The organism is Mesorhizobium sp. M1078, assembly GCF_040318615.1.
Lineage (GTDB): Bacteria > Pseudomonadota > Alphaproteobacteria > Rhizobiales > Rhizobiaceae > Mesorhizobium.
In genome coordinates, this window is the sequence record NZ_JAMYMP010000025.1 from 1 (window position 1) to 54,442 (window position 54,442).

At 64.6% G+C, this 54,442-nt stretch carries 58 protein-coding genes, 2 pseudogenes and 1 riboswitch (1 of these 61 cut by a window edge); of the genes and pseudogenes, 30 read left to right on the forward strand and 30 right to left on the reverse strand.

Annotated elements, in window-relative coordinates:
• The first annotated feature begins 239 nt into the window (after positions 1–239).
• Complete coding sequence (locus NKH38_RS24695) at positions 240–1,121, forward strand: EamA family transporter (protein WP_352763005.1); 882 nt, start codon at positions 240–242, stop codon at positions 1,119–1,121.
• Positions 1,122–1,266: 145 nt separating this feature from the next.
• Entirely contained in the window at positions 1,267–2,436 is a 1,170-nt protein-coding gene (locus NKH38_RS24700; RefSeq protein WP_352763003.1) for a hypothetical protein, read from the forward strand.
• Positions 2,437–2,627: 191 nt separating this feature from the next.
• Here NKH38_RS24700 and NKH38_RS24705 read toward each other — a convergent pair whose 3' ends face one another.
• From NKH38_RS24705 to dinB, 4 genes are read right to left on the reverse strand one after another with little or no spacing between them, the layout of a single operon-like run.
• Entirely contained in the window at positions 2,628–2,726 is a 99-nt protein-coding gene (locus NKH38_RS24705) for a hypothetical protein (protein WP_023684816.1), read from the reverse strand.
• A 58-nt stretch (positions 2,727–2,784) separates the two neighbouring features.
• On the reverse strand, positions 2,785–2,883 hold the full coding sequence (locus NKH38_RS24710; protein WP_023670351.1) for a hypothetical protein: 99 nt from the start codon (positions 2,881–2,883) through the stop codon (positions 2,785–2,787).
• A 17-nt stretch (positions 2,884–2,900) separates the two neighbouring features.
• Complete coding sequence (locus NKH38_RS24715) at positions 2,901–3,173, reverse strand: hypothetical protein (protein ID WP_352763000.1); 273 nt, start codon at positions 3,171–3,173, stop codon at positions 2,901–2,903.
• Complete coding sequence (gene dinB / locus NKH38_RS24720; protein WP_352762998.1) at positions 3,170–4,411, reverse strand: DNA polymerase IV; 1,242 nt, start codon at positions 4,409–4,411, stop codon at positions 3,170–3,172. The genes NKH38_RS24715 and dinB overlap by 4 nt, the downstream gene beginning before the upstream one ends.
• Before the next feature lie 233 nt (positions 4,412–4,644).
• Between dinB and NKH38_RS24725 the strand changes: the two genes are divergently transcribed.
• The 3 genes from NKH38_RS24725 (at position 4,645) to NKH38_RS24735 (ending at position 5,923) form a co-directional block, all read left to right on the forward strand.
• The gene (locus NKH38_RS24725) at positions 4,645–4,881 is read left to right on the forward strand and encodes a hypothetical protein (RefSeq protein WP_352762996.1); all 237 of its coding nucleotides are present in this window, start codon (positions 4,645–4,647) and stop codon (positions 4,879–4,881) included.
• A 154-nt stretch (positions 4,882–5,035) separates the two neighbouring features.
• Complete coding sequence (locus tag NKH38_RS24730; protein WP_023684822.1) at positions 5,036–5,443, forward strand: heme-copper oxidase family protein; 408 nt, start codon at positions 5,036–5,038, stop codon at positions 5,441–5,443.
• A 258-nt stretch (positions 5,444–5,701) separates the two neighbouring features.
• Positions 5,702–5,923: a hypothetical protein gene (locus tag NKH38_RS24735; RefSeq protein ID WP_023670355.1), complete on the forward strand. Its 222-nt coding sequence runs from the start codon at positions 5,702–5,704 to the stop codon at positions 5,921–5,923.
• A 300-nt stretch (positions 5,924–6,223) separates the two neighbouring features.
• Here the strand turns inward: NKH38_RS24735 and NKH38_RS33455 are convergent.
• Positions 6,224–6,358 (reverse strand): annotated as a pseudogene (locus NKH38_RS33455) (PRC-barrel domain containing protein); the annotation flags it as partial.
• Positions 6,325–6,654 carry a hypothetical protein gene (locus NKH38_RS24745; RefSeq protein WP_023705173.1) on the reverse strand — a complete coding sequence of 110 codons (330 nt, stop codon included), beginning with the start codon at positions 6,652–6,654 and terminating at the stop codon, positions 6,325–6,327. The gene NKH38_RS24745 and the pseudogene NKH38_RS33455, both read right to left, overlap by 34 nt.
• A gap of 160 nt (positions 6,655–6,814) precedes the next feature.
• Here NKH38_RS24745 and NKH38_RS24750 point away from each other — a divergent pair, with 160 nt between their 5' ends.
• From NKH38_RS24750 to NKH38_RS24765, 4 genes are all read left to right on the forward strand, one after another.
• Entirely contained in the window at positions 6,815–7,117 is a 303-nt protein-coding gene (locus NKH38_RS24750) for a hypothetical protein (RefSeq protein ID WP_023684824.1), read from the forward strand.
• 341 nt (positions 7,118–7,458) lie between these two features.
• Complete coding sequence (locus NKH38_RS24755) at positions 7,459–7,788, forward strand: DUF1236 domain-containing protein (RefSeq protein ID WP_023670359.1); 330 nt, start codon at positions 7,459–7,461, stop codon at positions 7,786–7,788.
• Positions 7,789–7,886: 98 nt separating this feature from the next.
• Positions 7,887–8,102: a hypothetical protein gene (locus NKH38_RS24760; RefSeq protein ID WP_023670360.1), complete on the forward strand. Its 216-nt coding sequence runs from the start codon at positions 7,887–7,889 to the stop codon at positions 8,100–8,102.
• Positions 8,103–8,194: 92 nt separating this feature from the next.
• Positions 8,195–8,434, forward strand: coding sequence for a DUF2934 domain-containing protein (locus NKH38_RS24765; RefSeq protein WP_023684825.1), 240 nt, complete (start codon positions 8,195–8,197; stop codon positions 8,432–8,434).
• 156 nt (positions 8,435–8,590) lie between these two features.
• On the opposite strand, the gene NKH38_RS24770 is transcribed toward NKH38_RS24765, so the two are convergent.
• From NKH38_RS24770 to NKH38_RS33465, 3 genes and pseudogenes are all read right to left on the reverse strand, one after another.
• Positions 8,591–8,842 carry a hypothetical protein gene (locus tag NKH38_RS24770; RefSeq protein ID WP_023684826.1) on the reverse strand — a complete coding sequence of 84 codons (252 nt, stop codon included), beginning with the start codon at positions 8,840–8,842 and terminating at the stop codon, positions 8,591–8,593.
• 250 nt (positions 8,843–9,092) lie between these two features.
• Complete coding sequence (locus NKH38_RS33460) at positions 9,093–9,248, reverse strand: hypothetical protein (protein WP_502896632.1); 156 nt, start codon at positions 9,246–9,248, stop codon at positions 9,093–9,095.
• 45 nt (positions 9,249–9,293) lie between these two features.
• Positions 9,294–9,441: pseudogene (locus NKH38_RS33465) on the reverse strand (GSU2403 family nucleotidyltransferase fold protein); the annotation flags it as partial.
• Positions 9,442–9,685: 244 nt separating this feature from the next.
• Positions 9,686–9,798, forward strand: a riboswitch (TPP riboswitch).
• On the opposite strand from NKH38_RS33465, the gene NKH38_RS24780 reads away from it, so the two are divergent.
• The 4 genes from NKH38_RS24780 to NKH38_RS24795 all read left to right on the forward strand — a co-directional run bounded on the left by NKH38_RS24780 (position 9,789) and on the right by NKH38_RS24795 (position 13,272).
• Positions 9,789–10,397, forward strand: coding sequence for a YkoF family thiamine/hydroxymethylpyrimidine-binding protein (locus NKH38_RS24780; protein ID WP_023705169.1), 609 nt, complete (start codon positions 9,789–9,791; stop codon positions 10,395–10,397). It overlaps the preceding riboswitch by 10 nt.
• A gap of 255 nt (positions 10,398–10,652) precedes the next feature.
• A complete protein-coding gene (locus NKH38_RS24785) occupies positions 10,653–11,489 on the forward strand; it encodes an ABC transporter permease (RefSeq protein ID WP_502896631.1) in 837 nt (278 codons plus the stop codon).
• The gene (locus NKH38_RS24790) at positions 11,486–12,268 is read left to right on the forward strand and encodes an ABC transporter ATP-binding protein (protein ID WP_352762991.1); all 783 of its coding nucleotides are present in this window, start codon (positions 11,486–11,488) and stop codon (positions 12,266–12,268) included. The genes NKH38_RS24785 and NKH38_RS24790 overlap by 4 nt, the downstream gene beginning before the upstream one ends.
• The gene (locus tag NKH38_RS24795) at positions 12,265–13,272 is read left to right on the forward strand and encodes an ABC transporter substrate-binding protein (protein WP_352762988.1); all 1,008 of its coding nucleotides are present in this window, start codon (positions 12,265–12,267) and stop codon (positions 13,270–13,272) included. Before NKH38_RS24790 ends, NKH38_RS24795 begins: the two co-directional genes overlap by 4 nt.
• 171 nt (positions 13,273–13,443) lie before the next feature.
• Here the strand turns inward: NKH38_RS24795 and NKH38_RS24800 are convergent, their stop codons facing one another.
• Complete coding sequence (locus NKH38_RS24800) at positions 13,444–14,106, reverse strand: LexA family transcriptional regulator (RefSeq protein ID WP_352762987.1); 663 nt, start codon at positions 14,104–14,106, stop codon at positions 13,444–13,446.
• Between the two features lie 80 nt (positions 14,107–14,186).
• Between NKH38_RS24800 and NKH38_RS24805 the strand changes: the two genes are divergently transcribed.
• From NKH38_RS24805 to NKH38_RS24815, 3 genes are all read left to right on the forward strand, one after another.
• Positions 14,187–14,555 carry a hypothetical protein gene (locus NKH38_RS24805; protein ID WP_352762985.1) on the forward strand — a complete coding sequence of 123 codons (369 nt, stop codon included), beginning with the start codon at positions 14,187–14,189 and terminating at the stop codon, positions 14,553–14,555.
• An 86-nt stretch (positions 14,556–14,641) separates the two neighbouring features.
• The gene (locus NKH38_RS24810) at positions 14,642–15,334 is read left to right on the forward strand and encodes a GcrA cell cycle regulator (protein ID WP_352762982.1); all 693 of its coding nucleotides are present in this window, start codon (positions 14,642–14,644) and stop codon (positions 15,332–15,334) included.
• Positions 15,335–15,606: 272 nt separating this feature from the next.
• Positions 15,607–16,206 carry a DUF6456 domain-containing protein gene (locus NKH38_RS24815; RefSeq protein WP_352762980.1) on the forward strand — a complete coding sequence of 200 codons (600 nt, stop codon included), beginning with the start codon at positions 15,607–15,609 and terminating at the stop codon, positions 16,204–16,206.
• Between the two features lie 67 nt (positions 16,207–16,273).
• On the opposite strand, the gene NKH38_RS24820 is transcribed toward NKH38_RS24815, so the two are convergent.
• Positions 16,274–16,582 carry a hypothetical protein gene (locus NKH38_RS24820; RefSeq protein WP_023693854.1) on the reverse strand — a complete coding sequence of 103 codons (309 nt, stop codon included), beginning with the start codon at positions 16,580–16,582 and terminating at the stop codon, positions 16,274–16,276.
• 203 nt (positions 16,583–16,785) lie between these two features.
• Here NKH38_RS24820 and NKH38_RS24825 point away from each other — a divergent pair, with 203 nt between their 5' ends.
• Positions 16,786–17,670: an NmrA family NAD(P)-binding protein gene (locus tag NKH38_RS24825; protein ID WP_352762977.1), complete on the forward strand. Its 885-nt coding sequence runs from the start codon at positions 16,786–16,788 to the stop codon at positions 17,668–17,670.
• A 57-nt stretch (positions 17,671–17,727) separates the two neighbouring features.
• On the opposite strand, the gene NKH38_RS24830 is transcribed toward NKH38_RS24825, so the two are convergent.
• Together NKH38_RS24830 and NKH38_RS24835 are read right to left on the reverse strand one after the other, a co-directional pair.
• Positions 17,728–18,495 (reverse strand): COG3904 family protein, encoded by a 768-nt coding sequence (locus tag NKH38_RS24830; protein WP_156933462.1) that lies wholly within the window; start codon positions 18,493–18,495, stop codon positions 17,728–17,730.
• Between the two features lie 147 nt (positions 18,496–18,642).
• Complete coding sequence (locus tag NKH38_RS24835; RefSeq protein ID WP_352762975.1) at positions 18,643–19,917, reverse strand: DUF763 domain-containing protein; 1,275 nt, start codon at positions 19,915–19,917, stop codon at positions 18,643–18,645.
• 245 nt (positions 19,918–20,162) lie between these two features.
• On the opposite strand from NKH38_RS24835, the gene NKH38_RS24840 reads away from it, so the two are divergent.
• Positions 20,163–21,155: an HNH endonuclease gene (locus NKH38_RS24840; protein WP_352762972.1), complete on the forward strand. Its 993-nt coding sequence runs from the start codon at positions 20,163–20,165 to the stop codon at positions 21,153–21,155.
• A gap of 49 nt (positions 21,156–21,204) precedes the next feature.
• Here NKH38_RS24840 and NKH38_RS24845 read toward each other — a convergent pair whose 3' ends face one another.
• The gene (locus tag NKH38_RS24845) at positions 21,205–23,160 is read right to left on the reverse strand and encodes an acyltransferase family protein (RefSeq protein WP_352762970.1); all 1,956 of its coding nucleotides are present in this window, start codon (positions 23,158–23,160) and stop codon (positions 21,205–21,207) included.
• Positions 23,161–23,617: 457 nt separating this feature from the next.
• Here NKH38_RS24845 and NKH38_RS24850 point away from each other — a divergent pair, with 457 nt between their 5' ends.
• Entirely contained in the window at positions 23,618–23,971 is a 354-nt protein-coding gene (locus NKH38_RS24850) for a cupin domain-containing protein (RefSeq protein ID WP_023672492.1), read from the forward strand.
• A gap of 711 nt (positions 23,972–24,682) precedes the next feature.
• On the opposite strand, the gene NKH38_RS24855 is transcribed toward NKH38_RS24850, so the two are convergent.
• From NKH38_RS24855 to NKH38_RS24870, 4 genes are all read right to left on the reverse strand, one after another.
• Complete coding sequence (locus tag NKH38_RS24855) at positions 24,683–25,510, reverse strand: metal ABC transporter permease (RefSeq protein WP_352762968.1); 828 nt, start codon at positions 25,508–25,510, stop codon at positions 24,683–24,685.
• A complete protein-coding gene (locus NKH38_RS24860) occupies positions 25,494–26,288 on the reverse strand; it encodes a metal ABC transporter ATP-binding protein (RefSeq protein WP_352762966.1) in 795 nt (264 codons plus the stop codon). Before NKH38_RS24860 ends, NKH38_RS24855 begins: the two co-directional genes overlap by 17 nt.
• A gap of 26 nt (positions 26,289–26,314) precedes the next feature.
• A complete protein-coding gene (locus NKH38_RS24865; RefSeq protein ID WP_023754636.1) occupies positions 26,315–27,196 on the reverse strand; it encodes a metal ABC transporter solute-binding protein, Zn/Mn family in 882 nt (293 codons plus the stop codon).
• 233 nt (positions 27,197–27,429) lie between these two features.
• Positions 27,430–28,491 carry a maleylacetate reductase gene (locus NKH38_RS24870; RefSeq protein ID WP_352463173.1) on the reverse strand — a complete coding sequence of 354 codons (1,062 nt, stop codon included), beginning with the start codon at positions 28,489–28,491 and terminating at the stop codon, positions 27,430–27,432.
• A 309-nt stretch (positions 28,492–28,800) separates the two neighbouring features.
• On the opposite strand from NKH38_RS24870, the gene NKH38_RS24875 reads away from it, so the two are divergent.
• From NKH38_RS24875 to NKH38_RS24900, 6 genes are all read left to right on the forward strand, one after another.
• Positions 28,801–29,685: an AraC family transcriptional regulator gene (locus tag NKH38_RS24875; RefSeq protein WP_352762963.1), complete on the forward strand. Its 885-nt coding sequence runs from the start codon at positions 28,801–28,803 to the stop codon at positions 29,683–29,685.
• Positions 29,686–29,914: 229 nt separating this feature from the next.
• Complete coding sequence (locus NKH38_RS24880) at positions 29,915–30,979, forward strand: ABC transporter substrate-binding protein (RefSeq protein ID WP_352762961.1); 1,065 nt, start codon at positions 29,915–29,917, stop codon at positions 30,977–30,979.
• 151 nt (positions 30,980–31,130) lie between these two features.
• On the forward strand, positions 31,131–31,955 hold the full coding sequence (locus tag NKH38_RS24885) for an ATP-binding cassette domain-containing protein (RefSeq protein ID WP_352762959.1): 825 nt from the start codon (positions 31,131–31,133) through the stop codon (positions 31,953–31,955).
• On the forward strand, positions 31,952–33,211 hold the full coding sequence (locus NKH38_RS24890; protein ID WP_352762957.1) for a sugar ABC transporter permease: 1,260 nt from the start codon (positions 31,952–31,954) through the stop codon (positions 33,209–33,211). Before NKH38_RS24885 ends, NKH38_RS24890 begins: the two co-directional genes overlap by 4 nt.
• 28 nt (positions 33,212–33,239) lie before the next feature.
• Entirely contained in the window at positions 33,240–33,968 is a 729-nt protein-coding gene (locus NKH38_RS24895) for an SDR family oxidoreductase (RefSeq protein WP_023733955.1), read from the forward strand.
• Positions 33,969–34,101: 133 nt separating this feature from the next.
• On the forward strand, positions 34,102–35,709 hold the full coding sequence (locus tag NKH38_RS24900) for an FGGY-family carbohydrate kinase (protein WP_023733956.1): 1,608 nt from the start codon (positions 34,102–34,104) through the stop codon (positions 35,707–35,709).
• Between the two features lie 10 nt (positions 35,710–35,719).
• Here NKH38_RS24900 and NKH38_RS24905 read toward each other — a convergent pair whose 3' ends face one another.
• The 6 genes from NKH38_RS24905 to NKH38_RS24930 are packed head-to-tail and all read right to left on the reverse strand — an operon-like array spanning position 35,720 to position 41,585.
• Positions 35,720–36,649: a phosphatidate cytidylyltransferase gene (locus NKH38_RS24905; protein ID WP_352763051.1), complete on the reverse strand. Its 930-nt coding sequence runs from the start codon at positions 36,647–36,649 to the stop codon at positions 35,720–35,722.
• A 39-nt stretch (positions 36,650–36,688) separates the two neighbouring features.
• Positions 36,689–37,357 (reverse strand): lysophospholipid acyltransferase family protein, encoded by a 669-nt coding sequence (locus NKH38_RS24910; RefSeq protein ID WP_023672504.1) that lies wholly within the window; start codon positions 37,355–37,357, stop codon positions 36,689–36,691.
• A gap of 3 nt (positions 37,358–37,360) precedes the next feature.
• Positions 37,361–37,795, reverse strand: coding sequence for a hypothetical protein (locus NKH38_RS24915; protein WP_352762954.1), 435 nt, complete (start codon positions 37,793–37,795; stop codon positions 37,361–37,363).
• A gap of 10 nt (positions 37,796–37,805) precedes the next feature.
• Positions 37,806–39,155 (reverse strand): phosphatase PAP2/dual specificity phosphatase family protein, encoded by a 1,350-nt coding sequence (locus NKH38_RS24920; protein WP_050590393.1) that lies wholly within the window; start codon positions 39,153–39,155, stop codon positions 37,806–37,808.
• Positions 39,156–39,159: 4 nt separating this feature from the next.
• Positions 39,160–40,941 carry a bifunctional alpha/beta hydrolase/class I SAM-dependent methyltransferase gene (locus NKH38_RS24925; RefSeq protein ID WP_502896630.1) on the reverse strand — a complete coding sequence of 594 codons (1,782 nt, stop codon included), beginning with the start codon at positions 40,939–40,941 and terminating at the stop codon, positions 39,160–39,162.
• A 41-nt stretch (positions 40,942–40,982) separates the two neighbouring features.
• On the reverse strand, positions 40,983–41,585 hold the full coding sequence (locus NKH38_RS24930) for a CDP-alcohol phosphatidyltransferase family protein (protein ID WP_352638778.1): 603 nt from the start codon (positions 41,583–41,585) through the stop codon (positions 40,983–40,985).
• Positions 41,586–41,823: 238 nt separating this feature from the next.
• Here NKH38_RS24930 and NKH38_RS24935 point away from each other — a divergent pair, with 238 nt between their 5' ends.
• From NKH38_RS24935 to NKH38_RS24945, 3 genes are read left to right on the forward strand one after another with little or no spacing between them, the layout of a single operon-like run.
• Entirely contained in the window at positions 41,824–42,825 is a 1,002-nt protein-coding gene (locus tag NKH38_RS24935) for a TIM barrel protein (RefSeq protein ID WP_352762951.1), read from the forward strand.
• On the forward strand, positions 42,822–43,697 hold the full coding sequence (locus tag NKH38_RS24940) for a MurR/RpiR family transcriptional regulator (protein ID WP_352762948.1): 876 nt from the start codon (positions 42,822–42,824) through the stop codon (positions 43,695–43,697). Before NKH38_RS24935 ends, NKH38_RS24940 begins: the two co-directional genes overlap by 4 nt.
• Positions 43,694–44,584 carry a ribokinase gene (locus NKH38_RS24945; protein WP_023805588.1) on the forward strand — a complete coding sequence of 297 codons (891 nt, stop codon included), beginning with the start codon at positions 43,694–43,696 and terminating at the stop codon, positions 44,582–44,584. Before NKH38_RS24940 ends, NKH38_RS24945 begins: the two co-directional genes overlap by 4 nt.
• A gap of 139 nt (positions 44,585–44,723) precedes the next feature.
• Here NKH38_RS24945 and NKH38_RS24950 read toward each other — a convergent pair whose 3' ends face one another.
• Both NKH38_RS24950 and NKH38_RS24955 read right to left on the reverse strand, forming a co-directional pair.
• Positions 44,724–45,224, reverse strand: coding sequence for a hypothetical protein (locus NKH38_RS24950; RefSeq protein ID WP_352762946.1), 501 nt, complete (start codon positions 45,222–45,224; stop codon positions 44,724–44,726).
• Between the two features lie 68 nt (positions 45,225–45,292).
• Entirely contained in the window at positions 45,293–46,264 is a 972-nt protein-coding gene (locus NKH38_RS24955) for a LysR family transcriptional regulator (RefSeq protein WP_352762945.1), read from the reverse strand.
• A gap of 106 nt (positions 46,265–46,370) precedes the next feature.
• Here NKH38_RS24955 and NKH38_RS24960 point away from each other — a divergent pair, with 106 nt between their 5' ends.
• Positions 46,371–47,381, forward strand: a complete 1,011-nt coding sequence (locus NKH38_RS24960) for a zinc-dependent alcohol dehydrogenase family protein (protein ID WP_023727036.1) — start codon at positions 46,371–46,373, stop codon at positions 47,379–47,381.
• A gap of 187 nt (positions 47,382–47,568) precedes the next feature.
• Here NKH38_RS24960 and NKH38_RS24965 read toward each other — a convergent pair whose 3' ends face one another.
• Genes NKH38_RS24965 through NKH38_RS24975 form a run of 3 tightly spaced genes read right to left on the reverse strand, consistent with a single transcriptional unit; the run spans position 47,569 to position 51,322 of the window.
• Complete coding sequence (locus NKH38_RS24965) at positions 47,569–49,869, reverse strand: xanthine dehydrogenase family protein molybdopterin-binding subunit (protein ID WP_352762944.1); 2,301 nt, start codon at positions 49,867–49,869, stop codon at positions 47,569–47,571.
• Complete coding sequence (locus tag NKH38_RS24970) at positions 49,866–50,849, reverse strand: FAD binding domain-containing protein (RefSeq protein ID WP_352762943.1); 984 nt, start codon at positions 50,847–50,849, stop codon at positions 49,866–49,868. The genes NKH38_RS24965 and NKH38_RS24970 overlap by 4 nt, the downstream gene beginning before the upstream one ends.
• Entirely contained in the window at positions 50,846–51,322 is a 477-nt protein-coding gene (locus tag NKH38_RS24975) for a (2Fe-2S)-binding protein (RefSeq protein WP_023695486.1), read from the reverse strand. The genes NKH38_RS24970 and NKH38_RS24975 overlap by 4 nt, the downstream gene beginning before the upstream one ends.
• 460 nt (positions 51,323–51,782) lie before the next feature.
• On the opposite strand from NKH38_RS24975, the gene NKH38_RS24980 reads away from it, so the two are divergent.
• On the forward strand, positions 51,783–52,400 hold the full coding sequence (locus NKH38_RS24980) for a TetR/AcrR family transcriptional regulator (protein ID WP_352762940.1): 618 nt from the start codon (positions 51,783–51,785) through the stop codon (positions 52,398–52,400).
• Positions 52,401–52,409: 9 nt separating this feature from the next.
• Here NKH38_RS24980 and NKH38_RS24985 read toward each other — a convergent pair whose 3' ends face one another.
• On the reverse strand, positions 52,410–54,442 hold the 3' portion of the coding sequence (locus tag NKH38_RS24985) for an alpha/beta fold hydrolase (RefSeq protein ID WP_352762939.1). The gene runs 64 nt beyond the window's last position; only the last 2,033 of its 2,097 coding nucleotides appear in the window; its start codon lies off the right edge, out of view — the gene reads right to left on this strand; the stop codon is at positions 52,410–52,412.

Here is a 54,442-nt window from a genome sequence, read left to right on the forward strand (position 1 = left end):
CCACGTAGCGTGCGATAAAACCCGGAAAGCCGCAAACCCGGGGGTGGTGAGGGCCGGCCCCCCCCCACTCCGGCGAGCTTCGCTCGACACCTCTCCCCCGATCGACGGGGGAGAGGAAATGCGTCGGCGTTCGCCTTCCACGTCTTGCCCCATCAACAGTCTGCCCGTGCTACACGACAGCCAGGCCTATTATCCATATCTCGGGCCAACGCTGCGGCGCACCGCGGGGGGGACTGGAATTGACGTCGACGCCGATTGCCGTAGCTGAAGCGAAGGCCTTGCCGATCGGCGCGTTGCTTGGCGCAATGGTGTCGATCCAGATCGGCGCCACCTTCGCCAAGGGCCTGTTTCCACTGATTGGCGCCAACGGCACCACGGCGCTGCGGCTGGTCGTGGGCGCGCTGATGCTGGCGGCGGTGCTGAGGCCGTGGCGGGTGCGGCCGTCGCGCGCCGTGCTGCCCTGGCTCATCGCCTATGGCGTCAACCTCGCGGCGCTGAACCTGCTGTTTTATGCAGCGCTCGCCAGAATCCCGCTCGGCGTCGCGGTGGCGCTCGAATTCTCCGGCCCGCTGCTCGTGGCGACGCTGTCGTCGCGGCGCGCCACCGACTTCGTCTGGGTGGTGCTGGCCGTTGCCGGCATATTGCTGTTGTCGCCCTTCATCCACTCCGGCAGTGCACTCGACCCGCTCGGCGTGATGCTGGCGCTGGCCGCCGGCTGCTGCTGGGCGCTCTACATCGTCTTTGCGCAAAAGGCGGGCGCCGAGCTTGGCAGCCAGACCACGGCTTACGGCCTGGTCATTGCCGCTGCCGTCGGCCTGCCGTTCGGCCTCGCCGAGGCGGGTACCGGCCTGATCGCACCCGCGATCCTGGTCAGCGCGCTGCTGGTCGGGCTGTTCTCCAGCGCCTTGCCGTTCTGGCTGGAGATGGTGGCGCTGACCCGGATGCCGGCCAGGCTCTACGGCACGCTGACTTGTCTGGAGCCGGCGCTGGGCGCGCTGGCCGGCTTCCTGTTCCTGCACGAAATCCTGAGCCCGCTGCAATGCGCGGGCATCGCCGCCGTGGTCGTCGCCGCCTTCGGCGCGGCGCTGACGACGAAGCCGCCGGTACCGTCGCCGGAATAGTTGCCTGAAATGGATATGTGACGCCGGTGCCGTGGTCCGCCGGTCCCGTGTCCGGTTGCTCAAGCGCCCGCAACATCGATATATGGATCGATGTATGCGCAGGAGATCCAGATGAGCAGGGCCGACAGCATTGCTTGAGCCGTCCGTGATCAAGGCAATACTCCTTGTCGGGCTCGCCGCTGTCGTTGCGGCTTTGGCCTGGCGGCTGGCGCGGTCGCGTCGCAGAGCCCGGCTTCGTGAAGATCCGGCCAACGACTACGCCGTGCGCCGCGACTGGTCGGGCAACCACGGCAAGCTCAATCATTCGTCCTTTGTCTATTTCGATGCCGATCGCGACGGCCGCTACGGGCTCGGCGACCGCCCGATGGCCGGCATCATGGTCAGACTGCATGATGGCGACGGCCGCTTCGTCGCCGCGGCGCGGAGCAATCGCGGCGGCTTTGCCAATTTCCTGGCGTCGACGAAACGTCGCGCCGCGCCCATCCATGTGCCGGGCAGCTACCGCTTCAGCGTGTCTGTGCCGCCCGGCTGGCGCTCGAGCAGCGCCAACGAGGTCCAGTCGCAGCACCTCCGGCCGCTGCCGGGCTCGCCCACCGGGCTGGTCTCGGAAGCAATGCTGCAGCCGGTCGGCCTGTTTGCGATACGCCGGCTCAGCGGCCGCGTAGCGGACGGTGCTTCGGCGAGCATCTCGGTGATGGCGAACGGGCAAGAGGTGGCAGTGCATCCGCTAAGTGATGGCTTCCGCCTCGATCTGCCCGATGACGCCGACGCGATCGAAGTCACCGGCGGTGGCATGGAACGACGACTGGCCTTGTCGGCCTACCCGACCGAGCTCGGCCTGCTGTCGCCCGAGAACGCGGCTGTCGACAGCACCGCGCCCCTGCAGTCCATCGGTTTCGACGATGTCACCACGCGCGGCCTGCGCAAGGTGCCGTCCGGTTATGCCGGGTTGACCTGGTTCAACCTGAACGCACTGGCGCGCGATCATACCGAAGGCAGCGAAGGCTACGTCAACGGCAATATTTCGGGAGACCATGTCTGCTATACGAGCAGCGGACACCCGGCCGAATTCTCGAGCGAAAAACCGTTCGGGTTCCATTCCGTGATGCTGACGGCGGCATGGTTGAAGTCCGAAGGCGAAACCGCACTGGTGGAGAGCTGGCTTGGCGACCGGCTGATCGCCAGCGACACGATCGTCCTGTCGGCACTGGCGCCCGTCCACTATGCGCCGATGCTGGCGGCGGTGACGCGCGTGGGCCTCTCCACGAGCCACTATTGGCAGCTCGTGCTCGACGATCTGGTGGTTGTGCGCTGAAGCGTGTCGGGATTAATCGGGGTGAAAGGGTTTATCGCGGATTGGAAGCACCGTTCGCGGTGACCTGCGAGAGCTTGCCTTTTTTGACCAGCACCGGTTTCAGATAGGTTTTCTTCATTTTCCACTCTCCACCTCGGGCACCCAAAGCCCTGTTCCCGGCCAGACGGCACGAGGCGTCGGATAATCGGCTGCTAGACTGCGACCGGCCCGGAGCCGTTACCATTGTCGGCTGTAACCTGCGAGAGCTTGCCCTTCTTGACCAGCACCGGCTTCGAATAGGTCTTCTTCATGCCGCATCTCCAGTGTAAGGCGGGCCGCCAGATCAGGCGAAAGTCCGACTCAACGACCTCACTCGATCGGGCCGGAACCCGCTCCATTGGCGAGCGCCGTAACCTGCGAAAGCTTGCCTTTTTTGACCAGAACAGGCTTCGAATAGGTTTTCTTCATGGTATAATCCTCCAAGGTTACGCGATAATGCCAGACGGATCGACACTGTCAACCTTCGCGGCCTCGCTGTCCCATCCCGGTTTTTCTTGGCGCCGATGCGCTAACTGCAAGTCCACCTTCATCGACAAAGCGTTGTTCTTGGGCGTGCATGGCGTGGCCGGGTTGCGGTGCGAAAAATGTCCGAAACTGCGGCGGGCCTGGCCTGGTTGGTCGGCCTGCTCAAACAGAGCGGCAATGCAGCGCGGACTGGCCCAGCCTAAACATTGGCCTTGCCGTCGCGCCGCACTCACAGTTCCTTCTCCGCCAGTTCGCGGAAGGCATCGGGAACCGAGCGCCGGGCTTCCAGCGCCACGGCGCCATAGCCGACAGCCTCTCTGCCAAAGCGCTGGCGGATCTTGTCGATGGCGCGGTCGGCGCCAAAGCGCGCCAGGCCTTGCCTGCTGCCGGCCCGCTGCTTTTCATCGGCAAGCCCGAGCGGCAGCTCCAGCTGCAGCTCGGCACTTTCTTCCAGCTGCGACACCGAGATCGCCAGCAGCGAGATGGTCTTCTCCCGAGGGTTGGCGGCCAGCACGCCGCGCACCAGCTCCCCGGCGATTTCGGCCAGCATCGCGGTTGCCGAAATCGGCTGATCGAGCGTCAGCGAGCGTGTGACAGCGTGCAGATCGGCGAAACGCACGCGCACCGTCACCGTGCGCCCGGGCCGTGATTTCGCCCTGAGCCGGCTTGCGACCCGGTCTGCCAGATGCAGCAGCACGGGTCCGAAGATACGCGCCTCGGCCGGCCGTCTGCCAAGCGCCGACTGCGCGCCGGCGGAATGCGACCGCCTGTGGGTTTCGAGCTTTCGCGGGTCGCGGTTCCATGCCAGCGACGCCAGCTTTTCGCCGGTGGCGGGCCCGAGCAACCTTCGCAGCGCCCCGCTATGCGTCTGTGCCAACTGGCCGATGGTCTCGATGCCGATCTCGGCCAGCCGCGCCTTGGTCGCCGGGCCGACGCCCCACATCAGGCCGACCGGCAGATCATGCAGGAAGGCAAGTTCGGTGTTCGGATCGACCACCACCAGGCCCTCGGGCTTGGCCACCTGCGAGGCGATCTTGGCCAGATGCTTGGTGCGCGCCACGCCGATCGAGATCGGCAGGCCGAGCTCTGCCCGGACGCGCCGACGCACCGTGGCGGCGATCTCGGCCGGCGGTCCGAACAGATGCGTGCAGCCGGCCACATCGGCAAAGGCTTCATCGATGGAAATCCGCTCGACCAGCGGCGTGAAATCGTCGAGCACCTTGATGGCGGCGTCGCCCAGCCGCTGATAGTCGGCGAAATGGCCGCCGACGAAGATCAGTCCGGGGCAAAGCTCGCGCGCGCGTCGTCCGGGCATGCCGCCGCGCACGCCGAAAGCCCTGGCTTCGTAGGAAGCGGCAAGCACGACGCCGCCGCCGACGGCGATCGGCTTGCCCCTGAGCGCCGGGTCGAGCAGCTGCTCGACCGAGGCGTAGAAGGCGTCGAGATCCGCATGCAGGATGGTGGGCTCCATCCCGACCGTTCCCTTTGCGGCGTTGCAGCATTAGCCGCGTCTGTTGTGAGAGGCGTTTTTGCCGAACAAATAGAGAACAAACAGGGCCTATTGTCAAGCGAAGCGGTTGTCGCCGGCCGGCCCGTTCCAGGTCGGGCTGTCGAGTGCTCCGCCTGGGCATCGGACCTGCGGAACATTGTCTCTCGCCTCGGCGTTCATATCCGCGACGGGACGCTGTTTTTGTGGAGGCCGGTATGGGCCAGTTCGAGATGATCGACCTCGTCAGCGTCATTGACGCCTGCACGAGCGATCGCGTTGCCGGGCACTGCGTGTCAATGGCCAGGGCGGTGGAGGAGTTGCGAGTGCTGACCGGTGATTTCGTATCGCCGGACGAGACGGTGGCCAACGCGCTGTCGGCAGTGGCGCTGGGGCGCGGCTGCGCGGTGGTGTTCGACGAGCGAGCGGGCGCCGAGATCTTGCTGACGCCGTAGCGCGGCGGCGCCGGGTTGTGGCAGCCAGAAAAGTCGAACAGCGTGCAAAAAGCTGTGCAGGCATGGCCCCATAACCGGGGCGTGGAAAAGTTCTGCGCGTGGGTGTATTCTCCAGGTCGCAAGAGGTCGCAGACCGCATAGGGGGAGAAATGACATGCCGAGGGTTTCAGAACTCTTTTTCAAAACTGCCATCTTGTTCCTGATGTTGGGGATTGCGGCCGGCCTGCAGATGGCGATCTCGGGTGACCACGCCGCTTTTCCGGCGCACGCGCATATCAATCTGCTCGGTTGGGTGACGAGCGCCATCTTCGGCGGCTACTACGCGCTCAATCCGCAAAAGGCGGCGCGTCGCATCGCCATGATCCACTACGGGCTCTACACACTCGGCCTGGTGATCATGCTGCCGGCGCTGTATGTGATGCTGCAGGGAAACCCGGCGCTTGAACCGATCGTCGCCGGCGGCTCGCTCATCGTCGCCGCTGCCGTTCTGGTTTTTGCTTTCGTGGTGTTTTCGCCCGAAACCGCGCGCTCGGTGTCCGGCGTGGTGCCGGCTTCTCGCTGACTGTTCGCGCAGCGATCAAGTCCGACCCGCGTTCGCGACCCGCGACGCGGGTTGGCCAGCCCGATGGACAGCCGCTGGTTTGCGGTGTCTACCGCCGCGTGGGCGACCATAACTGAGCCCCACACGTATTATTTCGTGACTATTTGGCGCCGGAACCTTCCCAGATATCGCGCGTTGCGGCGACTGTATTCGCGCTGCCTTATATATAGGCAGCCTTGAGTACGTCCACAGCATGGGTTGGGGGAGGAGCAGGACACCATGTCGAACAGAGAAATCGGAACGTCGGCCTCGCTGGGCCGACGCATCGCCGATCTGAAAGCCAGGATGCGAGACGCCAGCGTTACTGAACACGAGATGCAGACCTTCCAGAAGGTCGCAGCCATCATGGGAGGTGTCGAAGGCTCCCTACGCCTCGACGCCGACGACCTGATCGCGGCGTCCTTCGTCACCGAGGCGCTCGGCGATCCCGGGTCGAATTGAAGCCATGCGCCCGTCGGCACTAAGTGCCGGCGGTCGATGGGCCGTTACGCCGGTCGTCTGCGATACTGGAGCGTGTGCGCACCGCCTGCGGCGGACAATCTCTTGCGCACTTTGAAGATTTCAGGCGAGCGGCCTCAACGGCGCTTGGAACATTGGACTTCGCGTTCGTGCTCTCGGCTGCCTCGCGGCTGTCGAAGGTGTGTCGCCGTCGCCGTCCAGTCCTTGACCACAAGGGCTAAAGCAACCAAACCGCCAAGGCGCCTTAAACGAAGGATCCGACCAGCCGGATCCTTCGAAATATCAATCGCGATGCTCCGGCATCGCCTTCAGCTCATCCTTGGTCCAACTGGTGACGGCGTGGACGTCCCGGGAAACCTCTCGAAAGTCCGCGGTCGCTGCCCTTACACGTCGTCGAACGGGCCGCCGCGCCTCGCCAGGTCGTGACCAATGGCGGCTTCCTCGGCGTCGTCGGGCAAGGCATCGTCACTGTCCTGGTAGGGGTTGTCGTCATCCTCCTCGGGCAGTTCGCCTTCCTTCTCGACTCCGGTGGTGTCCGGCAGGCTTTCCTCATCTGCTCCGTCGGGCAGGACCGTTGCGCCACGCAGCGCATCCCAATCCTGCCGGCGCGGCGTCGGCGCTTCCACCTCGTCATTGGCGATCCTGTCGCGGGCATCGTTTTTGCTCGGTGGCGCCTCGACCTCGTCATTGGGTTTTCTGTTTCGTTCTTCCATGATTGCCTCCTCCGGGCGGCTTTGCGTCGAGAAGGTGGAACTCACTTCCGGCTGTCAGGTTCCGGCAACCACTCCATCTCCGTGGAACCAATTGCCGCCAGTCTGCTTTGCCAAGGACTAGTCTGCTTTGCCAAGGAGATGAATCCAGAGGAGCTGGACCATGAAGACTTTCCCCCTCATCCCATGCGTGCTGCTCTTGGCGCTGGCCGACCCGGCGGCTGCGCAGGACAATGGCGACCAGCACGGCCCTGCCGCGCCTTGCCAGGCGCAGCCTCAGGACGATGGTCAGAAGCCGCCGGTCGCCAATGGCGGCGGCGAATCGACCAGCACGCTCGGTCCCTGCGGCGGCGTGCTGCAGCCGCCGCCCAGTGGTGACCAGGGTATGACGCAGCCGCCGCCGGATCAGGGCAAGACGCCGGTGATCAAGCCTGGCGAGGTGCCTGCGCAGCCGCCGAAGCAATGACCTTTGCTTGAAACTTCACGGCGTGGCACGAAGGCGGTCGGTTCCGGTCTTGGCCGGGCGACGCGGTCACCGGATCAATGCCGGCGCCGGCCGCGATCGCCACCGGAATTGGAGCCATGCATCATCCATGTCGAAGGTCTCCTGAGGGATTGTGCTTCAATGCGAATCTTGCGGGTGCGGGTTCTGCTGGCATGACCGGGAAGCCGATCAATTTAGTCTCCGCTTGCGGAACAAGACCGTACCGGCTGCGTTTGCCTCCAGGAGCCCGCCACCTCGATCTGCGCTGTTTTCGCCTCATGCGGGAACACGGCGGAGCTCGCCAACAACGACAGGAGACGAAGATGAAAACCATCCTTATTCCCGCCGTCGCCGGGCTCGCCATGATCGCTGGTATCGGCATTGCCGCCGCCGACGAGGTCATCGTCACGCAGCCGGCACAGCAGCAGGTGATCATCACCCCGGAACAGCGCACGGTCGTGCACCAGTACGTAAAGAAACATCCGCTTGCCTCGGTCAATCTGCTCGGCGTCGAATTGAATGTCGGCACTGCCTTGCCTGACACTGTCGAGCTGCAGGAGGTTCCCGACGTTCAGTACAGATACGCCGTCGTCGACAACCATACCGTGTTGGTCGACCCCAGCACGCGCAGGATTGTCGAGGTGGTCGAGTAACGCTCGACAACCTAACCATTCATCGGTGATACGGCCCTGTCGTTCTTCCCAAAAGGGCGGCAGGGCCGAATGACGAACATGATGAAAGGAGAATTGCCATGTTGCCGCATGTCGAGACCCCGAACTCCGCCAATGTTGCGGCGTGTTGCGACAAGTTGCTGGCCGAGCGCAACACGGCGCTGTTATCGATGAAGGAAGCGATCGCGCTCCTGCGGGAGCGCACCGGCACCGATCGTTCGGATGCCGACCTCGCGGGGCTGATCGTCAAGAAAGCGGCGCTGCTCGGCGTTGCGGTGATTTCCGACCCGCGCTGAGATGTCTCGTCACTCAAGACGCCGGCCGAATTTTCGGCTAATGTTTTCGTGGAATCTGGACCAACCGACCGGACCCAACCACGGAGGCTTAAGTGACGGACGACAAACAGGACCGCATTCGCCAGCGCGCGCACGAGATCTGGGAAAAGGCCGGCCGGCCTGAAGGCGCGCATCAGGAACACTGGGAGCAGGCCACGGCTGAAGTCGATGGCGCGGTCGCCAAGCCCAAAAAGGCGGCGAAGAAAGCTGACGCCAAGCCCGCCAAGGCAGCCGCCAAGCCAAAGGCCGCGAAGCCTGCCGCCGCAAAGTCCGGCAAAGCCAAATCGAAATAAGGCCAGAAATAAGGCCAGTCGAAATAAAGCAAGGCCGGAATTCGCTGGCCGGGTCATCCTTGGCGCCCGCCGTTCAGGCGCGCCCGAGCCTCTCAACCTGACGAATTGCGCCTGCGACGGGCAGCGCAATTCCTTGTGTTTGGCGACAGCCGCCCCTCATGCCTCCCAGGCATAACTCGACAGCGCAAAGCGAATGCCGGCAGCTGTCATGGCCAGTTCGCATTCGGTGATCTGGCGCAGGTGGCGCAGATAGCGCGTTACAGTCTGTGGCAGCCAGCCGGCGCAGGCCTCGACATAGGCGCGGCTGTGAACAAGGGTGCCGGTCGACAGCCTCTCGTCCTTCTCGGCAACGACTTTCAGATATTGGCGGATGAAGCGGATGTCGTCGGCGATGTCCTGGCTGGCCATTCGCCAGGCCCCGCCGAGGCGTTCGCACTGATCGAATGACAAGGGCAACAAAGGGGGCGGCAATAAAGGCGGCGGCAACGACGGAGATGACGGCAAAGGACGAGAGAGATCGGCGAAGGCAACATGGTTCGCTGTGCTCAAGGACATTCCTCTCTGCGAAAAGAGATATCGTACTTTATGTACGAATAAGCGTCAAGCCAATTTCGTACAGTTGGGACGATGACAATGAATATAGCAGCGGTCGCTTCAGCTAATCACGCATCGTGAATCCTTCAGGACTCGCACCAATTTCGCGGAGGGATTTTCCCAGGATGGTGTTGACTGTTTCCCTCGTGTCGGCGTCGAACAGGTTCAGGCCGCGCCGGATCGTCTCGCGCCAGTTTTCGCCCTTGTCCCACGCTTCCATTAAGGCGAAGGCAAGGTCGTCCTGGCGACGTGTGGCTTCGAGCGCTTGGGTCAGCAGGCGCGCTTGATGGAGATCCTTCTCCCGCTTGGCGCCAGCGCTCGGCCCGCGTCGCGAGGCGACGATCAGCTTGTGGATGGCGTAGCGCTGGGGCGAGGGTGACCAGCACAGGCAAGCCCGAGCGATGCAGGAGCACAGTCCGGATGGGGTCGCGGATAAGGAAATCCAGAAACCGTAAGGGCTGCGCGGGGTCTCTGCCGTTTTCTTATAATTACGTTTATCAGCTTGAATTTCAACGCAGTTATAAGAAGTTCGTGGAAACCTTATAACGCAACGAGTCGTCTGTTAACGCCCGGGCGCCCGGCACGTCTGGCCCAAAACACTTTCCCGCAGTGCCTCAACAAACGGCTTCCCCAATGCCGCGAACGGTGCTTTAACCCGCTCATCCACAGGGGTGCTCCGTATGGTCGGGGCTGAGATGAGGGCGGCAAGCCTTCGGACCCTAAAGCTGATCTGGATAATACCAGCGGAGCGAGGCGGGCGATGTTTTCAGGCGCACAGATTTCCCTTTATCCCATGACCGACGATTTCGTCGGCGTCATCCTCGGCGCGCTCGGCGCGCTCGATCCCTGGCGCGACCGGCTGCGGATCGAAACCGATGACATCTCGACCCTTACGGTCGGGCCGCCCGAGGTGCTGTTTCCCGCAATGCGCGACCTGTTCGTGGCGGCGGCCAAAAGCGGCAAGCACTGCGTGCTTTCGGCGGCGGTCTCGCGCGGCTGTCCGGGTGAGCCCGACGATCCGATCTGCCGCTCCGACGAGACCGGCGGCCCCGCCATTCCGCTGGACGAGCGCAAGATCGCCGCGATCCGCGCTGTCCAGGCCACGCCGTCGACCGGCCAGCCGGTGGCAGCGCAGTTCTCGCTCTACGTTATGGGCACGGGCGACCATATGGACGAGATCTACGGCTGCATCGATTTCCTGAAACAGTCCGGCGTCTTTGAGCGCTCAAAGAACTTCTGCACCAAATTGCGTGGCGATGCCGGTGCCGTGTTTGCCACGCTCAACGAGGCCTTCTGCCGCTTCGGCCCCGGCGCCGGCCACGTCACCCTCGACATCACGATCTCGGCGAACAGCCCGAGCGCCGTCTGAGCCGCGGCTCAAGCGTCGTTCCTTGAGGATATTGCCGTGGCTGGTTTATCTGACCCATTGCGTGGAGGAGATGCCTCTGACCCCTCAGCACAAAGAGGAGGGGAGCCATTGGCGATTGGCGAAGACCGCGATGCCCACGAATCTCCCCCCTCGAGCGGGAGATGGCTGGCAGGCCAGAGGGGGGCCCAGCGCGTGGAGCGCCGACGTCCTTTTCGCATCGGCAAGGCGTGGGCGCCCAATGCGAGACGACCCCTTCTGTCGCCTTCGGCGACATCTCCCCCTCGAGGGGGGAGATTAGCCGCCGGCATCGCCAAGACCATCCCCGCCGCCTTCGCCTTCGCCCTGCTCCTCGCAGCCTGGGAGCTCTACGCCCGCTATGGCGACGCTGCCCCCATCATGCTGCCGGCGCCGTCGCGCGTGCTGCAGCAGGCCTGGGAGCATCGCGCCGCCCTGGCCGACAACACGCTGCCCACCATCCGCGCCACATCAGCCGGCTTCGCCTGCTCGTTGGTCGCTGCCTTCGTGTTTTCGGCGCTGGTCGATTTCTTGGCCCCGCTGCGCCGCGCGCTGTTTCCGCTGCTGATCGTCAGCCAGACCTTGCCGCTGGTCGCGATCGCGCCGCTCATCGTGCTGTGGTTCGGCTTCGGGCTGATGCCAAAGATCCTGCTTGTGGCGCTCGTCACCTTCTTCCCGATGATGGTCGCGCTGGTCGAAGGTTTTGCTGCGAGCAGCAAGGAGATTTCGCAGATGCTCGCCGCCATGGGGGCAGGGCGCTGGCGTATCTTCTGGCTGGCGCGCCTGCCTTCGGCGCTGCCCTATTTCTTCGCCGGGCTGCGCATCTCCATCACCTACGCCGTGGTCGGCGCGATCTTCGCCGAATATGCGGGGGCGGCGAAGGGGCTGGGCATCTACATGCTCAATGCCAAGAACAACTTTCGGCCCGATCTGGTGCTCGCCGCGGTCGCCGTCAGCGCCGCGCTCACGCTTGTCTTGTTCGCCATTGCGGTGCTCGTCCAGCGCTTCGCCATGCCTTGGGAGAATGCAGGGAGCGAAAGCCGCGACGTCAGATCTTCGGGAGACAGCAGCCAATGACACGGCTTGAACTCCGCGACATCAGCAAAAGCTTCGGCGCGCTTGAGGTGCTCGACGGCATTTCGCTGCACGTCGCGGCCGGCGAGTTCGTCTCCATCCTCGGCCCTTCCGGCGCCGGCAAGTCGACGCTGTTCCAGTTGCTGACCGGCGCTCTGAAGGGCGAGGGCGACATGCGCTTCGACGGCGCGCCATTGCAGGGCAGCCCCTTCGCCTTCATGCCGCAGCGCGACGCGCTGATGCCGTGGCGACGCGTCATCGACAATGTGACGCTGGGGCTGGAAGTGCAGGGTCTTGGCCGCAAGGCGGCGCGCGAACGCGTCGCGCCGTTGTTTGCCGAGTTCGGCCTTGCCGGCTTCGAGCGCGCCTGGCCGGCGGAACTTTCCGGCGGCATGCGCCAGCGCGCCGCCCTTTTGCGCACCGTGGTGCAGCAGCGCGACATGCTGCTGCTCGACGAGCCCTTTGGCGCGCTGGATGCACTGACCCGCGCGGGTATGCAGCGCTGGCTGGAAGGCATGTGGCAGCGCCACCGCTGGACCGCGCTGCTGATCACCCATGACGTGCGCGAAGCCGTCTACCTCTCCGATCGAATCTATCTGATGTCGGCGCGGCCGGCCCGCATCATCGGCGAGATTGCCGTGCCGCTGCCGCGCCCGCGCACCACCGGCAGCGATGCCGCGCGCCAGGCCGCCGCGCTCGAACCCGACATCCTCGACACGCTGCTCAATCCCGGGACTGACCGGCCCTCGTTCCCGCAGACCGCTCAAAGGAGTTTTTCATGACCGAATTCACACGCCGGCAGGCTTTGCTGCTGACGCTGGCTGCCGGACTGCCGCTTGCCTCTCGCGCTCATGCGGCTACGCAAAAAATCACCGTCGCGCTCGACTGGACGGTCAACACCAACCATGTCGGCCTGTTCGTTGCCCGCGACAAAGGGTTTTACGGCGAGGCTGGGCTCGATGTTGAGATCCTGCCCTATGGCGATACCGGCGCCGGCACGCTGGTCGCCAACCGCATCGCCGATTTCGGCATTGCCGGCGTCGGCCTGTTCACCCAGCGGGCTGCCGGCGCCGATCTCAAGGCGGTCTACGCCGTGGTCCAGCAGGAGACCGGACAGCTGGTCTTCAACGCGGACCGTAGTGAGATCAAAGGCCCGAAAAACCTTGACGGCCTGACCTATGGCGGCTTCGGCAGCGCTTGGGAAAACACGCTGATCTCGACCATCATCCGCCACGATGGCGGCAAGGGCGTTTTCGAGACGGTGACATTAGGCACCTCGGCCTATGAGGCGCTGGCCAACGGCTCGGTCGACTTCACGCTGGAGGTCTCGACCTGGGAAGGCGTCGATGCCGAACTGAAAGGCGTCAGGCAGCGCAGCTTCCGCTACGCCGACTACGGCGTGCCCGACGAGCACACCACCTTGATCGCCTCCAGCAATGCATATCTCCAGGCAAACCCGAAGGCCGCATCGGCCTTCGTCGAGGCAACGCGGCGCGGCTACCAATTTGCCTGCGATCACCCGCAGGAAGCCGGCGATCTGCTGATCGCTTCCAACAGGGATGCGCTGACCGACCCGGCGCTGATCCACGCTTCGCTGAAAATGCTGGTCGACGGACACTTCTTGCGCAGCCAGGACGGCGTCATCGGCACCATCGACAGGGCCAAGATCGAGGCGATCGGAACCTACCTCTTCAGGGCCGGCATATTGCTCGATGGCGATGGCAAGGTTCTGAAGGAGAAGCCGGATTTTGGAGCGTATTTCACGAACGAGTTTTTGGGCGCGTAATCTCCCCCCTCGAGGGGGAGATGTCGCCGAAGGCGACAGAGGGGGTCGGTACGTCCTGACGCGACTTCCTATCGCGGACAGAGGACGTCAGCGCCTTACGCGCGGCGACCCCCTCTGGCCTGCCGGCCATTCCCCCTCGAGGGGGGAGATTGCGCCTCACCGCCTTCTCCCTCACATATCGATCATCGAGCGCTTCACCCGGCCGATGATGGTGATGGCGCCTTCGAGCGCCGGCGGCGGGACGTCCATGTAGGAGGCCGGCTGGAAGGGCGGGTTCTCGTTGGGGCGGTAGCGCTTGTAGGTGGCCTGGCCGGATTCGTCCGAAATGACGTAGCAGCCATTGGTCACCAGCCGCTTGTCCCTGAGGTTGACGAAGATGATCGAATCCGGTGGCGAGATCTTGTTCATCGACGGGCCGTCGACGCGTAGCGCAATCCATTGGCCCTGCTCCAGATCGGTGGTGGGGATGGTCGGATAGTCGCTGAGATTGACCACCATGTCCTGGCTGCCGAGTTCGCCGGCGCTGATCCATGAGACAATGGGCACGTCGACGGTGGCCAGCGACGGCATCGGGATCTGCCGGCCCGACTCGTCAAAGCCGAAATGGCCACCCGAAAGGCTGCCGCCGTCGCCGTTGAACAAGAGCCAGCCGGGATCGACGCCGAACAGGCGGCCGTATTTCTCCGCCGCCTTGCGCGACAGCGGCCGGTTGCCGTTCTCGTGACTGATCAGCGTGTTCTTGTTGATGTCGCGCAATGCCCGCGCGGCGTCGCTCGGCGAGGCATAACCCGCCTCCGCCCGTGCCTGCTGCAATCTGTGCCTCGGTTCCTGCATCGTACAAATTGCCTGAAATTTATCGTCCAATACGTACGATTTCGCTTGCGTACGTTTCGTACATATCGTACGCTTAGCGCATGATCGAACAAACCGCAAGCGTTTCCGCAGACATCCTCAGCTTTCTCCCACCGTCCGGGCTGTCCTCCTCCCCGGTCCGGACGCAAACCGGGGCTTCTGCCCCGGATCCGGTCGAACCGTCGTCCCCCCGATCGACCGGAACGGCCGGAGCCGATCCTCTCCCGGCTCCGGCCACCTCTTCAGCCCATGGCGCCGCGCCAAGGGCTGTCTCCGGCGGGCAGGGTATTTCCTGCATCCGCACGGAAGATGGCACCGTCATCCTGTTCGACCGGCTGACGGGCAGGGCGGTTTCCGCCCTCACCAAAGCGGCCGCCGAAGCCGCCTTGCGGCATCTCGCCGGCTCGCTGCCGGCCGCCAGTATCGGCTAACCGCACCGACCATCCGCTCTGATTTTTTCCCGTGGGCCCTCGGGGCCGGCGCTCGGCCTTTGCGCGCGCAATCAATGGATACCGACATGACTGCCTATACCGACACCGAATTGCAGGAGATCGCCGTCTGGCTGAGGGATGGCCTGTCGGCCACAGGGATCGCCGTCCGCTTCACGGCGCTGCGCGGCAGTCCGGTCTCGCGCAATGCCATCATCGGCATCGTCCACCGCAACAGCGCGTTGAAGACCATCGGCTTCGCCAACCCCAGAGGCGGCAGGTCCGGCGGCCGACCGAGGAAGAATGCGACGGGGAAGACTGCGGCAAACGAGAATACCGCCAAGAGGAATCCGCCGGCGCAGCCAAGCAAGCTCGTAAGGGAAGTAGGAGTTTCGAAGCAGGCCGCGCCGGTCAAACCGGCCGCCAAACCGAGCCGTCAGCCATCGGCCAGGCCTCTGTTGCCAGCCCGTCCGGCGCCCTCGATCCCGGGCGAAGGACGGCTGGTGGTGGACGGCGAAATCTACCGCTTCAATGTGCCGGCGCCGCGCCCTGCTTCGCTCGGGCGTCAGCCGCATGTCGCCGCCATGCGCTTCATCGACTGCCTGTTCGACCGCTGCCGCGCGCCGCTCGACCTGACGCTGGAGGAAGACCCCGACAAAGACCCTCCCGGCAGCCGGCCGGGATTGGAGATGCTGTGCTGCGGCCTGCGCACAAGGGCGCTGAAAAGCTACTGCGAATACCACCAGGCGCGCTTCCACCGGCCTGTGGCGGAGATGGTGTGAGCGGCTGGGCTCCGTTCCTCGCCTCCGGACGACCCCACCAATGATCGAAAGCCGGCGGGACAGCGCCCCCCTCTGTCCTGCCGGACATCTCCCCCACGCGGGGGGAGATTGGCAGCTCGCCCGCACTGCCTTCCAACGGCGGTGGTGATTGGCGAAAGCCGACGCGACATCCGATCTCCCCCCAAGTGGGGGAGATGCCCGGCAGGGCAGAGGGGGGCGCGAAGGAACGCCAACCTTCCGGCTCAACAACCCAATCCCACAAGGATCCCCCGATGAGCAAAAAAACCGCGCAGAAAGCCAAACCGCCGAAATTGCCTGCGGGCGAAGCCGAGCAGGTGCGCATCCGCCGCGAGATCGGCCATGATTTCGCGCTGAAGGACGATCGCTTCGGCCGCAAGCGGTTGAGCGTCGGCACCGAAGAGGCGCGGCGCGTCTACGAGGTCTCCAATGACGGCTACACCGCGATCGGCGGCATCGTGCGGGTGCGCAATGTCGATCCGCTAGTCGGCATCACCTCACTGACCCGCCAGCAGCGTGAGGCCGGCCAGCGGTTTCGCGACGATTTCGAGCGCGCCTCGCGTGACGGGCTGAGGCCGATGCCGTGGGAAGAGCGCATTGACGGCGGCCGCATCAATGGCGGCATCCCCGACCGCGTGCTCAACGCCGGCCGCGCCCACACCCATGCCATCGCCGCCATGGCCCACTGGGAAGTGGCGGAGGTGGTTCGCAAAATCTGCCTCGAAGGCCAGTCGGTGAAGGCGCTCGCCGAACGCACCGGCGAAGGACGAGATGTGGTGGTGAAGCTGTTGAAGGTCGGGCTCGACCTTTTGGCCGTTGATTACGGGATGATGCTGATGCGGAAGCCGCGATAAGGCCGGCAGCCGCGTAGTGAAGCGGCCGGCCGGCAGATGCCGGCCGAACCGGTTTCACCCTATCGGATCACCGTTCGCAAACGCGAATTTCCTCGACGATCCTGTGATGATGGCGCCAATGCTTGACCAACTCTATGCGGCAATGGCGGTGGTGCCTGTGATACCTGTGGTACCTGAAGCCGTTATCGTAGGCATCATACTGGTAGTAGGGGCGAGGAGCGTAGCGATCGTAATAGTCGCCATAGCTGTCATTGTAGTCATCGTCATAGTAGCCGTTGCCGATGCCGATCACGACGCGCCCGCCGGCATTCGCCGGGGCGATCATCGCCGCCGCCGCAGTGATAGCGATAGCCGAAGCAAGCAGGAGCTTTCTCATAGCTGCCTCCTATTCAAGGTTGCGCTAATATAACTCGCTGGGCACGACCTCGTTCCATAATTTTGCAAGATGCGAACGACCCCTGCGCCGTGCATTGCGAGGAAAGTCAGCGTCACCTCCTGTCAGCATCGTCCCCCGATTTTTGAACCCTTCGCCGCCCCAGCCATTAATCCGGCATGAATCAGCAAGGGAAGGACGAGACCATGCATGTTATTCTTGGAGGTACCGGCCATGTCGGCTCGGCGGCGGCAATGGCGCTGTTGCGGCAGGGCGAGGATGTCACGGTGGTGACGCGCGACGAGGCGAAGGCCGCATGGTTGGTTGAACAGGGCGCGGAGGCCGCGGTTGCCGATGTGCTCGATGTCGAGGCACTGCGTGAAATCTTGCGGCGCGGCAAGCGGGCGTTTCTGCTCAACCCGCCGGCCGATCCATCGACCGACACCGACGCCGAGGAGCGCAAGACGGTTGCCGCGATTGCGGCGGCACTGGAGGGGTCCGGCCTCGAAAAAGTGGTAGCGGAATCGACCTATGGCGCGCAAGCCGGCGAGGGTGTCGGCGATCTCACCGTCCTTTACGGCCTCGAGCTGAAGCTGAAAGCGAAGGCCATTCCGGCAAGCATCAACCGCGCCGCCTATTACATGAGCAACTGGGATCAGGCCCTGGAGACGGCGCGGCGCGACGGCGTCATCACCTCCTTCTTCCCGGCGGATTTCGAGCTGCCGATGGTGGCGCCGCAGGATCTCGGCGAGGCCGCAGCGAGACGTCTGCTGGAGCCGGCGGACAAGACCGGCACGCACTATATCGAGGGCCCTCGGCGCTACTCAGCCGCCGATGTTGCCGCAGCCTTCAGTGCGGCGTTGCGCAAAAACGTGCGCGTGGTCACGGTGCCGCGCGAGCGCTGGACAGAAACCTACGAAAAACTCGGCTTCTCCAAAGCGGCGGCCGAGTCCTACACCCGCATGACCGAGGCCACGCTGGACAAGCCGGCGGAGCCGGAAAACCCGGAGCGCGGCACGACCAGCCTGGAAAGCTATATTGCTGCGCTCGTCGAGGGCCGGCCGGAAGACCTGTTGAAGGGTGCCGCGTAAAGTGAAGGGTTGCTGTTGAGAAACAGGCGCTTCGACGACCTACGTGGCCCGCTATTCCTATTGCCTGACCGTTCGGCAGTTGCCCGCCGGCGGCGTGGTCTTGCAGATATCGATGGAGGTGCGCGTGTCGCCGTGACCGGTTTCGGTTATCAGATTCAGGTCCAAAAGTTCGTATGTCACGAGGTATCGTATGCTGTCGTCGGGTATTTTTTGCATGGCCGATACGATCCACGAACCTGCTTTCATCTCGGTGAAATAGCTGTCGACCTTGCGTTCATACCATTTGGGTATCGGAACGAGGACGATGGTCTTCTTGCCGTGGATTTTCTTGGCGGTCGGCAGCATGATCCGGTGAATGCCGACAAAGGCGCGGCTGTCTGCCAGGCGCCGTACGCCGCCCGCAAGAACCATCGTACAAGCTGACGAACAGACTGCGCCGACGGGGTTGGCGACGCCGAAGCGGAGGTCGCCCGGCCCGCAGGCTTTTGTGTCTGGCGCGCATTCGGAGAACTCCGTCTTGCCAACCATCGTGTCGAGCCCGCTGGCGCGGATCATATGGCCAAGCGCCATCGCCGCATCGGTCTCGCCGCCCGGGGAATTCAACGCCAAAGGCAATTTGCGGGGGCCGAGTTTTTTCAGCAAAGCCTTCAGCAAAGCTGGCGTGCCGGCCACGATGTGACCTTCCGCCGAAATCCATTCCGGGCATGTCGGCTCGCATCCTGGCGTGCTGTTGCGTACAACGACGAAGTGCATCGGCGGTGTATATGCCAGTATGGCAGGCTCAGGCGTCGTTTGGGCGATCGCGCCGCCAATCGCCAGCAGCACGAAAACCAACGTCCATGCGAATGTATTCATGCCGAGCCTCGCCTGGCAGAGCATCACTTGAGAAATGGGTCTTTGCAAGCATTATCAAAACAAGCCGAGCACGTGTTTCTATGGGCCGCGCACTATCTCTGCATGATGGACAGGCCGCTACTGGCGGCCCCTGTCTGAACCGTCGTCGCTTTCCGCCGCCCCCTCCCACCCGAACACACTGCGCCCTCCCAGCAGATGCGACTGGTCGAACTCGCCGGCGACGATCTCCTTAAGGCTCGGCCCGGTGACGTAGCGCTCCAGCCGGCGCGCCTCGCCATCCAGGCGCTGCAGCGCGCCAAGCTCTTCCTCGCGGCCGAGCTTGGCCTTGCCGACGGCCGATTTCAGCACCGCGATCGTCTCGTCATAGACTTTCAGCGGCACTGGGAAGGGGTGGCGGTCCTTGCCGCCATGGGCGAGCGAGAAGCGCGCCGGATCGGAGAAGCGGCAGGGCGCGCCGTGCACAACTTCCGCCACCATGGCCAGCGCTCGCACGGTGCGCGCGCCGACGCCGGGCACCAACAGCAGTTCGGGAAAATCGGCCGGCCCGCTTTCGATGGCCGCCGAGATGTTGCCGTGCAGCCGGTGCATGACGATGTCGCTCTCGCGCACGTCATGATGCGCCGGCATCACCAGATTGGGCAGCATCGGCTGCGCGGATGATTTCGCGGCCGGTGATTTCGGCGGCGGCTCCAGCACGGCAAGCTCGTCGAGGATCCGCTCCGGGCTCATGGTCTTCAACAGGTCGATCTGGCCGCTACGTGACGGCGCGGCGCGATGGTCGGTCAGGTTGACGATCTCGCCCTGCCGCTCGCCCTCGATCGCCGCATGCGGCTGGTCGACGAAGCTTGTCAGTCCTTCGGACAGCCAGTGATAGCGCCGCGCCTGGCGGCTGTCGCCGTTCATGCCTTGCTGCACCACCACCCAGCGGCTGTCGTCGGTGACGATGAAGCCGTGCAGATAGAGGTCGAAACCGTCCTGCACGGCCGCACTGTCCACCTTGGCGACTAGGCGGCTGGCGGTGGCAAGCGCCGCGCCATCGATGCCGACGCGTTCGCCGATCGCGGTCAGCTCCTGCGGCGTCTTGCGCGAATGCGCGCCGCGCCCGCCGCAGACATGAATGCCGAGCTCGCGCGACATCGGGTTCAGCCCGCGCTTCAGCGCGCCGACGACCGAAGTGGTGATGCCCGAGGAGTGCCAGTCCATGCCCATGACGGCGCCGAAAGACTGGAACCAGAACGGATGCGCCAGCCGCCGCAACAGCTCGTCACGGCCATAGTGATGGATGATCGCCTCGCACAGCACCGCGCCCAGCCGCGTCATGCGATCGCCCAACCATTTCGGAACCCGCCCGCCATGCAGCGGCAAGTCCGCACTGCCGCTTCGCTGCGTCAAGTGAATGCTCCGTGGATACCTGCGCACCGGCGGTGCGCCTGTGATGTAGATGGCATTGGGGTGGAGATTTGCAAGCGGGGTGGGGGCGGCGACTATCGTCGCCCTACGCTCTTCTTGGCGTCTCGCCGAAAGATGCAGTTACGCCGCCTGTCGCACCTGGCAATAAGGTCGGCTCCCTGCTTGTAGGCGAGACAGGTCTCGAATAGAGCTTACCCAGCCGACGGCAACTATTAAAATCAAAAACGATGTCGCAATTCTGGTGGGTAAATCACAGTCAGACCGCCCGCCAAGAGATCGACGGGCAATATCTCTGGTCGCCCAAAACTCAGAAGAATGGGGCACGCAGCGAGTTCTACAAAAATATGCGTCGGGCGAAACCTGGTGACCTCGTGTTGTCTTTTTTCGGTCAAGCCGTGCGCTATATTGGTCGGGTAGCGGAGTTTGCATTCACAGCACCGAAACCACCGGAGTTCAAGAACACTGGAGCCAATTGGAACGAGGAAGGTTGGCTTCTCCCGGTGTATTGGGCGCCGCTCCTGCCGACGGTGCGCCCGTCGGACATAATTGGCGAATTGGGTCCGCTTCTGCCTGCCCGATACTCGCCCATCGACCCAAACTCCGGATCAGGCCGTCAACACGCCTATCTCGCGAGCGTATCGCAAGAGGTGTTTCACACAATTGTCGCGGGTACAGCTTTCGACCGCGAAGCTTTGAGGCGTGGTGGCGCAAACAGTCTCACTTTCGAAGTCGTCAATGAAATTTTAGAGGACGTCGTTGAGCGCCGTATCCGAGACGACCTCCAACTCGAGGACACTGTAAAGACGAGCGTCATTCAAGCTCGTCGCGGCCAAGGTAAATTTCGTTCCAATGTCGAAGCCATGGAGCGCTCGTGCCGACTCACAGGGGTCACCAATCCCTCGTTGCTGATTGCAAGCCACATCAAGCCTTGGCGCCTATGCGCTTCCGCGCAGGAGCGCTTGGACGGCATGAACGGGCTGCTCCTCACGCCTGATGCCGACCACCTCTTTGACCGTGGCTTCATCAGTTTTGAAGATAGCGGGCAGGTCCTCATATCCCAGCGCGTCGACAAGACTGATTTGCGGCGGCTCGGATTCGAGCAATTGGTGATGCAGAGTTTCGGCTTTGCCGAAGCCCCCGCCGTCTGGCGCACTAGCACCTTCACCCCGCCGCAGCAGGCTTACCTCGCTCACCATCGAGAGGATGTGTTTGTGGCATAGCTCGCATCAACTGAGCGTCAGCCGTCAGGTCCCCCTACCTCGCCGCCCCCTAAAACACCGCCTTCTCCAAGAGCGGCTCCAGTGATTCAGCAAATGGCGTCGCCAGGTGGTGCCGGTCGCGGAAGGCGAGTTGGCCGTTGATGAACACGTGGCAGGTTTGGGCGTCGCAGAACTGGCTGGTCAGGTCGACATAGGTGGCGCCGGGCACGCTGCGCACGACGTCGCGCTCGGCCGCGGCGATGTCGTCGTTCGCCGCCGCGTCCCTCGGCGTGTCGCAGACTTCAGGCACCTGCCCGCGCCACAGCGCCCGCGCCACGCATTTGTCGGCATAGCTTCCATTGTAGGGAACGTCCCGGATTACCGCGACCTTGATCCCGGCCCGGCTGAATGCCGCCAGCGTCCAGCGCAGGCCGGTCTTCCACTCCTCGTTCCCATCGGCGTGCTTCAGTTCCTCGGGCGATTCCTTCATCACATTGCCGATCGAAAATTCCGAGATCACCACCATGTGCGGGTGCAACGCGATAATGTCCTTGACCGATTGCTCCCGCCACTGGTCGCATTCGGTGTAGTCGCGCTTCAGCCGCCAGTTCCAGGTCGTCACCCGCGAGGCACGGCAGGACGATTTGAGATAGGTGACGAGGCGATAGTTGTTCTTGGCCGCCGCCTCGATCAGCGGCGTCGACCAGTGGTCGGCATGCGAATCGCCGAAAAGCGCAATCGAGCGCCCGGCGTCCTTGTTGCCGAACACGCAGGCCTTCGGCGGCACTGTCTCGAAGGAGAGAATACAGCCGGCCGCGCGCGCCGTGGAAGGCTGCGCGGCGCTGGCGGCAATGCTGCGCTGCTCAGGGTCCAGATCGTGGACGGCAAGCCTGGCATTGGCGTAGGCGGCTGCGACGCCGGTGCCGGTCAGGAGGACGGCCGGCACCAGCGCCCGCGCCGCACTGGCCATCAGCCAGCCATTGCGGCGGATCGGGTTTTCGATGACATGATAGGTGAACCCCGACAGCGCCAGCGTCAGCGCCAAGCAGCCGAGCCGCTGCAGCGGCGAAAGTTCCGGCGTCAGCATCGTGGCATACACGATCACCGGCCAGTGCCAGAGATAGAGCGAGTAGGAGAGTTTGCCGACCCATTGCAGCGGCGCCAGCGCCAGTGCCTCGATCGGGCTTTTCTTAGCGCTCTCCTGCTGCGCGTGCGCCGCTCCTGCCAGCAGCAACAGCACGGTGCCGGCCCCCGGCACCAGGGCGAGGAAACCCGGGAAGGGCGTTTCGTCGCTGAAGGAAAGATAGGCGCCGGCAATCAGCGCTAGGCCGAGCCACGCCAGCGGCGTGGCGAGCCGCGGGCGGTTTTGCCAGACTTGCTGCGGCACCATGCTGGCCAGTCCGCCGGCGGCGAACTCCCAGGCGCGTAGCGGCGAGAAATAGAAGGCCCAGGGCTGCGAGACCGTGGTGAGCCACGCGCAGACGGCGAACGAGACGAGGCCGGCAATGCCGATCACCAGGATCGCGCCGCGCTTGCCGGGGCGCAGCCATGCCGCCAGCACAAGCAGCGCCGGCCAGGCGACATAGAACTGCTCCTCCACCGACAGCGACCAGAAATGGACAAACGGGTTGCTGGCCGCATCGGCGGCGAAATAATCGAACGACCAGCGGATCAGCCACAGATTGATCATGTAGGCCGAGGCGAACATGGCGCCTTTGGAATAGAGCGATTGTTCCTCCGGCGACAGGATGAAGGCGCCGGCCACCAGTGTGGCGAGGATGACGAACAGCGACGCCGGCAACAGCCGCCGAGCGCGCCTGGCATAGAACCGCCACAGGTTGAGCCGCCCGGTCTCGGTGATTTCGGCAAGCAGGTGTTTTGTGATCAGATAGCCCGAGATGACGAAGAAGATGTCGACGCCGGTGAAGCCGCCGGGCAGGCCGGTGAAGCCGAAATGAAAGGCGATCACGCCTGCCACCGCCAAGGCACGCAGTCCTTCGATATCGGGCCGGAACGATGCTGACACGATTTGCCACCTCGTGCTGGTGCATGACCCCGCCTCGGCGAGTAACGGTCGCGCCGGGATCATACGTGCGGCAGCTTTGCGCCCAACGGGACACGGCGCTGCAACCGTTGACAGTCGGACCAAGACTCCGCCCTATGGGTCGATATCGCAATGCAACAAATCTAACGCAGTGCAACATTGGAGGAGATGAACTGCCAATCTCCCCCCTTGAGGGGGAGATGGCCGCGAAGCGGCCAGAGGGGGTCGTCTCGCGTGAAGCGCCAACTTCCGTCTGGTGCAGGCGCCGCGTCCAGTCGAACCGACCCCCTCTGTCGCCTTCGGCGACATCTCCCCCTCGAGGGGGGAGATTAGCGCGCGCGTTCGTCAATCTCCGACGCCACACGTCGGCCCTTGCGTTGCTCCCGTCACACGCATCGGCTATCCAACCGGCAGCCATGCAATTCAAACGGAGCCTCCCATGACCAACACCACCATTTTCAAATTCGGCGCTGTCGAGCATGCCGAGGGCGGCGACTTACCGGGCTGGATCGTTGTGGCGGGCCGGCCGACCATGCAGACCGCCGTGCAGCACACCACCGCCGATGGCAAGGTGCTGTCGGGCACCTGGCGGGCCTCGCCAGGCACTTATCACGCCACCTACACCGACTATGAGTTCGTGCACATGATCGCCGGCCGCATCATCATCACGCCCGATGGCGGCACGCCGGTCGAGGTCGGTCCGGGCGATGCGTTCGTGGTCGAAGCCGATTTCAAGGGCACCTGGCAGATCATCGAGCCGGTAACCAAGCACTTCGTCGTCAAGCTTGCTTGATCGACGTCGTCAAGCTTGCTTGATCGACGTCGTCAGGCTTGCCTGATCGGTGCCGATACACCTCGGCCGGCGCGGTTCATCGCCAGCGTCCCCCTCGCCCAGCAGGGGAGGGGGACGTAGCGAAGCGAATATCGGTTAAGAGGGCGTCACCTCGTTCGCTTCGAACCGATGCGGATCGAAAAGCTGAGACGATGGCGTTCTGCGGAGCCTGGTCGAGATAACGCAGGCCAGGACTGCTGCCGGTCGCCGGCGCGTCAGCCAAGAGCGAGCGGCGCACTTCGAGAGTGCATGCCGCCCGTCCGGCGCCGGGCCGTCAATGCTGTTGTTACGAAACCCCCCAGCCCCGTCTCAACCGCCACGGCCATGGCGTGACCCATGGCTTGCTATACGCATGCAGCACCGCGGTCTGTCAACGCCGCCCGCGATGGCCGCGGGAGGTCGCTTTTGCGCCTCCCGGCCAGCTTTCCAGCCGGCCTCGCGCAAGCCCATTCGCCGCCGCAAAATGCGCTTGAAATGGCGGTTTTCCGGGTTTTCCGGCCGCTCCGGAGCGGATCTTTGGCACGCCAGAGGTCGCGATCTAGACCATTGAATGGATTTGTCTTTCCCGGCTGAAACGTTTCAGGAGCCCGGTTGTAGACCTGACTTTTTTTGGGTGTATTTCCCTGACGTCAATTTTGCAGCCGGCCCGACCGACCTGCCGGAGGGCAAGCCTCAGAGGCCGGCCTCGGCTGCCTGAGTCTCTCGGACCGACGGGCGCCGGACCATGCCGCTGACGACATAGGCCGCCGCGCCCAGCGCCGTGATCCAGAAGCTCGTCGGCCAGTCGGTCAGGAAGGCGAGCGTCAGGCTGATCCAGGCGATGATCACGGCAAGCGCGATGGACGTCAGCACGCCGGCTCCGACGCCGCTGGTAAGCCTGAGGGCGGTGGCTGCAGGCGCCACCATCAGCGCGAAGACGAGCAACACGCCGACGATCTGCACCGCCTCGGACGTGGCGACGGCGACCAGCACCATGAACAGGGTCGAGACAAGAGTGAGCGGCACGCCGCGCGCTTCGGCGAGTTCCGGCTGCAGGCTGGCGAACAGCAGCGGCCGCGCTATCAGCAAAAGCGCGACAAGGATCGCCACCGCCAGCACCGCAAGCACGATAACGGTGCGCAGGCTGATGCCCAGCACATTGCCGAACAGCACGTTGGTCGCCTGCGAGGCGAAGGCGGTGTAGAAATGCAGAAACAGCAAGCCCAAGCCGAGCGACAGCGTCAAAACGATGCCGATGGCGACGTCGCGATGCGCGCGTTCGCCAAGCAGGCCGATGCCGATGCCGGCGGCGACGGTAAACACCGTGAGGCCGAGAAACGGCGACAGCCCGATTAGGCCGGCGCCCGTGGCGCCGGGAAAGCCGACATGGGAGAGCGCATGACCGGCGAAGGTCTGGCCCCGGAGCACGAGGAAATAGCCGACCGCGCCCGAAACGATGCCGACGATGGTGCAGGCATAAAAGGCGTTGCGCATGAATTCATAGTCAAAGATCGTGGACATGCGCCCCGCTCTCCAGTTCGACATCGTCGGCCATGACGAAGATGCGGCCGGCAACCCGCACCACATTGATATGCGTGCCGTAGAGTTTCGACAGCACCGGCCCGCTGATGACCTCGTCGACGGAGCCGATCGCCGCCTTGCGGTTGCCGAGATAGAGCACGCGGTCGACGGCGCGCAGCAGCGGGTTGATCTCGTGCGAGCAGAACAGCACGGCAATGCCGAGCCGTTCGCCGATCTGATGCACCAGGTCGATGATCGCGCGCTGATGGCCCGCGTCAAGACTGATCAGCGGCTCGTCGAGCAAAAGCAGTTGCGGATTGCCGATCAAGGATTGCGCGATCAGGATGCGCTGGCGCTCGCCACCGGAAAGCTCGCCCAAGGGACGGCGCGCGAGGCTGCCGGCGCCCACCTCTTCAAGTGCCTTCCACGCCGCCTCCTTCTCGGCAGCCGATGCGACGGGCCAGCCCCAGCGATGCCCGCCGGCGGCACTCAGCACGAAGTCGAGGCCGCTGACGCCGACATCGCCAAGCGCGCGCCGCGCCTGCGGCATATAGCCGATGTCGGCGTTGCCGCGCGTCGGCGATTTGCCAAGCACCGAAATGGCGCCGCCGGCCGGTTTGATCAGGCCGAGAATGGCGCGCAGCATCGTCGTCTTGCCGGCGCCATTGGCGCCGAGCAGGCCGACAAAGGCGCCTTGCGGTAGAGAAAAGGAGACGTCGGATAAAACCCGGCGTCCCCCATAGGTCAGCGTGACCCTGTCGAATTCGATTGCGTTCATTTAGTCACATTCATTCGCAGTCACGTTCATTGTGTGCGGGCGGCGAGCGCCTTCTGGACCGCGTCGATCTGGCCGCGGAACCAGGTCTGGATCGTCTGGCCCGCCGGTTCCGTCTCGGTGACGCCGATGACAGTGACCTTATTCTGCCTGGCGATGTCGAGCAGCCTTGTCGTTGCCTCGTCGGTCACCTGCGAATTGTAGAACAGGATCTTGGCCGAGCCGTCCTTCAGGCTGTTTTCGAACGCCGCCACCTGCGTGGCGCTCGGCTCCGCATCGTTCATCAAAGCCACCTGGAAATCGTAGTTCAGCATTTTCAGGCCGAGCGCTTCCGCCATGTAGCCGAAGACCGGCTCGGTAGCCGTCACCTCGGTGCCGCCATAGGTGTTCTTGACGTCGGCGATTTCCTTGTCAATGGCCTCGAGCGAGGTCTGGAATGCCTTGAGATTGGCCTCGTAATGCGCTGCATTGGCCGGATCGCGTTTGGCAAGATCGGCGCTCAGCGCCTTGGCGATGGCCGGCAGCGTCGCCGGGTCGTACCACAGATGCGGGTTGTCGCCCGACTTCTTGCCGATCAGGTCGGCGGCGACGATGGTCGTGCGATCCTTGGCTGTCGAGGCCGACAGCAGCTTGTCCATCCACGGATCGTAGTCGGCGCCGTTGTAGATGACGATCTTGGCGTCGGCGATGGTGCGCGCCGTCGACGGGCTGGTCTCGAACAGATGCGGATCGTCATCGGGATTGGCCAGGATGCTGGTGACGGCGACGTTGCTGCCGCCGATCTGGCGGGCAAGGTCGCCATAGAAATTCTCGGCCGCCACGATGGTCAGCTTGTCTTCGGCGCGGGCAGCCGTGCCGGTCAAAAGCGGCACCGCGACGAGCAGCGCGGCGAGAAAGGGAATGCGACGCATCCGTGGTCTCCTTGCAGTCTGAAAGGTATGTCGCCGGAGAGGCGGGCTGTGTAACTGTATAACAGTAACAATATAACGTTTGCTTCGAAAATACGGTTGATGTCAATGGGCTTTTCGAGCCGCGCAGTTTTTCACGCGCACAAAAGCGTGAGCGGCCTGCGCCGATCAGGCGGAGCCACTCATGGCGGTCTTCCTGATGAATTCGCGGCGGGTAAGTTCCTTGCTTGTTGCAGTCAGTTTTGCGGACGCCTTCCCTCCCACGCGTCCTGCAACAGGGCGCGGATTGCGGCGCGGTCGAAAGGCCGCGGATTCCAGTATGGGTTCCTGGTCGCAATCTCAGCGGCGCGGTCGAGATCGGCCTGCATGAGGCCGAGTTCTTTCAATGTAAGGGGCGCGCCGACCGCCTTGGCGAAATCCTGGAGACCGCTACCGGCGCTGCTGCCAAACAAGTCGGCGACCGGCTTCAACAAGTCGGGCACCGCGGCGGCGTTGAAGCCGATCGTGTGCGGCAACATCACCGCATGCGTCTCGGCATGCGGCATGTCGAAAGAGCCGCCGAGCGTGTGACAGATCTTGTGATGCAGCGCCATGCCGACGGCGCCGAGCACCGTACCGCACAGCCAGGCGCCGTAAAGCGCATCGCCGCGTGCATCGATGTTTCCAGGCTCCTTGGTCAACACCGGCAGCGCAGTCTTCATGGCGCGCAATCCTTCTTTCGCCATCAGGGTGGAAATCGGATTGCGATCCTGCGCGTAAAGCGCTTCGGCCGAGTGCGCCATGGCGTTGAGTCCTGACGCGACGCTCATCGCTATCGGCAGGCCGACGGTCAGCTCTGGATCGTAGATCACCACTTCCGGCAGGATCCTTGCGTCACGCATTGTGGTTTTTTCGCCGTTCTCGGTCTGACCGAGGATCGGCGTCACCTCCGAGCCGGCATAGGTGGTCGGGATGACGATCTGCGGCAGGTCGGTGCGCCAGGCGATCGCCTTGCCGAGACCGGTGGTCGAGCCGCCGCCAAGCGCGACAACGCAGTCAGCGTTGACCTCGGTCGCCTTGGCCATTGCCGTTTGGGTTACCTCGACCGGCGTGTGCATGGCGGCGCCCGAAAAGGTGCCGGCCGCCAGCGCGCCGAGGGATTCGGCAAGCGCCTCGCCGTCGGCAGCCCGATGCGGCGTCGACAGCACCAGCGCGCGATTGCAGCCGAGTTTTTCGATCCAGGTGCCCACCTCGGACGACGCGCCATTGCCGAAGACAATATGCGCAGGGCTGCCGGAGTAGGTGAACGTCCTTGTCATGCCGATCCGCTCCCTTTGCATATTATCACTGTGACGGAGCCGAAATCGAGCGGCCAGCTCTCGCTGCCGACGACATCGTTTGCGTCGTCACCGTCTCGCAAGCGGGCCCTGATCTCTCCCGCGTACTCGCAAACGTATCGCCTTGACCACAAAAACGTCAAAAAAGTATCAGTGAGGTGGACACACCGTGGTGGCGGCTGCATGAATTGCCGCCTAAGCTTCGATCACTGCAGAGAGCGGCAAACGCGGCCTGCGGGAGATGGCACTGCAACTGGTCGCATGACCGGACCGGCGCCGGGAGGAACTGACATGAATCCGGACTTGGAAGTCGTCCAGATCAGACGCGGCGAGTCGTTCAAGGCCTGGGCCCACGGCTACCCCTTCCACACGGTGCGCTGGCACTTCCATCCCGAATACGAAATCCATCATGTCGTCGCCACCACGGGCCATTATTTCGTCGGTGACTTCATCGGCGAGTTCGAGCCCGGCAATCTCGTGCTCACTGGCCCGAACCTGCCGCACAATTGGGTCAGCGACGTGCCGGCAGGCGCCAGCGTGCCGCTGCGCGGCCGCGTCGTGCAATTCTCGCAAGAGTTCATCGCAGACGCCACCGCCGCGTTGCCGGAACTTGCCGGTTGTGAAAACATTCTCGAGCTCAGCCGCCGCGGCGCGCTGTTCTCCACCGCTACCGCCAAGCTCGCCGCACCTGTGCTGGCCGAACTGGTCGAGGCGCTAGGCGTTCGCCGCATCGCGCTGTTCATGGAGCTGATCGATATTCTGAGCCGCGCCGCCGATGTACGGACGCTGACCAGCGCCAGCTATCTGCCGGATCCCTCAGGCTTCATGTCGGCCGGCGTCAACAAGGCGCTTGCCTATATCAACGCCAACCTGACCGAGCCGTTCAGCGAAAGCGATCTGGCGGCGATTGCCGGGCGCAGCCCGAGCGCGTTTTCGCGCAGCTTCCGCCGTCATACCGGCATGGCGCTGGTGCAGTACGTCAACCGGCTGCGCATCAACCTTGCCTGCCAGTTGCTGATGAGCGAGGCCGACATGCCGATCACCGAGATCTGCTACGCCGCCGGCTACAACAACATCTCGAATTTCAACCGCCAGTTCCTGACCCAGAAAGGCATGTCGCCTTCGCGCTTCAGGGCCCTGCTGGCGGAAAACATCAGCGCGGAGATTGCCGCCTAACAGGGAGGACCGGGAGGAGCCTAGACGTTTACTGAGGTAAGAACGCGGGGTGCGTTGGAGGCGCCCCGTGCTGGAGATCGCTTGTCCCGAAATCCAGAGATATCAAGAGGATGCGCAGCACGGATCAAGTGCTCCGTTGTTCCTCGCAACAGCCCGACTGCAGTCAAGGCCCGGCGCCATGTGGTGTCCAGGGCTTCATGAAACCATTCCTTGAAACGGAGCTATCAAAATGACCAGATTTGCCTGGAAATCGACGGGAGCCATCGCGCTCACTGTTTCCCTTCTTGGCGGCACCGCTGCCTTTGCCGCCCCGGTTACCGACGCCACGGTCGCCTTCTTGATGCCCGACCAGGCCTCGACGCGCTACGAGCAGCACGACTATCCCGGCTTCGTCGCCGAGATGAAAAAACTCTGCCCCGGCTGCAAGGTGATCTACCAGAACGCCGATGCCGACGCCTCGCGCCAGCAGCAGCAGTTCAACTCGGTGATCTCGCAAGGCGCCAAGGCGATCGTGCTCGACCCTGTCGACTCGACTGCCGCCGCCTCGCTGGTCAAGCTGGCGCAGAGCCAGGGCGTCAAGGTCATCGCCTATGATCGCCCGATCCCGACTGCACCTGCCGACTTCTACGTCTCGTTCAACAATGAAGGCATCGGCAAGGCCATTGCCGACTCGCTCGTCGAACACCTCAAGGCGCTGAAGGTCGACCCCGCCAGCGGCGGCCTGCTGCAGATCAACGGATCGCCGACCGACGCGGCCGCCGGGCTGATCAAGAAGGGCATCCATTCCAGCCTCGACAACAGCGGCTACAAGATCCTTGCCGAATACGACACGCCGGAATGGGCGCCGCCGAAGGCGCAGCAATGGGCAAGCGGCCAGATCACCCGCTTCTCCACGCAGATCGTCGGCGTCGTTGCGGCCAATGACGGCACCGGTGGTGGCGCCATCGCCGCCTTCAAGGCCGCCGGTGTCGATCCGGTGCCGCCGGTGACCGGCAACGACGCGACGATCGCCGCACTGCAGCTGATCATCGCCGGCGATCAGTACAACACCATCTCCAAGCCGAGCGAGATCGTTGCGGCGGCTGCCGCCAACGTCGCCGTCCAGCTTCTGTCGGGCGAGACGCCGAAGGCCGAAATGACCCTCTACGACACCCCATCGCAGCTGTTCACGCCGGCGGTGGTGACGCAGGAAAACCTCAAGGCCGAGATCATCGACAAGAAGATCAACACCGCCGAAGAGCTCTGCGTCGACCGCTATGCCGAAGGCTGCAAGAAGCTCGGCATCACAAAGTGACAATGCAGGTCGCCCAAAATCGCGCAGCGGTTTTGAGATAAGACATGCATAAAAGGATGACCTAGAATCCTGATCCTGCTTTCCGGCCGCCCTTGCGGCGGCCGGAAGTTCGCAGTCACTCTTGACCGCCCATCCGGAAAGGTTTGCCACCATGTCTGACATCTCTGACGGACCGGTTTCGGCAGGCGAGCTGGTGCTCAGCCTGCGCGGCATCTCGAAGAATTTCGGCGCCGTTTCGGCGCTCACCGATATCGATCTCGATGTCCATGCCGGCGAGGTGGTGGCGCTGGTCGGCGACAATGGCGCCGGCAAGTCGACGCTGGTCAAGATTCTGGCCGGCGTCCACCAGCCGAGCTCGGGCACCATCAATTTCCGCGGCAGGCAAGTGACGATGCCCGACCCGAGCGCCGCGCTGACGCTCGGCATCGCCACCGTTTTCCAGGATCTGGCGCTGTGCGAAAACCTGGACGTCGTAGCCAACATCTTTCTCGGCAAGGAGCTCAACCCGCTACGGCTGGACGAGGTGGCGATGGAGATCCGCGCCTGGACGCTGCTCAACGAATTGTCGGCGCGTATTCCAAGCGTCCGCGAGGCGGTCGCCTCGCTGTCCGGCGGCCAGCGCCAGACCGTGGCGATCGCCCGCTCGCTGCTGCTCGACCCCAAGGTCATCCTGCTCGACGAGCCGACCGCCGCTCTTGGCGTCGCCCAGACGGCGGAAGTGCTGAACCTCATCGACCGGGTGCGCGAGCGTGGGCTCGGCGTGCTGATGATCAGTCACAATATGGAGGACGTGCGCGCCGTCGCCGACCGCATCGTGGTGCTCAGGCTCGGCCGCAACAACGGCGTCTTCGAACCCGACGCCTCGAACCAGGAACTGGTCAGCGCCATCACCGGCGCCACCAACAATGCAGTGTCGCGCCGCGCCGAACGGCGCAAGGCCGCCGAACAAGCGCACAACCAGGAGCAGCGGCCATGAGCGCGGAGCCCAAGCAGGACACCTCCTCGTCGACGGCGCTCGACCGCAGCGACGTGCGCGTCAAGCACCAGGCCGGCGTTGGTGGCGCCATCAGCGCCTTCTTCGACCGCGTCCGCTCCGGCGACCTCGGCTCGTTGCCGGTCATCGTCGGCCTGGTCATCATCTGGAGCGTGTTCACCGCCCTCAATCCGGTGTTCGTCTCGTCGAGCAACCTCGTTAATCTGTTGTTCGACTGCTCGACCGTCGGCGTCATCGCGCTCGGCATCGTCTGCGTGCTGATGGTCGGCGAGATCGACCTGTCGGTCGGCTCGATCAGCGGCTTTGCCTCGGCCATGGTGGGCACGCTGTGGGTCAACCAGGGCTGGCCGGTGGCGCTCGCCATCCTCGCCGCGATTGCCGTCGGCGGTTTCATCGGCGCGCTCTATGCCTTGCTGTTCAACCGGCTCGGCATGCCAAGCTTCGTCTCGACGCTCGCCGGCCTGCTCGCCGTGCTCGGCCTGCAGCTGTATATTCTGGGCTCCACCGGCTCGATCAATCTGCCCTATGGCTCGAACCTGGTGAATTTCGGCCAGTTGCTGGTCATGCCGGACAGGCTGTCCTATGCACTGGCGGCATTGCCCGGCATCGTCATGCTGATCAGCGGCCTGCGCACCGTCAGCCGCCGCCGGGCCGTCAATTTGTCGGCGCCGTCTGTCGGCGGCCTCATCGTGCGCGTCGCCGCCCTAACCATCCTGCTCGAACTGATCGTCGGCTATCTCAACCAGGCGCGCGGCATACCGTGGATGTTCGGCCTGTTCGTCGGCCTGGTGGTGGCGATGAACTATGCGCTGACCCGCACCCAATGGGGCCGCTCGATGACCGCCGTCGGCGGCAACCGCGAAGCGGCGCGCCGCGCCGGCATCAAGGTGCGCTCGATCTACCTCAGCGCCTTCGTCATGTGCTCGATGTTTGCCGCCCTCGGCGGCGTGCTGTCGGCGGCGCGACTGGCCTCGGCCAGCCAGCAGGCCGGCACCGGCGACGTCAACCTCAACGCCATTGCGGCGGCGGTCATAGGCGGCACCAGCCTGTTTGGCGGCCGTGGCAGCGCCTATTCCGCGCTGCTCGGCATCATCGTCATCCAGTCGATCGCCAGCGGGCTGACCTTGCTCGATCTGTCATCGTCGCTTCGCTACATGATCACCGGCGCCGTTCTGGCAATTGCGGTCATCGTCGACTCCCTGGCACGCCGCTCGCGGGTTTCCCACGGCCGCGCCTGAACGCAACCGCAATCGATACGAGGATAGAATGGCTCAGGATTTGAGTGGAAAGGTCGCGGCGATCACCGGCGCCGCGTCGGGCATAGGCCTGGAATGCGCGAGAGCGCTGATTGCCGCCGGCGTTCGCGTTGTGCTCGTCGACCGCGCCGAAGACGCGCTGAAAAGCGTCTGCACCGAACTCGGTCCCGACGCGATCCCGCTGGTGATCGATCTGATGAAGCCGGCCAGCGTCGCGACGATGATGCCGCAAATCCTGGACAAGGCCGGCCCGCTCGATATCTTCCACGCCAATGCCGGCGCCTATGTCGGCGGCCCGGTGCTCGAAGGCGACCCGGATGCCTGGGACCGCATGCTGAACCTCAACATCAATGCGGTCTTTCGTTCCATCCACGCCGTGCTGCCGCATATGGTCGAACGAAAGACCGGCGACATCATCGTCACGTCCTCGATCGCCGGACTGGTGCCGGTGGTCTGGGAGCCGATCTATACGGCATCCAAGCATGCCGTGCAGGCCTTCGTCCACACGGTGCGCCGGCAGGTCGCCCCGCACGGCCTGCGCGTCGGCGCGGTGCAGCCGGGGCCGGTGGTGACAGCGCTGATCAGCGACTGGCCGAAGGACAAGCTTGAGGATGAACTGGCCAAGGGCGGCCTGATACAACCGGTCGAGGTCGCCGAAGCCGTGCTGTTCATGCTGACGCGGCCGAGAAATGTCACTATCCGGGATCTGGTTATCCTGCCGCAGAGCAATGATTTGTGAGGCGTTAGGCGGTAGGAAATGGGGAGAGGCTCTTGCAACTGACGGTTCACTGCTGACCATCTCGCCTACTGCCTACTGCCTACTGCCTACTGCCTACTGCCTACTGCCTACTGCCTAACTTCTGAGGTTCCCCATGTCCCACTTCCTCGGCATCGACGTCGGCACTGGCAGTGCCAGGGCGGGGGTGTTCGACAGCAAGGGCACCATGCTTGCCTCGGCGAAGCGCGACATCGCTCTATTCATCGAGCCCGGCGAAATCGCCGAACAGTCGAGCGAGGACATCTGGCGTGCGGTTTGCGCCAGCGTGCGCGAGGCGGTGACCAAGTCGGGGCTCGCTGGGCGCGACATTGCCGGCATCGGCTTCGACGCCACCTGTTCGCTGGTCGTGGTCGGCCAGGATGGCGCGCCGTTGCCGGTCGGCCATTCCGGCGATGCCCAGCGCAACATCATCGTCTGGATGGACCATCGTGCGCTCGATCAGGCGCAGCGCGTCAATGCCGGCAAGCACGCCGTGCTCGATTATGTCGGCGGCACCATATCGCCGGAGATGGAAACGCCGAAGCTGTTGTGGCTGTGCGAAAACCTGCCCGCCACCTTCGATGCCGCCGAGCATTTCTTCGACCTCACCGACTATCTGACCTGGCGCTCGACCGGCAGCCTGGGGCGTTCGATCTGCACGCTGACCTGCAAATGGACCTATCTCGGCCACGAGCGGCGCTGGGACGAAGCCTATTTCCGCGCCATCGGCCTCGGCGCGCTCGCCGATGAAGGCTTTGCCCGCATCGGCACCGAGATCGTCGAGGGCGGCACCGCGCTTGCCCAAGGCCTGACTGAGGCCGCCGCGGCCGATCTCGGCCTGTTGCCGGGAACGCCGGTTGCGGCCGGCCTGATCGATGCCCATGCCGGGGGAGTCGGCACGGTTGGCGGGCAGGGCTCCGTCGGCACCTTGCAGTCGCGCATGGCCTATGTGTTCGGCACTTCGGCCTGCACCATGGCCAGCACCAGCGAGCCGGCCTTCGTGCCCGGCGTCTGGGGCCCGTATTTTTCCTCGATGGTGCCGGGGCTTTGGCTCAATGAAGGCGGGCAATCGGCGGCGGGTGCTGCAATCGACCACCTCGTCGCTTTCCATCCGGCCACGGCTGAGGCATCCGCGAAAGCCAAGGCGGAAGGTCTCGGCCTGACCGCTTGGCTTGGTCAGCAGGCGGCGGAGCAGTCCGCCGACCTGTCCGCCGTAGCGCACCTGGCCGATGGACTGCATGTCGTGCCGGAATTCCTCGGCAACCGCTCGCCCTTCGCCGATCCCGAGTCCAAGGCCTTGATCGCCGGGCTTGGCATGGACACGTCCCTCGACAGTCTGGTCGCGCTCTATGTCGCCGGCCTGCTGGGCATCGGCTACGGCGTGCGCCAGATCCTTGCGGCGATGGCCAACAAAGGCATCGCCATCGACACTATCGTCGTCAGCGGCGGTGCCGCGCAAAGCGAGCTGGTACGTCAGCTTTTGGCCGACACCACAGGCCTGACCGTCGCCGGTTCGACCTCGCCCGAACCGGTGCTGCTCGGCTCGTCCATATTGGCGGCGGTGGCGGCGCAAAAATATCCCGATGTGATCGCGGCGATGACCGGCATGTCGCGCATCGGCGACATCTATCGCCCGGCCGGCGGCGATCTGGTGCCTTGGCACGACAAGCGCTTCGCCGCCTTCGAACTGTTGCAGCAGGCGGGCCGCGCGATCCGCGATTGAGCGGCTTCGCTCACGTCCAGAAATAGCGGACGATGTGGAAGAACACCGGCGCGGCGAAGACCAAGCTGTCGGCGCGGTCCATCATGCCGCCATGGCCTTCGATGAGGTGGCCCCAGTCCTTGACCCCCTGGTCGCGCTTGATCGCCGACGCCACCAGCCCGCCGAGGAACCCCATCAGGCAGGCGATGAAGGCGACGCCTGCCGCCGCCAGCGGCGAGAACGGCGTCAGGAACGACAGCAGCGCGCCCAGAAGGCTCGATGCCACCAGCCCGCCGACCAGCCCTTCCCAGGTCTTCGAGGGCGAGACGGAGGGCGACAGAAGATGCCTGCCGAACAGCTTGCCGAAAATGTATTGCAGCACGTCGCTGCCTTGCACGGTGATGATCAGGAAGGCGATGAGCAGGAGGTTGCGGCCCTCGAAACCGGGCACGTTGAGGGTCAGCAGCGCCGGCACATGGCTGACGCAGTAGACCGAGATCATGACCGCCCATTGCTGCGCGGACACGCGCTCGAGGAAGCGCTCGGTGTCGCCGTTGAGCGCGGTGACCGCCGGCATCAAGAGGAAGCAGTAGACGGGGATGAAAATGGTGAAGAGCCCGTACCAGGCGGTCCACACCAGCCAGTACTGGAAGGGAATGATGATGCCGAACATGCCGAGCAGCACCCAGTGGTCGCTGCGCCGGCTGTGCGTCAGCGTCACGAACTCGCGCAGCGCGGCAAACGAGATCAGCGCAAACAGGATGGTCATGCCGGTGCGGCCGAAGAAGAAGGCGACGGTGATCGCCAGCACCATCACCCACCAGGCGTTGATGCGCTGGTTCAAGTTGACGAGCGTCGAGGGCAGCGGCTTCGGCGCCCGCCATGAGAGGATACCGGCAACGATGCTCGCCATGGTCAGCACGCAGATCACGCCGGCCAGCAGGATGACGGTTTCATGCATTGGCGGCAGTGTCATACGAAGTCTCTTTGCCTGGTCATGCTAGTGGTCCCGATCGGGACGCGGGTTGAGCGACAGCAGCGTCTGGCGCGCGCGCTCGAGGAAGGTGCGGCGTTCTTCGCCGGGCGCGATCGCCACCGGCGGACCGAAGACGACGCGGCACAGAAGCGGCACCGGCAGGAACTGGCCCTTGGGCAGCACGCGCGACATGTTCTCGATCCAGCACGGGATGAGTTCGACATCGGGCCGCGCCATCGACAGATTGTAGAGGCCGGAGCGGAACGGCAGCAGATCCGCCTCCGTCGTGTTGCGAGTGCCTTCGGGAAACAGGATCAGCGAGTGGCCGTCGTCGAGCACCGACAGCATGATCGAGATCGGGTGTTGCGTTTCGTCGGTCCACTGCCGGTGGATGAGCACGGACGACAGCATGTCCTGCGCGATGAAGCGGCGCAGCCGCGACTTGCCCCAATATTCGGCCGCCGCGATCGCATGGGTCCGGGCGCGCACCTTCTCACTCAGACAGGCCGACAGCAGGATGAAATCACCATGGCTGGCATGGTTGGCGAAGTAGATGCGCTGCCGCTCCGACGGCTGGCTGCCGTTCCAGATTGGTCTGACGCCGGTTACCACCCAGGCCGCCGCCGACAGGCCGACCGACGTCACCGTCTGCAGCAAGGTGAAGGTGTTGGCGCGCAGGTGAAGTTTTGTCATGGCTCAAACAAATGCTGCGAAAAGGGATGCCGCAGCAAACATGGCGAGCGCCATGCGCTGCCTTGTCAGCAGGCGGCGCGTGCCTGCCATGCGATGGTCGAGCGAGCGGCCGCCGGCAGTGGTGGATTTCAGGCGCATGCGCGCCAGCACATCGTCGACCGCGGCACCCCGGGCGGCCTCGCTGGCGTGGCTTGCCATCAGCCGGAACAGCAGCGCATCGAACAAAAGCAAGGCCGAAAGAGCCAGCGTGGCCACGGCGCTCGCCGCCGCGACCAGCCAGGCCGCCGCGGACAGCGCTGTCGTCTGCGGTCCGGCCACCAGGCCGATGACCGGCGCTGCCATCACAGCCGCGACCACCAGCAGGATCGGCCACACCGCCTGCACCATCAGCCCGGCGGCGAATATTTCGGCCTTCTCGGGAAAATTGTCGCCACTCATGCCGGCCAACTCATGTCGGTTCTTCCAGCCCCGGTTCTTCCAGCCCCGGTTCATCCAGCCCGATCTGAAGGTGCACGGGCCTGCCCGACGCGGCGAGTTTCTTGCGCGCCTGTGCAGCTGTGTACGAGCGCCCCGTCACCACCAGCCAGTCGGCGACGACGGCTGCACTGCGCTGGAAGCCGAGCGCGCAGCAGACCAGGACGGTGCCGCGCCGGCGCGCCAGCTCGATCGCCGCCACCGCTCGCTCCAGCCTGTCGTGAGGCGGCGCCACGAGGTCGAGCATCGCGTAGCTGATCCAGCGGCAGGTCACGCCGCGCGGCCGTTCCATCTCGCCGGCAAGGTCGATCACTGTGCCGAAGCGGTTGGCCTCGTCGGCACTCGGAAACCGGCCGAGGAAAACACCGTCGGTGATCTCCGCTTGCGGCGCCAGTTGGCGGGTCCATACCCACACATTGATCCGGGCGCCAAGCCGGTAGGGCAGGAGCAGGATACGGTTGGCCAGTGAGACGCTACCATCGGCTGCCTTCTGGAACACTTTGGCGCCGGCCCCAGCATAGCCGAAGGCGACGATGGCCAGCGCCAATGCCGGCCACAACAGGATGAGAAAATCGGCGGAGACCAACGCGCCCTCGGCAGCGCCGGCCAGGGCAAGGGCCGCCCCCAGCCCGTAATAACCCGCCAGCCGCCGCGCCCTTGGGTCGGCGGTCAACCGAAAACCCCAGAATGGCAGCTCGCCCTTGGACGGAAACAGCCACAGCGCAAACAGGCCGAGCAGGGCGCCGGTCGGAATGTCGATGAAATGATGCTGCCAGGTCGTCAGCACCGAGGCGCCGATGAGAAAACACCAGACGTGCCAGACCGGGCGGAGAATGCCGCCGAGACGGTGACGTGCCAGAACGTGACGCCAATGGTCCCAGATGATCACCAGCAGCGCGATGTGCAGGGATGGCGCCTGGTTGAACGGCTTGTCGAAACCACCGAGCACCGCAAACAGAAAACCCGGCAGGCCGGTGGTTTCCGGCCGCACGAAGGTCGCCGTCAGCGGGAACGCGATGAAGCAGGCGACGGCAATGATCTGCGCCGAGAGATAGCGGCCGGCGAGCCGGTCGACGCCGCGCCTGGTCGTGTTGAGCAACAGCGACAGGCCGTAGAACAGATCGATAGACCAGTAGGGCACGATCGTCCAGGCGACGAACGGGATGGCGTGTTCCCAGGCAAACACGATGCTGCCGACATGGTCGCGCCGCGACGCCAGCCAGTTGGCAAAGCCATAGGTCGAATAGAAGAACGGCGCCAGCAGCGCCAGCCAAAGGGCGGCCCTCAGCACGATATCCAAATTGTGTTCCCGAGCCGGGGCCATGGTCTCAGACGCGCCGAGCGACCGAAACAGTGAAGATGCCCCATTGGTCGATGCGCTGGTCGATCTTCTCGAAACCGGCCGCCGTCACCAACTGGTCCATCTCGCCCTGCGTGCGCCGCCGCATCACCCATGCCTGGCCGCCGCGATGCGAGGTCAGGCTGCGCGCGATCATCTCCAACTGCGGATGCCATGGCTGGTTGGTGTAGACGAGCAGGCTGCCGGGTTGCATGGCGCTGGCCAGCCCGCCGAGCGAGCGGGAAATCATCGTGTTGTCGGCGAACAATTCGTAAAGCCCGGAGACGATGGCGAGGTCCGGCGCCGGCTTTTGCCCGGCCAGCATGTCGGCATCGAAGGCGTCGGCCTGATGGAAGGTGACGCTGGTCGGCAGCTGCCGCTCGGCGATCAGCTTCGAACCCAACCCGACATTGAGCTCGGAATAATCCTGCAGCCGCACGCTTGCTGGCGGTTCAGTGCATTTGGTGACGGCATCGAGCACATAGCGGCCGTGACCGGCGGCGATGTCGAGCATGTGGACGGGACGGCCGGCTGCCTTCAGGCTGGCGGCGGCGTTGCCGATCAGCTCTTCCAGATGCAGCTTGCGCTGGCGGATGCCGCGCCAGCCGATCGCGTCGAGGAAGGTGCGGTCGATCATGCGGCCGATGAAGCCGGTGCCGCGCGCGTCGTTCTCGTAGACATAGTCGAGCGTCGAGCCGGAATCGAAGCCGGTGGCGATGCCAATCTTCATGCCCGAAGACAGCCAGGCGCCCATGCGGATCGAGGCGCGACTCATCGCCCAGAAAATTCCCTTGGGCGACAACAGCGTCAGCGGCGAGGCGAGCCTCTCGGCCTCGTCGCGGGTGTAGCCGGCGCGGTCGGCCTGAAGCAAGTCGATGCTTTTCTCCGGCGTGGCAAATTGCTTTTCGAGGAACGGCCGGATCAAGTCCAGCGCCTGCTTGCGATCGCGCTCGCCCAGCGTGTCGTGGAAGAAGCCGGGCAGCACATGCCGCTCCTTGGCGCTGCTGCCGAGATTGACGAAGAATTCGTGCTGCGGTCCATGCCGCACCACCCAATCGCTGCCGGAGATCAAGAGCTGCGTCGGCACGGTGATGGCGCGCGCGTCCGAGACGATGCGGGCAGCGTGGTCGTAAAGCTCGACCAGGATGTTGGAGGCGATCGGTCGCGTGATCAGCGGATCGGCGTCGAAGGAAGCGATGCGCTCGGCATCATGCGTCAGGAACTTCGCCTTGACGTAGGAATTGACGAAGAAGCGGCCCTTGAGCTTCTGCCACAGCGCAATGCCCTCTTTGGCGAAGGGCACGTAGAGCTTGACCGAAAAGGCCGGTGAAGCCACCACCAGCGCGCGGATGTCGGGCGCATAGTCATGCACCCAGGCAGCGGCCAGCACGGCGCCGAAGGACTGCGCGATCAGCGCGATGTCGCGCTGGCCAAAACCATCCCGGCCGATCTCACGCACCAGGCAGTCGATGTCACGAACCAGGGCGGCAAAGGACGGCGCATAGCCGCGCTCGCCGGCCGAGCGGCCATTGCCGCGCGCGTCCCAGGCGTAGAAGGCATGATCGGGCATGGCGAGTTCGTCGACCAGATGCGCCATGCGGCCGCCATGCTCGTGGCCGCGATGGAACAGAAGGATCGCACCCTTTGGCGTCTGCCCAACGGCCGGCCAGTAGCGGTAGAAGATCTCGGTGCCGTCATGGCTCTTGAAGGTGCGCTCCTGCGCGACGCGCTCGAGGCTTGCCAGTGATACGGCGGCGATGGTCTGGTGGATCATGGTTTCCCTCTGGCGGTCGGGTGCCTGACGCTTTGGCATCAGGTGCCGCCCGCTCTAAGGCCGCTGCGTATCCGGTTGATGGCGGTTATCCCCGACAGTGTAGCCATGATCGGAAACACAAACGGCGCGATCCCCGCCACCCACAGGCCGCAAGCGAGAAGAAAGCCGATGACGCCGAGCACCAGGGCTCGGTCGCTCTTGCCGAACGGCCCGGCATAGTTGCGCCCGCTGCCTGCGGCAACGCCAAGCACGCCGGCGAACTCGACAAGCATGGCGGTAATAGCGAAGGCGACGACACCCCAGGCCGGGAACAAGGTGGCAAAGGCCAGGATCAGCGCCAAGTCCGAGACGACGTCGCAGAGTTCGTTGAGATACATGCCGAGTTTTGATGCTTGCCCATGTTCCCTGGCCAGCATCCCGTCAATGGCGTTGAGCGCCATGCGCACGAACAGCACCACCGGCATCAAGAGGAAAACCAGGGGATGGAAGGCAAAGGCCGCGACCACCAGGCCGGTGGCGATGGAGAGCGCGGCGGCGAGAAGCGTGATCTGGTTGGCGGTGACGCCGGCATCGGCCAGCCGGTCGGCCAGCGGCCGCAGCCTGGCCTGAAAGGCCGGTTTCAGTTGATAGAGCGTTGGCATGTGCGATCCCCCAACCGCGGCTCATGACAGTGTCGGCGAGATTGGTCAATCGGCAGGCAGGGCGCAAGGGCTCGCACCAGCATCCGCACCGTTGCGGGACTCGAAACTCCCGGCATGGATGCAGAGGCGCAGCCGAAGATCTCCGCCAAGCAGGATGTTGCGCGCTACAAACCGCCTCGGAAATGAGAACTTTACAAATATTCGTATTTGTGTGAAGTAAATCACTGAAAGGTTCATCATGACAAACAGTCGCTTCGCCACCCGCCTGAATTCCTTCGCCTCGCGGCCGCAAGCCGAATGGCCTGATCTCACCGGCAAGCCGTCCATGCTGCAGATGGCAGCCCGCGCGGCCAAGGTCGACGGGCTGACCGACCTTGATCTTAATTTCCCCGACCACGTCAGTGAAAAGCCGGCTGAGATCGCGCAAAAGCTTGACGATTTCGGGCTTTCCATCAATGGCTTTGCCATGCGTTACTACTCCAACCCGGCCTTCAAGCTCGGCGCTTTCACCAATCCGGACCCGGCGGTGCGCCGCGAAGCCATCGACTTGACTAAGGCCGGTATCGATGCGGTGCGCGCGGCCGGCGCCAGTCTGATGACGCTGTGGCTGGGCCAGGATGGCTTCGACTATGCATTTCAAACTGACTATGCGACGCTCTGGCAGCACGAAATCGATGGGATTCGTGAAGTTGCCGCGCATGATCCCGGCTGCCAGATCAGCCTGGAGTACAAGCCTAACGAACCGCGCTCCTACTCGCTGATGCCGGATGCGGCGACCACCTTGCTGGCGATCCGCGAGGTCGGCCTACCCAATCTCGGCGTCACGCTCGATTTCGCCCATGTGCTCTATGCCGACGAACAGCCGGCCTTCGCCGCGGCGCTGATCGCTCGCCACAGCAAGCTGCTCGGCGTCCATCTCAACGATGGCTATGCCAAGCGCGACGACGGCCTGATGGTCGGCGCGGTGCACACGCTGCAGACCATCGAACTGCTGCGCCAGATCCGCCGCGACGGCTATGCCGGCGCCATCTACTTCGACACCTTCCCCGACATGACCGGGCTCGATCCGGTGCGCGAATGCGAAGTCAACATCGCCACCGTCAAGCGCCTGCTGTGCGTTGTCGACCGGCTGGAGAAGGATAACCGCCTGTCCGCCGCCATGGACAGCCAGGACGCCGTGACGTCGCAGGCTATCGTCCAGGAAGCCATGCTCGGGCCGGAGACGAGGGGACGTGGATGACGTTGAGCAATCTCGATCTGAAAGCCGTGGGGCCGCGCATCCGCATGATGATGCCGCATCTCACCCCGCTTGAGACCAAGGTGGTGGAAACCGTCTTCGGCCGGCGCGGTTTCGATGAGACCATTCCGCTGAAGCAGATCGCCGAGGAGGCCGGCGTGTCCGAGGCGATGGTGGTCAAGATCGCCAAGAAACTCGGCTTCTCCGGCTACCGCGACTTCCGCACCGCCGTCTATGAATACAGCCGCCTGCCGACCGCCGAGATGCACCAGGAACTGTCGGTCGACGACAGCTCGGCCGAGATCGTGCAGAAAGTGTTCCGCACCTCGATCCAGGCGCTGGAGGAGACGCTCGCGATCCTCGACATGGACGATTTCGACCGTGCTGCCGATCTGCTCTACCGCGCCAGGAACCGCGATTTTTATGGCGTCGGCGGCTCCGCCCAGATCGCTCGCGACGTCTCGCACAAATTCCTGCGCATCGGCATCCGCGCGTCGGTCTATGACGACTCGCACATGATGCTGATGTCGGCCTCGCTCCTCGGCGCCGACGACATCGCCGTCGGCTTCTCGCATTCCGGCAACACGTCGGCCGTCATCGACGCCATCCATCTTGCCCGCAAGAGCGGCGCCCGCACGCTGGCCATCACCAACTACGACAACTCGCCGCTGGCCCGGATTGCCGACATCGTGCTGTGCTCGACCGCGCAAGGCTCGCCGCTGATGGGCGAAAACGCAGCGGCGCGCATCGCGCAGCTCAACATCCTCGACGCTTTGTTCGTGGCGGTGGCGCAGCGCGACTACCAGGCGGCGGAGCGCAATCTCGGCCGCACCATGTCGGCGGTCACCTCGAAACGAAAAGACCGGGGCACATGACGGTTCCGCTGGTCACCGTCTTCGGCAGCCTGCACTACGACATCATGGTCGACGCGCCCGACCGTCCGCGCAAGGGCGAGACGGTGACCGGCCATGCCTGGCAGCCGAAATGCGGCGGCAAGGGCGGCAACCAGGCGGTCTCGGCGGCACGCGCCGGCGTGCGTGCGGCGATGATCGGCGCCGTCGGCGACGACGATTTCGGCACGGCGCTGCTGGCCAATCTCGATCGCGCCGGCCTGGATCGCCGCTTCGTGCGCGTGGCGGCAGGCGCAGGCTCCGGCATGAGCGTGGCGATCTTCGACAGCGATGGCGACTATGGTGCGGTGATCGTCTCCGGCAGCAATCTCACGCTGGACGATGATGACGTCGTGGCAGCAAGGGAGGTGGTGGTACAGACGGCAGTGCTGTTGCTGCAAAACGAAGTGCCCGACGCCGCAAACATCGCTGCCGCGCGCGCGGTGAAGGCATCCGGCGGCCGCGTCGTGCTCAACGCCGCACCGGCGCGAACACTGTCGGCCGAATTGACCGCACTGATAGACATCGTCATCGTCAACGCCATCGAAGCGGAATTTTTGGCCGGCGTTCCGGTCGTCGATACGCTCGCCGGCGCAACCGAAGCCGCGCGGCGGCTGATCGATACCTACCCCTCGGCGATTGTCACCGCCGGCGGTGAGGGGGTCGCCTATTGCGACCGGACGGGCGCGGCCTTCGCGCTGGGCGCCATTCCGGTAAAAGTCGTCAGCACCCATGGCGCCGGCGACGAATTCGTCGGCGCCTTCGCGGCAGGCCTTGCGCGTGGCCATCCGACAGAAGCGGCGATTGCCACGGCCAATGCCGCCGCCGCCTTGCTGGTGGCGACACCGGAGGGAGAGCGCAGCTCGCGCTGAGAACTCAGGCCGCATGTTGCGCCTCCAAACCCGTGCCCCCGTCGATGAGCGAAACGGCAAACCGGGCGCGGCGAGAACCTGCTTGGCTTTGCCCTGATGGAGGCGCGGGGCCAAGCTGCGTGGTCGAAAGTAGGGAGCTTCAGTCCGCGTCGCCGGCCGAACCTTTGCCGCACTGCGTCAGCACCTTGCCGATGGCCGCGCTCGAGCCGGTCAGCGGAAAGCTGTTCTCGCCATATTTGTCGGCCGTAACCGTGACGTCGCCCTTGCCGCGCAACAGGCCGAGCAGTGGATCGTCTTTGCTCAGCTCAGCCGTGAAGTAATTATACATGGCCTCGAGGTCGAGCTTTTTGGTCACGCTCTTGTCACCGCCCTTGAAGGTGAAGGAAGCGCTGATGCCGGGCTCCAGCTGCTGGCCGGCCGCACCCAGATCGTAGCTCAGCACCGGCTTGTCGAAACAGACGAGCATCAGATGCGCATCGGCCTTCGGTCCGCCGCACACCGAAGCCGTCAGCACGCTGCCGCCTTCGTCTTCTTCCATCTTGGCGCTCCAGTTGCAGGACGCGGCAAAAGCCGGCTGCGCGGCTTGCAGCGCGGCCAGAACGGAACCTGCCATCATGAACTTCGCCAATGCACTTTGCATGATCCCCTCCCAAGCTACATCAACGAGATCATACAGGACAAAGGGCCTGGTGATAGCGGCATGCCGTCTTAGCCCCCAGCGCGCCCCATTGAGCAAGCCTTTGAGACCGGCCTCGACGTCCAGGGCGGCTCCGGCGCGAAGCGCTTACCGATCCAGTCGGCGAAGGCGCGTGTCTTGGCGGCTTGTCCCCTGGCCGAGGGCATGACGACATAGACAGCGCCTTCGTCGGCCAGCGTCCAGTCCTCCAGCAACGGCACCAGCCGTCCGTCGGCGAGTTCGCGCCCGACCAGCCAATCGGTGCTCATCATCAGGCCGAGGCCTTGCACCGCGGCTTCGACCAGCACTTCGGCATCGTCGCACACCATCGGCCCCGAGACTTCGACGTTGACGCGGCGGCCCGAACTGTCGGTCATCTCCCAGGTGGGAAAGGTCTGGAAGCCGGAGAAGCCGAGGCAGGCGTGTTCTGTGAGCGCTTCCGGCGCTTCCGGCGTGCCCCTGCGGGCGAGGTAGGAGGGAGCAGCGCACAGCAACCGCCGCCGTGTCGCGATCTTGCGCGCCACCAGGCGCGAGTCCTCCAGCGCGCCGAGACGGACGGCGACATCGAAGTTCTCTGCAAAGAGATCGACGAACCGGTTGGAGAACTCGGCCTCGATGCGGACATCCGGGAACGTCGCTAGAAATTGCGGCAGCAGCGGCCCGATCCACATACGGCCAAAGGTTCCCGGCAGCGCCAGCCGCAGCAAGCCCCGCGGAGCCCCGCTGGCATGCGCGGAAGCAGCAGCCTCGGCTTCGTCTACCGAGGCCAGGATGGCGCGGACGCGTACCAGGAACTCCGCTCCCGCCTCCGTCAACGATACGCTTCGGGTGGTCCGGTGCAGCAGCCGCACGCCGAGCCGCTGCTCCAGCGATTGCAGGCGGCGTGACAGAACCGTCGAGTCGCGCCCGACGCGCAACGCTGCCTTGGTGAAGGAGCGCGCTTCGGTGATGGCCGCAAAGGCGGCCATTTCGGCAAGGCTGGCGGGGTCGTGTGATTGCTGCATAAAGCACAGGACTCAAATGTAAAAATTCCGGATTATCTGCTTGTAGCGCAGCAGATAGCTTCACTCAATCCTGACGATTGACCCCTTAAACAGGAATGCGTGAGCCATGAAAGCCATCGAGCTGACCGCCGCCAAACTGGACGCCTTTCGCGCCACCACCATTGCCACGCCTGAACCGCAGCGCGGCGAAGTGCTGATCCGCCAGCGCGCCGCGAGCCTGAATTTCGTCGATGTGGCGGTGGCCAGCGGCAATTATCGCGTGCCCGGCTTTCCGCTCATTCCCGTCGCCGACGGCGCCGGCGAGATCGTCGCGCTGGGGGAGGGCGTTACGGATTTCGCCGTCGGCGATCGCGTCGTTGCCCATGCCAAGCCGCGCTGGATCGGCGGTCCGCCCCGGCCTAACGAGATGACGCAGATGCGCGGAATTTCGCTGCCGGGGTCGCTCGCCGAATATGTCGCGCTGCCGGCCAACTCGCTCGTGCCGGTACCGGCTCGTCTCTCCTTCGAGGCGGCGTCGACACTGCCGATCGCCGCGACCACCGCCTGGAACGCGGTCTGCGCCGCCGATGTCGGGCCGGGCTCGGTCGTCGTGCTGCTCGGCACCGGCGGCGTCTCCATCTTCACCCTGCAGCTGGCGAAAGCCGCCGGCGCCACCGTCATCATCACTTCTTCGTCGGACGAGAAGCTGGGGCGGGCGAAGGCGCTCGGCGCCGATCATCTCATCAACTACCGCGCGACGCCCGACTGGGACGGCAAGGTGCTGGAACTGACCGGCGGCCTCGGCGCCGACCTCGTCGTCGAGACCGCCGGCACCGCCACCTTCGCCCGCGCCGTCAACGCCACCGCGCCTGGCGGCACGCTGTTCACCATCGGTTTCGTCACCGGCGCCGAGGCCACGGTCGACCTGCTGCCGATCATCATCAAGGCGCTGAAGGTGGTCGGCAACAACACCGGGTCGGTATCTGACCTTCGCGCCGCCGTCCGCGCCATCGCCGCCGCCCGCATCGACCCGGTCGTCGACAAGGTGTTTAGCCAGGAGCAGGCGGCCGAAGCCTACGCGCACATGGCGGCGGGCGGGCAGCATTTCGGCAAGCTTGCGTTCAAGCTCGACTGGTAACCGAGGCGCGCGAGCTGCCAATCTCCCTCCTTGAGGGGGAGATGCCCGGCAGGGCAGAGGGGGTCGGTCCGACCGGGCTCGACCTACTGCGGCGGAAGGAGGTTGGCGCTCTACGAGAGGCGACCCCCTCTGTCGCCTTCGGCGACATCTCCCCCTCGTCAAGGGGGGAGATTACGCACGCCGCTTCCTAGATCAACTTCTCCAGCGTGATCGGCAAGTCCCGCACTCTTTTTCCCGTCGCATGGAACACCGCATTGGCGATCGCCGGCGCTACGCCGACGATGGCCAGTTCGCCGACACCCTTGCCGCCGAGCACCGAAGAGTGCAGGTCGGGAACGCCGACCGAGATGACCTCGATATCGGGGATGTCGGCATTGGTCGGCACCAGATAGTCGCCGAGATTGTTGTTGACGATGCGGCCATGCCTGCGGTCGACAATGCCTTCTTCGAGCAGCGCCTGGCCGATGCCCATGATGATGCCGCCCTTCCACTGGCTCTCGGCGAGTTTCGGGTTGTAGAGCCGGCCGGAATCCAGCGCCGATACCACGCGCGACGCGCGCACCGTGCCGAAATCCTCGTCGACGCGCACCTCGATGAAATGCGCGCACCAGGAGTGGCGCGAATAGTCGCCCTCGGTGTGCGGCAGTGCCGCCGCGATGGTGGTGTAGTTCTTGTAGCGATCGGCGGCCGTCGAGTTCGCCGGCATGGTGTCGCCTGTGGCCTCGATGCGGTCGCGGCCGACGCTGGCCAGCAGGTCGGCGATCGAGACATCGGGACCATCGCCGCGCGGCGACCTGATGCGGCCATTGGCGACGACCAGCGTGTTGGCCTGCAGCGCGTGGAAGGGCGAGCGCGAATCGCTGATCGCCAGACCAACCAGCTGGTCGAGCGCCGATGTCGCCGCCTTGTAGACCGCGCCCGTCATCACGCCGGCCAGCCGCGACCCGCCGGCTACGCCGGCGCGGGGATACCGGGAATCACCGAGCTTCACCACGACCTGGTCGGCCGCCACGCCGACCGTTTCGGCCGCCGTCTGCGCCAGGATCGTGTAGGTGCCCTGGCCCATGTCGATCGAGGAGCTTTCGACCTCGACCGAGCCGTTGGCAAGGATACGCACGATGGCCTCGCCGTAAGCGCGCCGCACCGGATAGGTGCCGGCGGCAACGCCCCAGCCGATCAGCTGGTTGCCATCGCGCATCGAACGCGGTTTGGGCGTGCGCTGGGCCCAGCCGAAGCGTTCGGCGCCAGCCGCGAAAGCCTCGCGCAACTGCCGCGTCGACCAGGCTTTCTTGGCGTGCGGATCCTGCTCGGCGTAATTCCTCAGCCGGATCTCCAGCGGATCGATGCCGACCTCGTAGGCGAGCTCGTCAATGGCGCTTTCGATGCCGAAGGCGCTAGGGTTTTCGCCCGGCGCGCGCATGGCGCCAGGCACCACCGAATTCACCCGCACGACATTCTGCTTCGAGGAGAAGTTGGGCGTCGCATACATGATCGAGGTGACCACGCCCAACGGCTCGACCCACATTCCGTCTATGGATGTTTCGTTGACGCCGCGATGCACGATCGACTGGATTTTTCCGTCACGGTCGGCGCCGATCGTCACCGTCTGGCGGGTCGCGGCGCGGCCGCCATAGCCGGTAAAAGTCTGCGGCCGAGTCATGACCACCCTCGCGGGCCGTCCCAGCATCTTGGCTGCGGCAGCCGCTACCGCGCCGTGGCCGAGCGCCAGCGCCTTGGAGCCGAAGCCGCCACCGATATAGGGCGAGACCAGCCGTACATTTTCGAACGGCACGCCGAACCATTCGGCATAGGTGCGGGCCATGCCGTCGAGCCACTGGCTCGGTTCCCACACGGTCAGCCGGTCGCCCTCCCAGCGGGCGATGAGGCCATGCGGCTCCATCGGCGCCTGGTATTCGCGCGGCGTGTTATAGGCGCCGCAGACGCGCACCGGGGCAGCGGCGAAAGCGGCCTGCGCATCGCCCCATTCCTTGGTCATGGCGGCGATCGGAATGCCGTCGCCCGCCTTGGCGTCGCTGAGGTCGACGATGGCCGGAGTCTCGTCATAGCTGACCTTGACCAGGGCTGCGGCCGCAACGGCCTGCTCGAAGGTCTCCGCGATGACCGCGGCGACATGCTGGCCCGAAAAGGTGATATCGCGCGCCAGCGGGCAGTAGGGCTTGTCCGGCGGCGGTGTGCCGAACCAGTCCGATGCAGTCTTCAGCGGCATGATGGTGTCCGCCGTCAGCACCTTGAGCACACCAGGTGCCGCCTCAGCGGCTGACGTGTCGATCGAGCGCACCTTGCCTGACGCGATCGTGCTTTCGACCAGGACGCCGTAGGTTAGCCCGTCGAGCTGCTGCTCGACGGCGTATTTTGCCGCACCGGTAATCTTGGCCGGGCCGTCGACGCGCGACAGCCGCCCGCCAACCTGATCGGCAGTGCCGTCCGAAGCGTCGCCGTGCCGTGTCTTCGGGTCGTGAATGGTCATGACATGGCTCCCGTCTTGAGGATGGCGCGGGCAACGACGCGCGGCGCCAGTTCGATCTTGTAGTGGTTGGCGCCGTGGTCGATCGCCCCTTCCATGGCGAGCAAGCTGGCTGCCCGCACCCTGTCTTCGCTGAGCACCTTGCCCTTCAACGCCGCTTCCACGGCATGCGCCCGCCACGGCTTCGTCGCGACGCCGCCCAGCGCGACGCGCAGGTCGCGAATGGTGCGGCCATCGGCTTCGAAGTCGATGCCGACCGCGGCGCTTGCAGCGGCGAACTCGTAGGACTGCCGGTCGCGAACCTTGAGATAGGTCGACCGCCGGGCGGCGGCTGAAGCCGGGATGCTGATGGCCGTGATCATCTCGCCCGGTTGAATGGCATGTTCCCTGTCGGGCGTGGCGCCGGGCAGGAGAAAGAAGTCGTCGACGGCAACCTGGCGTTCGCCAAGATGAACCACGGCGTCGAAGGCGACCAGCGCGGTGGCGAGGTCACCGGGATACATGGCGATGCAGGCGTCGCTGGTGCCGAGCACGGCATGGCCGCGGGTGACGCCGCCGATCGCCGAGCAGCCGCTGCCGGCCGAGCGCTTGTTGCAGGCGGAAAAACTCGCGGGATCGCGGAAATAGGGGCAGCGCGTGCGCTGCATCAGATTGCCGCCGATGGTCGCCATGTTGCGCAGTTGCGCGGAAGCCGCCTGCCACAGCGCTTCGGAGACCGCGGGAAAGCGGGTCTTGATCTCGGCATTGTCGGCGACGAGGCTCATCTTGGCCAGCGCGCCGATCATGGCACTGTCAGCGTCGACCTTGATGGCGTCGAGCCCTTTGAGATGGGTGATGTCGACCAGGCTGTCGGGTTCGGCCACGCCGCATTTGGCGAGATCGACCAGCGTCGCACCGCCGGCAAGCAGCATGGCCCCGGGCAGGGCGGCAGCTTGGCGTGCGGCATCGATGCTATCGGCGCGAACGTAGGAAAAATCCCTCATGACGCCACCTCCAGTGCCGCCTGGCGCACGGCGGCAACGATATGCGGATAGGCGCCGCAGCGGCACAGATTGCCGGCCATGTATTCGCGGATCTCGTCATCCGAGCCGGCATGGCCCTCGCGGATGCACGCCACCGCCGACATGATCTGTCCCGGCGTGCAGTAACCGCACTGGAAAGCATCCTGGTCGAGGAAAGCAGTCTGAACCGCGTTGAGCGTGCCGTCGTCGCCGGCCAACCCTTCGATGGTGGTGATCTCGCGGCCTTCGACCTGTGCTGCAAGCGTCAGGCAGGCGAGCACGCGCTGTCCCTCGACATGCACCGTGCAGGCGCCGCACTGGCCCTGGTCGCAACCCTTCTTGGTGCCGGTCAGGTTAAGACGGTCGCGTAAGGCGTCGAGCAACGTGACGCGCGGCTCGACCTGCAGTTCATGGTCGTGCCCGTTGATGGTGAGGTGGATGGTCTGGCTGGTCATGGGCGTCTGGCTCCAGTTGCTTGACGCAAGGGGATTGAAATGGCGTCCGAGTGAGAGAGGAAAAGGGAAGAGGCGACGGTGCGCCTAATCTCGCCCCTTGTGGGGGAGATGCCCAGCAGGGCAGAGGGGGGCGCGAAGGAATGCGACGTTCCCGATTTACATCCGTCGAAACGAATCTTTTCCGAGGAGGCGCTAGTCAGGCCTTGATAGGCTGGCGGGACAGCGCCCCCCTCTGTCCTGCCGGGCATCTCCCCCACGAGGGGGGAGATTGGCAGCTCTGCCGCCCCGACTCTCCAGCGGACAGGGGATGCTTCAGTCTTCACAATCTCAACACGTGACATACCGGCTCCCCTGATTATATGATAAGGCTGCTCCACTAAAACGGAGGCGCCTCCGTTTATCCAGTTGGGGGCTTACCCCTCCGGGTTCAAGCCCCCATATATCGACAGTGGAGAAAAAATTGACCGACCAGCCGCACGGCATTGCCGACGAGAAGCGCGAAGCCGCAGCGCCAAGGCCGCTGCGCGCCGATGCGCAGCGCAACCGCGACCGGCTGGTCGAGGTTGCGGCAGCGGCCTTTGCCGAGCACGGCGTCGATGCCTCGCTGGAGGAGATCGCGCGCCAGGCGGGCGTCGGCATCGGCACGCTGTACCGGCATTTTCCAACCCGCGAGCATCTGGTCGAGGTGGTCTATCGGCGTGAAGTCGAGGCGCTCTGCGCGGCGGCCGATGATCTCGCCAGGCACCATTCGGCCGATGTGGCGCTGGAACAGTGGATGCAGCGCTTCGTCGACTACATCGCCACCAAGCGCGGCCTTGCGGCCAGCCTGCGCATCCTGTTCAACACCAATTCCGCCGTGTTCTCCGACATGTCGGGCCGGGTGTCGCTGGCCTTGCGCCAGCTGGTCGAGGCGGCGGGCGCCGAAGGCTCGATCCGCAACGACGTCGACGCCTCCGATGTGCTGCATGCGCTGGGCGGCATCTATTCGGCGCCCGACACCAAGGACTGGCGCGACCGCTCGCGCCGTCTGGTCAAGCTGCTGATGGACGGGTTGAGGTTCAGGGCAGGGAAGAGGTGACCTAGCGGCTCAAGCCGAACCATCGACCGCATAGAACGGAAACGCGCCGGGCAGCCCGCTTGCCGCCATTTCGCCACGCTCCTCGAACCGCAGGCCGGAGCCGACCACGAGATCGCGCACCGTCCTTGATGCGATGATTTCGCCCGGCCGCGCATGGTCAAGCAGACGCGATGACAGTTCGATCGCCGCGCCTGAAAATTGATGGCCCCGCTGCTCGCACTCGCCGATATGCACCGCCGAGCGGACCTCGACACCGGATTGCCGCAAGCGATCGCGGATGGCGATCGCGCACTGGATCGACCGCGTTGGCCGCTGGAACACCGCGAGCACCTTGCCGTCCGATCGGCTGATCTCTCTGCCTTCGGCCGCGAGGAGTTCGCCACGGAGCGCTTCGGCGTGCCGCTCGGCCGGCTCGATGCCGAAAGGCGAGCCCGTCATATCGAGGGACAGCACCGACACAAGCAGCCGTTCGCCTGGGGCCGCCGGCAAGGCGCCGGTGACGAAAGCCTGGATCTCGTCGACGATCCGATCGGAATTCTCGCCCCAGATGACGTGGTCGCGGCCGGCGAACTCAATGTATCGGGCGCCCTCGATGTGCGTCGCCAGGTAACGTCCTTCTTCCCGCTTCACCCAGCCGTCGCCAGTCGTCTGCATGATCAGTGTCGGAACATGGACAGCAGGCAGAATGTCGCGAACATCGATTTCGGCTCCCCAGCGCCACAGGGCGATCGCGTCGGCGGGCGAGGCAGAATTCCTGAGATAGGCGGCGAACCATTCTGTCTCGAACGTGTCGCTCATCAGACTGGGCGCCGCGTTGCTCATATCCGCCGCCGCTCCCCATTCTTTCTCGACGATCGCCAGATCCTCTTCCACCTGCTCGCTTGTCTTCGCCCACGGATAGTCTTGTGACCACCTGCCGCGGGCGTAGGCCCCATTGAGCACGAGTGCCGCTGTGCGCTCGGGATAGGTCGCCGCGAACAGCATGCACATCGGGCCGCCCTCGGAGCTGCCGAAAAGCACCGTGCGCTTCGAGCCAACCGCATCCAGCACTGCCCGCACATCTTCCATCCGCTCTTCCAGGGTCGGCAGACCGACATTGCGGTCGGAGAGCCCGGTGCCGCGCTTGTCCATGCGGATTAGGCGCGAGAAAGTGCCGAGCCGCCGGTGCACATGCGAAAGCCGCGGCGAGCCCCAGGCGTGGTCGAGGTTGGAGACCCATCCCGGCACATGGATCAGGTCGACCGGACCGTCGCCGGTCACCTGATACGCGATGTTGATCCCGGCCGATTTGACATAGTGGGTCGGGGGGGCTGCGAGTTCGTGGCTGAAGCAGGTAGCGTCATCCGCATCGGTCGTGGGTGGCCGTGCCGGCGCCATTGTGCGGCGTGTGCGCAGCGTCTCAAACAATTGCCGCGTCTCCGGCTCCGGCTGCAGCTTGAGATCGCGTAGAAGCGCGGTGCGGCAGTGCTCATATTGCTTCAGCGCGAGATTGGTCCTGCCTTGCGCCGCATAGGCGCGCATCAGGGCCCGGTGGACATCCTCCCTCAACGGGTCCATGGCCAGCAGGCGCGCTGCCGCGCGCACGCATGCGGCAGGATCGTTCGTCGCTGCATAATGCGCGACGAGCCTGTCGAGCGCCGCGACGGCCAATGCCCGCAGCCGCTCGCGTTCGATCCTCAGCCAGTCCTCGAATGGCTCCTCCTTCAGGCCGAAGCCGTCGAGCAGGTCGCCGCGGTAGACATTGAGCGCCAGTTCGAGGTCTTCGGGTGCCGGGCTGGCGACCAGCGCCTCGAACCGCGCGACGTCGAAATCAAGGCCGTCGAGATGCAGAGCGACGCTGTTGCCATCGGTGAGGAAGCGGCCGCCGCCGCACGTCTGCATGGCCTTCCTGACAGACGATACCGCTTGCCGCAGGCTCATTCGCGCCTGCGCCTCGCTGTTGATGCCCCAGAGCAGGGTCGCCAGCTTCTCGCGCGACTGCGAATGCCCCGACTGCAGCGCGAGATAGGCGACCATCGCACGCGCCTTGCGGCTGATGGCTG

Excerpts from the sequence above, each read along its gene's own strand:
- NKH38_RS24880 (WP_352762961.1), top strand. The coding sequence starts at position 29,915 with ATGACCAGATTTGCCTGGAAATCGACGGGAGCCATCGCGCTCACTGTT.
- NKH38_RS24750 (WP_023684824.1), top strand. The coding sequence starts at position 6,815 with ATGAAGACTTTCCCCCTCATCCCATGCGTGCTGCTCTTGGCGCTGGCC.
- NKH38_RS24800 (WP_352762987.1), bottom strand. The coding sequence starts at position 14,106 with ATGCAGGAACCGAGGCACAGATTGCAGCAGGCACGGGCGGAGGCGGGT.
- NKH38_RS33460 (WP_502896632.1), bottom strand. The coding sequence starts at position 9,248 with ATGGAAGCGTGGGACAAGGGCGAAAACTGGCGCGAGACGATCCGGCGC.
- NKH38_RS24820 (WP_023693854.1), bottom strand. The coding sequence starts at position 16,582 with ATGAGAAAGCTCCTGCTTGCTTCGGCTATCGCTATCACTGCGGCGGCG.
- NKH38_RS24755 (WP_023670359.1), top strand. The coding sequence starts at position 7,459 with ATGAAAACCATCCTTATTCCCGCCGTCGCCGGGCTCGCCATGATCGCT.
- NKH38_RS24920 (WP_050590393.1), bottom strand. The coding sequence starts at position 39,155 with ATGGCCCCGGCTCGGGAACACAATTTGGATATCGTGCTGAGGGCCGCC.
- NKH38_RS24885 (WP_352762959.1), top strand. The coding sequence starts at position 31,131 with ATGTCTGACATCTCTGACGGACCGGTTTCGGCAGGCGAGCTGGTGCTC.
- NKH38_RS24940 (WP_352762948.1), top strand. The coding sequence starts at position 42,822 with ATGACGTTGAGCAATCTCGATCTGAAAGCCGTGGGGCCGCGCATCCGC.
- NKH38_RS24970 (WP_352762943.1), bottom strand. The coding sequence starts at position 50,849 with ATGAGGGATTTTTCCTACGTTCGCGCCGATAGCATCGATGCCGCACGC.
- NKH38_RS24875 (WP_352762963.1), top strand. The coding sequence starts at position 28,801 with ATGAATCCGGACTTGGAAGTCGTCCAGATCAGACGCGGCGAGTCGTTC.
- NKH38_RS24725 (WP_352762996.1), top strand. The coding sequence starts at position 4,645 with ATGGGCCAGTTCGAGATGATCGACCTCGTCAGCGTCATTGACGCCTGC.
- NKH38_RS24795 (WP_352762988.1), top strand. The coding sequence starts at position 12,265 with ATGACCGAATTCACACGCCGGCAGGCTTTGCTGCTGACGCTGGCTGCC.
- NKH38_RS24790 (WP_352762991.1), top strand. The coding sequence starts at position 11,486 with ATGACACGGCTTGAACTCCGCGACATCAGCAAAAGCTTCGGCGCGCTT.
- NKH38_RS24910 (WP_023672504.1), bottom strand. The coding sequence starts at position 37,357 with ATGACAAAACTTCACCTGCGCGCCAACACCTTCACCTTGCTGCAGACG.
- NKH38_RS24930 (WP_352638778.1), bottom strand. The coding sequence starts at position 41,585 with ATGCCAACGCTCTATCAACTGAAACCGGCCTTTCAGGCCAGGCTGCGG.
- NKH38_RS24935 (WP_352762951.1), top strand. The coding sequence starts at position 41,824 with ATGACAAACAGTCGCTTCGCCACCCGCCTGAATTCCTTCGCCTCGCGG.
- NKH38_RS24870 (WP_352463173.1), bottom strand. The coding sequence starts at position 28,491 with ATGACAAGGACGTTCACCTACTCCGGCAGCCCTGCGCATATTGTCTTC.
- NKH38_RS24895 (WP_023733955.1), top strand. The coding sequence starts at position 33,240 with ATGGCTCAGGATTTGAGTGGAAAGGTCGCGGCGATCACCGGCGCCGCG.
- NKH38_RS24890 (WP_352762957.1), top strand. The coding sequence starts at position 31,952 with ATGAGCGCGGAGCCCAAGCAGGACACCTCCTCGTCGACGGCGCTCGAC.
- NKH38_RS24975 (WP_023695486.1), bottom strand. The coding sequence starts at position 51,322 with ATGACCAGCCAGACCATCCACCTCACCATCAACGGGCACGACCATGAA.
- dinB (WP_352762998.1), bottom strand. The coding sequence starts at position 4,411 with ATGGAGCCCACCATCCTGCATGCGGATCTCGACGCCTTCTACGCCTCG.
- NKH38_RS24735 (WP_023670355.1), top strand. The coding sequence starts at position 5,702 with ATGTCGAACAGAGAAATCGGAACGTCGGCCTCGCTGGGCCGACGCATC.
- NKH38_RS24780 (WP_023705169.1), top strand. The coding sequence starts at position 9,789 with ATGTTTTCAGGCGCACAGATTTCCCTTTATCCCATGACCGACGATTTC.
- NKH38_RS24960 (WP_023727036.1), top strand. The coding sequence starts at position 46,371 with ATGAAAGCCATCGAGCTGACCGCCGCCAAACTGGACGCCTTTCGCGCC.
- NKH38_RS24850 (WP_023672492.1), top strand. The coding sequence starts at position 23,618 with ATGACCAACACCACCATTTTCAAATTCGGCGCTGTCGAGCATGCCGAG.
- NKH38_RS24710 (WP_023670351.1), bottom strand. The coding sequence starts at position 2,883 with ATGAAGAAAACCTATTCGAAGCCTGTTCTGGTCAAAAAAGGCAAGCTT.
- NKH38_RS24905 (WP_352763051.1), bottom strand. The coding sequence starts at position 36,649 with ATGCATGAAACCGTCATCCTGCTGGCCGGCGTGATCTGCGTGCTGACC.
- NKH38_RS24860 (WP_352762966.1), bottom strand. The coding sequence starts at position 26,288 with ATGAACGCAATCGAATTCGACAGGGTCACGCTGACCTATGGGGGACGC.
- NKH38_RS24965 (WP_352762944.1), bottom strand. The coding sequence starts at position 49,869 with ATGACCATTCACGACCCGAAGACACGGCACGGCGACGCTTCGGACGGC.
- NKH38_RS24855 (WP_352762968.1), bottom strand. The coding sequence starts at position 25,510 with ATGTCCACGATCTTTGACTATGAATTCATGCGCAACGCCTTTTATGCC.
- NKH38_RS24760 (WP_023670360.1), top strand. The coding sequence starts at position 7,887 with ATGTTGCCGCATGTCGAGACCCCGAACTCCGCCAATGTTGCGGCGTGT.
- NKH38_RS24745 (WP_023705173.1), bottom strand. The coding sequence starts at position 6,654 with ATGGAAGAACGAAACAGAAAACCCAATGACGAGGTCGAGGCGCCACCG.
- NKH38_RS24950 (WP_352762946.1), bottom strand. The coding sequence starts at position 45,224 with ATGCAAAGTGCATTGGCGAAGTTCATGATGGCAGGTTCCGTTCTGGCC.
- NKH38_RS24945 (WP_023805588.1), top strand. The coding sequence starts at position 43,694 with ATGACGGTTCCGCTGGTCACCGTCTTCGGCAGCCTGCACTACGACATC.
- NKH38_RS24810 (WP_352762982.1), top strand. The coding sequence starts at position 14,642 with ATGACTGCCTATACCGACACCGAATTGCAGGAGATCGCCGTCTGGCTG.
- NKH38_RS24805 (WP_352762985.1), top strand. The coding sequence starts at position 14,187 with ATGATCGAACAAACCGCAAGCGTTTCCGCAGACATCCTCAGCTTTCTC.
- NKH38_RS24705 (WP_023684816.1), bottom strand. The coding sequence starts at position 2,726 with ATGAAGAAGACCTATTCGAAGCCGGTGCTGGTCAAGAAGGGCAAGCTC.
- NKH38_RS24770 (WP_023684826.1), bottom strand. The coding sequence starts at position 8,842 with ATGGCCAGCCAGGACATCGCCGACGACATCCGCTTCATCCGCCAATAT.
- NKH38_RS24840 (WP_352762972.1), top strand. The coding sequence starts at position 20,163 with ATGTCGCAATTCTGGTGGGTAAATCACAGTCAGACCGCCCGCCAAGAG.
- NKH38_RS24815 (WP_352762980.1), top strand. The coding sequence starts at position 15,607 with ATGAGCAAAAAAACCGCGCAGAAAGCCAAACCGCCGAAATTGCCTGCG.
- NKH38_RS24915 (WP_352762954.1), bottom strand. The coding sequence starts at position 37,795 with ATGAGTGGCGACAATTTTCCCGAGAAGGCCGAAATATTCGCCGCCGGG.
- NKH38_RS24865 (WP_023754636.1), bottom strand. The coding sequence starts at position 27,196 with ATGCGTCGCATTCCCTTTCTCGCCGCGCTGCTCGTCGCGGTGCCGCTT.
- NKH38_RS24900 (WP_023733956.1), top strand. The coding sequence starts at position 34,102 with ATGTCCCACTTCCTCGGCATCGACGTCGGCACTGGCAGTGCCAGGGCG.
- NKH38_RS24955 (WP_352762945.1), bottom strand. The coding sequence starts at position 46,264 with ATGCAGCAATCACACGACCCCGCCAGCCTTGCCGAAATGGCCGCCTTT.
- NKH38_RS24825 (WP_352762977.1), top strand. The coding sequence starts at position 16,786 with ATGCATGTTATTCTTGGAGGTACCGGCCATGTCGGCTCGGCGGCGGCA.
- NKH38_RS24730 (WP_023684822.1), top strand. The coding sequence starts at position 5,036 with ATGCCGAGGGTTTCAGAACTCTTTTTCAAAACTGCCATCTTGTTCCTG.